This window comes from Trinickia sp. EG282A (genome assembly GCF_040965455.1).
Classification (GTDB): Bacteria; Pseudomonadota; Gammaproteobacteria; order Burkholderiales; family Burkholderiaceae; genus Trinickia; species Trinickia symbiotica.
On record NZ_JBFRCC010000001.1, the window covers coordinates 1,136,856 to 1,193,380 of the forward strand.

General features: G+C 63.1%; 55 protein-coding genes and 1 tRNA gene (2 of these 56 cut by a window edge). 39 read left to right on the forward strand and 17 right to left on the reverse strand.

Going from position 1 to position 56,525, the window contains the following annotated elements:
• The 6 genes from AB4Y31_RS05255 to ftsB form a co-directional block, all read left to right on the forward strand.
• On the forward strand, positions 1-1,830 hold the 3' portion of the coding sequence (locus AB4Y31_RS05255; RefSeq protein ID WP_368672991.1) for a DNA internalization-related competence protein ComEC/Rec2. 768 nt of this gene lie to the left of the window's left edge; 1,830 of the gene's 2,598 nt are visible here — the last part of the coding sequence; the start codon falls outside the window, past its left edge; it ends in the stop codon at positions 1,828-1,830.
• 62 nt (positions 1,831-1,892) lie between these two features.
• Entirely contained in the window at positions 1,893-2,702 is an 810-nt protein-coding gene (locus tag AB4Y31_RS05260; RefSeq protein ID WP_368672992.1) for an alpha/beta fold hydrolase, read from the forward strand.
• A 158-nt stretch (positions 2,703-2,860) separates the two neighbouring features.
• Complete coding sequence (locus AB4Y31_RS05265) at positions 2,861-4,528, forward strand: CTP synthase (protein WP_107151529.1); 1,668 nt, start codon at positions 2,861-2,863, stop codon at positions 4,526-4,528.
• The gene (gene kdsA / locus AB4Y31_RS05270; protein ID WP_368672993.1) at positions 4,525-5,379 is read left to right on the forward strand and encodes a 3-deoxy-8-phosphooctulonate synthase; all 855 of its coding nucleotides are present in this window, start codon (positions 4,525-4,527) and stop codon (positions 5,377-5,379) included. Before AB4Y31_RS05265 ends, kdsA begins: the two co-directional genes overlap by 4 nt.
• 132 nt (positions 5,380-5,511) lie before the next feature.
• On the forward strand, positions 5,512-6,795 hold the full coding sequence (gene eno / locus AB4Y31_RS05275; protein WP_018440204.1) for a phosphopyruvate hydratase: 1,284 nt from the start codon (positions 5,512-5,514) through the stop codon (positions 6,793-6,795).
• 114 nt (positions 6,796-6,909) lie between these two features.
• Entirely contained in the window at positions 6,910-7,356 is a 447-nt protein-coding gene (ftsB, locus tag AB4Y31_RS05280) for a cell division protein FtsB (RefSeq protein ID WP_018440203.1), read from the forward strand.
• Between the two features lie 95 nt (positions 7,357-7,451).
• Here the strand turns inward: ftsB and AB4Y31_RS05285 are convergent, their stop codons facing one another.
• The 3 genes from AB4Y31_RS05285 to AB4Y31_RS05295 all read right to left on the reverse strand — a co-directional run bounded on the left by AB4Y31_RS05285 (position 7,452) and on the right by AB4Y31_RS05295 (position 9,426).
• Positions 7,452-7,838, reverse strand: a complete 387-nt coding sequence (locus AB4Y31_RS05285) for a hypothetical protein (protein WP_368672994.1) — start codon at positions 7,836-7,838, stop codon at positions 7,452-7,454.
• Positions 7,839-7,874: 36 nt separating this feature from the next.
• Complete coding sequence (locus AB4Y31_RS05290) at positions 7,875-8,831, reverse strand: Hsp33 family molecular chaperone HslO (protein WP_368672995.1); 957 nt, start codon at positions 8,829-8,831, stop codon at positions 7,875-7,877.
• A gap of 70 nt (positions 8,832-8,901) precedes the next feature.
• Entirely contained in the window at positions 8,902-9,426 is a 525-nt protein-coding gene (locus AB4Y31_RS05295; RefSeq protein ID WP_026229582.1) for a gamma carbonic anhydrase family protein, read from the reverse strand.
• Positions 9,427-9,525: 99 nt separating this feature from the next.
• On the opposite strand from AB4Y31_RS05295, the gene AB4Y31_RS05300 reads away from it, so the two are divergent.
• The 9 genes from AB4Y31_RS05300 (at position 9,526) to AB4Y31_RS05340 (ending at position 18,208) form a co-directional block, all read left to right on the forward strand.
• Complete coding sequence (locus tag AB4Y31_RS05300; RefSeq protein WP_368672996.1) at positions 9,526-10,422, forward strand: ferritin-like domain-containing protein; 897 nt, start codon at positions 9,526-9,528, stop codon at positions 10,420-10,422.
• Between the two features lie 100 nt (positions 10,423-10,522).
• Positions 10,523-11,407, forward strand: a complete 885-nt coding sequence (locus tag AB4Y31_RS05305) for an alpha/beta fold hydrolase (protein WP_368672997.1) — start codon at positions 10,523-10,525, stop codon at positions 11,405-11,407.
• Between the two features lie 112 nt (positions 11,408-11,519).
• Positions 11,520-12,350, forward strand: a complete 831-nt coding sequence (locus tag AB4Y31_RS05310; RefSeq protein ID WP_018440197.1) for a 3',5'-nucleoside bisphosphate phosphatase — start codon at positions 11,520-11,522, stop codon at positions 12,348-12,350.
• Between the two features lie 160 nt (positions 12,351-12,510).
• Entirely contained in the window at positions 12,511-13,143 is a 633-nt protein-coding gene (locus AB4Y31_RS05315) for an L-threonylcarbamoyladenylate synthase (protein ID WP_018440196.1), read from the forward strand.
• A 125-nt stretch (positions 13,144-13,268) separates the two neighbouring features.
• Positions 13,269-13,937 carry a site-2 protease family protein gene (locus AB4Y31_RS05320; RefSeq protein ID WP_018440195.1) on the forward strand — a complete coding sequence of 223 codons (669 nt, stop codon included), beginning with the start codon at positions 13,269-13,271 and terminating at the stop codon, positions 13,935-13,937.
• 4 nt (positions 13,938-13,941) lie between these two features.
• Positions 13,942-15,144: a tryptophan--tRNA ligase gene (locus tag AB4Y31_RS05325; protein ID WP_368672998.1), complete on the forward strand. Its 1,203-nt coding sequence runs from the start codon at positions 13,942-13,944 to the stop codon at positions 15,142-15,144.
• Positions 15,145-15,225: 81 nt separating this feature from the next.
• Positions 15,226-16,143 carry a 4-hydroxy-tetrahydrodipicolinate synthase gene (gene dapA / locus AB4Y31_RS05330; RefSeq protein ID WP_368672999.1) on the forward strand — a complete coding sequence of 306 codons (918 nt, stop codon included), beginning with the start codon at positions 15,226-15,228 and terminating at the stop codon, positions 16,141-16,143.
• A gap of 129 nt (positions 16,144-16,272) precedes the next feature.
• On the forward strand, positions 16,273-17,418 hold the full coding sequence (gene bamC / locus AB4Y31_RS05335; RefSeq protein ID WP_368673000.1) for an outer membrane protein assembly factor BamC: 1,146 nt from the start codon (positions 16,273-16,275) through the stop codon (positions 17,416-17,418).
• 7 nt (positions 17,419-17,425) lie between these two features.
• Positions 17,426-18,208 carry an MBL fold metallo-hydrolase gene (locus AB4Y31_RS05340; protein WP_368673001.1) on the forward strand — a complete coding sequence of 261 codons (783 nt, stop codon included), beginning with the start codon at positions 17,426-17,428 and terminating at the stop codon, positions 18,206-18,208.
• A gap of 78 nt (positions 18,209-18,286) precedes the next feature.
• Here the strand turns inward: AB4Y31_RS05340 and AB4Y31_RS05345 are convergent, their stop codons facing one another.
• Both AB4Y31_RS05345 and AB4Y31_RS05350 read right to left on the reverse strand, forming a co-directional pair.
• A complete protein-coding gene (locus AB4Y31_RS05345; RefSeq protein ID WP_035468533.1) occupies positions 18,287-18,538 on the reverse strand; it encodes a hypothetical protein in 252 nt (83 codons plus the stop codon).
• A 226-nt stretch (positions 18,539-18,764) separates the two neighbouring features.
• Complete coding sequence (locus AB4Y31_RS05350) at positions 18,765-19,997, reverse strand: cupin domain-containing protein (RefSeq protein WP_368673002.1); 1,233 nt, start codon at positions 19,995-19,997, stop codon at positions 18,765-18,767.
• 32 nt (positions 19,998-20,029) lie between these two features.
• Here AB4Y31_RS05350 and AB4Y31_RS05355 point away from each other — a divergent pair, with 32 nt between their 5' ends.
• Positions 20,030-20,569 carry a peptidylprolyl isomerase gene (locus tag AB4Y31_RS05355; protein WP_018440189.1) on the forward strand — a complete coding sequence of 180 codons (540 nt, stop codon included), beginning with the start codon at positions 20,030-20,032 and terminating at the stop codon, positions 20,567-20,569.
• Here the strand turns inward: AB4Y31_RS05355 and AB4Y31_RS05360 are convergent.
• Together AB4Y31_RS05360 and mutS are read right to left on the reverse strand one after the other, a co-directional pair.
• On the reverse strand, positions 20,549-21,760 hold the full coding sequence (locus tag AB4Y31_RS05360) for a hypothetical protein (protein WP_368673455.1): 1,212 nt from the start codon (positions 21,758-21,760) through the stop codon (positions 20,549-20,551). The genes AB4Y31_RS05355 and AB4Y31_RS05360 overlap by 21 nt on opposite strands.
• A gap of 55 nt (positions 21,761-21,815) precedes the next feature.
• Positions 21,816-24,494, reverse strand: a complete 2,679-nt coding sequence (mutS, locus tag AB4Y31_RS05365; RefSeq protein WP_368673003.1) for a DNA mismatch repair protein MutS — start codon at positions 24,492-24,494, stop codon at positions 21,816-21,818.
• 404 nt (positions 24,495-24,898) lie between these two features.
• Between mutS and AB4Y31_RS05370 the strand changes: the two genes are divergently transcribed.
• Both AB4Y31_RS05370 and AB4Y31_RS05375 read left to right on the forward strand, forming a co-directional pair.
• The gene (locus tag AB4Y31_RS05370) at positions 24,899-25,624 is read left to right on the forward strand and encodes a hypothetical protein (protein WP_368673004.1); all 726 of its coding nucleotides are present in this window, start codon (positions 24,899-24,901) and stop codon (positions 25,622-25,624) included.
• On the forward strand, positions 25,587-26,474 hold the full coding sequence (locus AB4Y31_RS05375; protein WP_368673005.1) for a hypothetical protein: 888 nt from the start codon (positions 25,587-25,589) through the stop codon (positions 26,472-26,474). Before AB4Y31_RS05370 ends, AB4Y31_RS05375 begins: the two co-directional genes overlap by 38 nt.
• A 41-nt stretch (positions 26,475-26,515) precedes the next feature.
• On the opposite strand, the gene AB4Y31_RS05380 is transcribed toward AB4Y31_RS05375, so the two are convergent.
• Complete coding sequence (locus tag AB4Y31_RS05380) at positions 26,516-27,316, reverse strand: inositol monophosphatase family protein (RefSeq protein ID WP_368673006.1); 801 nt, start codon at positions 27,314-27,316, stop codon at positions 26,516-26,518.
• A gap of 391 nt (positions 27,317-27,707) precedes the next feature.
• Here AB4Y31_RS05380 and AB4Y31_RS05385 point away from each other — a divergent pair, with 391 nt between their 5' ends.
• Positions 27,708-28,538 (forward strand): RNA methyltransferase, encoded by an 831-nt coding sequence (locus AB4Y31_RS05385; protein ID WP_018440184.1) that lies wholly within the window; start codon positions 27,708-27,710, stop codon positions 28,536-28,538.
• A gap of 331 nt (positions 28,539-28,869) precedes the next feature.
• On the forward strand, positions 28,870-29,637 hold the full coding sequence (gene cysE / locus AB4Y31_RS05390; protein ID WP_368673007.1) for a serine O-acetyltransferase: 768 nt from the start codon (positions 28,870-28,872) through the stop codon (positions 29,635-29,637).
• Positions 29,638-29,736: 99 nt separating this feature from the next.
• On the opposite strand, the gene AB4Y31_RS05395 is transcribed toward cysE, so the two are convergent.
• From AB4Y31_RS05395 to AB4Y31_RS05410, 4 genes are all read right to left on the reverse strand, one after another.
• Positions 29,737-30,579 carry a UDP-2,3-diacylglucosamine diphosphatase gene (locus AB4Y31_RS05395; RefSeq protein ID WP_368673008.1) on the reverse strand — a complete coding sequence of 281 codons (843 nt, stop codon included), beginning with the start codon at positions 30,577-30,579 and terminating at the stop codon, positions 29,737-29,739.
• Positions 30,576-31,070: a peptidylprolyl isomerase gene (locus AB4Y31_RS05400; protein ID WP_368673009.1), complete on the reverse strand. Its 495-nt coding sequence runs from the start codon at positions 31,068-31,070 to the stop codon at positions 30,576-30,578. The genes AB4Y31_RS05395 and AB4Y31_RS05400 overlap by 4 nt, the downstream gene beginning before the upstream one ends.
• 81 nt (positions 31,071-31,151) lie before the next feature.
• On the reverse strand, positions 31,152-31,733 hold the full coding sequence (locus AB4Y31_RS05405; protein ID WP_368673010.1) for a peptidylprolyl isomerase: 582 nt from the start codon (positions 31,731-31,733) through the stop codon (positions 31,152-31,154).
• Between the two features lie 36 nt (positions 31,734-31,769).
• Entirely contained in the window at positions 31,770-32,504 is a 735-nt protein-coding gene (locus AB4Y31_RS05410) for a tetratricopeptide repeat protein (protein WP_368673011.1), read from the reverse strand.
• Positions 32,505-32,708: 204 nt separating this feature from the next.
• Here AB4Y31_RS05410 and cysS point away from each other — a divergent pair, with 204 nt between their 5' ends.
• The 16 genes from cysS (at position 32,709) to AB4Y31_RS05490 (ending at position 48,666) form a co-directional block, all read left to right on the forward strand.
• A complete protein-coding gene (gene cysS / locus AB4Y31_RS05415) occupies positions 32,709-34,103 on the forward strand; it encodes a cysteine--tRNA ligase (RefSeq protein WP_368673012.1) in 1,395 nt (464 codons plus the stop codon).
• 37 nt (positions 34,104-34,140) lie between these two features.
• Entirely contained in the window at positions 34,141-35,079 is a 939-nt protein-coding gene (locus tag AB4Y31_RS05420) for a DNA-3-methyladenine glycosylase (protein ID WP_368673013.1), read from the forward strand.
• Positions 35,080-35,174: 95 nt separating this feature from the next.
• The gene (locus AB4Y31_RS05425) at positions 35,175-36,146 is read left to right on the forward strand and encodes an acetyl-CoA carboxylase carboxyltransferase subunit alpha (RefSeq protein ID WP_368673014.1); all 972 of its coding nucleotides are present in this window, start codon (positions 35,175-35,177) and stop codon (positions 36,144-36,146) included.
• 58 nt (positions 36,147-36,204) lie between these two features.
• Positions 36,205-37,662: a tRNA lysidine(34) synthetase TilS gene (gene tilS / locus AB4Y31_RS05430; RefSeq protein ID WP_368673015.1), complete on the forward strand. Its 1,458-nt coding sequence runs from the start codon at positions 36,205-36,207 to the stop codon at positions 37,660-37,662.
• 363 nt (positions 37,663-38,025) lie between these two features.
• Entirely contained in the window at positions 38,026-39,276 is a 1,251-nt protein-coding gene (locus AB4Y31_RS05435) for an aspartate kinase (protein ID WP_368673016.1), read from the forward strand.
• Between the two features lie 185 nt (positions 39,277-39,461).
• A tRNA-Ser gene (locus AB4Y31_RS05440) sits at positions 39,462-39,555 on the forward strand.
• Between the two features lie 205 nt (positions 39,556-39,760).
• A complete protein-coding gene (locus AB4Y31_RS05445) occupies positions 39,761-40,039 on the forward strand; it encodes a hypothetical protein (protein WP_018444059.1) in 279 nt (92 codons plus the stop codon).
• A complete protein-coding gene (locus AB4Y31_RS05450) occupies positions 40,036-40,461 on the forward strand; it encodes a PIN domain-containing protein (protein WP_368673017.1) in 426 nt (141 codons plus the stop codon). The genes AB4Y31_RS05445 and AB4Y31_RS05450 overlap by 4 nt, the downstream gene beginning before the upstream one ends.
• A 295-nt stretch (positions 40,462-40,756) precedes the next feature.
• Entirely contained in the window at positions 40,757-42,166 is a 1,410-nt protein-coding gene (antA, locus tag AB4Y31_RS05455) for an anthranilate 1,2-dioxygenase large subunit (RefSeq protein ID WP_368673018.1), read from the forward strand.
• Between the two features lie 3 nt (positions 42,167-42,169).
• Entirely contained in the window at positions 42,170-42,667 is a 498-nt protein-coding gene (gene antB / locus AB4Y31_RS05460) for an anthranilate 1,2-dioxygenase small subunit (RefSeq protein WP_368673019.1), read from the forward strand.
• A 15-nt stretch (positions 42,668-42,682) separates the two neighbouring features.
• Positions 42,683-43,723, forward strand: a complete 1,041-nt coding sequence (antC, locus tag AB4Y31_RS05465; protein ID WP_368673020.1) for an anthranilate 1,2-dioxygenase electron transfer component AntC — start codon at positions 42,683-42,685, stop codon at positions 43,721-43,723.
• Between the two features lie 94 nt (positions 43,724-43,817).
• A complete protein-coding gene (locus AB4Y31_RS05470) occupies positions 43,818-44,816 on the forward strand; it encodes an AraC family transcriptional regulator (protein ID WP_368673021.1) in 999 nt (332 codons plus the stop codon).
• 97 nt (positions 44,817-44,913) lie between these two features.
• Positions 44,914-46,134: an NnrS family protein gene (locus AB4Y31_RS05475; protein WP_368673456.1), complete on the forward strand. Its 1,221-nt coding sequence runs from the start codon at positions 44,914-44,916 to the stop codon at positions 46,132-46,134.
• A gap of 22 nt (positions 46,135-46,156) precedes the next feature.
• Complete coding sequence (locus AB4Y31_RS05480) at positions 46,157-46,696, forward strand: hemerythrin domain-containing protein (RefSeq protein WP_368673022.1); 540 nt, start codon at positions 46,157-46,159, stop codon at positions 46,694-46,696.
• 268 nt (positions 46,697-46,964) lie between these two features.
• The gene (locus AB4Y31_RS05485) at positions 46,965-47,948 is read left to right on the forward strand and encodes a diguanylate cyclase (protein WP_368673023.1); all 984 of its coding nucleotides are present in this window, start codon (positions 46,965-46,967) and stop codon (positions 47,946-47,948) included.
• A gap of 217 nt (positions 47,949-48,165) precedes the next feature.
• Positions 48,166-48,666, forward strand: coding sequence for a dimethylsulfonioproprionate lyase family protein (locus AB4Y31_RS05490; RefSeq protein ID WP_368673024.1), 501 nt, complete (start codon positions 48,166-48,168; stop codon positions 48,664-48,666).
• Between the two features lie 15 nt (positions 48,667-48,681).
• On the opposite strand, the gene AB4Y31_RS05495 is transcribed toward AB4Y31_RS05490, so the two are convergent.
• The 4 genes from AB4Y31_RS05495 to AB4Y31_RS05510 form a co-directional block, all read right to left on the reverse strand.
• Positions 48,682-49,260, reverse strand: coding sequence for a carboxymuconolactone decarboxylase family protein (locus AB4Y31_RS05495; RefSeq protein WP_368673025.1), 579 nt, complete (start codon positions 49,258-49,260; stop codon positions 48,682-48,684).
• 14 nt (positions 49,261-49,274) lie between these two features.
• The gene (locus tag AB4Y31_RS05500; protein WP_368673026.1) at positions 49,275-50,612 is read right to left on the reverse strand and encodes an aspartate aminotransferase family protein; all 1,338 of its coding nucleotides are present in this window, start codon (positions 50,610-50,612) and stop codon (positions 49,275-49,277) included.
• A gap of 21 nt (positions 50,613-50,633) precedes the next feature.
• Positions 50,634-50,972: a ferredoxin FdxA gene (gene fdxA / locus AB4Y31_RS05505; RefSeq protein WP_368673027.1), complete on the reverse strand. Its 339-nt coding sequence runs from the start codon at positions 50,970-50,972 to the stop codon at positions 50,634-50,636.
• A gap of 82 nt (positions 50,973-51,054) precedes the next feature.
• Entirely contained in the window at positions 51,055-52,449 is a 1,395-nt protein-coding gene (locus tag AB4Y31_RS05510) for a KamA family radical SAM protein (protein WP_368673028.1), read from the reverse strand.
• 170 nt (positions 52,450-52,619) lie between these two features.
• Between AB4Y31_RS05510 and AB4Y31_RS05515 the strand changes: the two genes are divergently transcribed.
• Positions 52,620-53,528 carry a LysR family transcriptional regulator gene (locus AB4Y31_RS05515; protein WP_368673029.1) on the forward strand — a complete coding sequence of 303 codons (909 nt, stop codon included), beginning with the start codon at positions 52,620-52,622 and terminating at the stop codon, positions 53,526-53,528.
• 42 nt (positions 53,529-53,570) lie between these two features.
• Here AB4Y31_RS05515 and AB4Y31_RS05520 read toward each other — a convergent pair whose 3' ends face one another.
• Positions 53,571-54,830, reverse strand: coding sequence for an SRPBCC family protein (locus AB4Y31_RS05520; protein WP_368673030.1), 1,260 nt, complete (start codon positions 54,828-54,830; stop codon positions 53,571-53,573).
• A 282-nt stretch (positions 54,831-55,112) separates the two neighbouring features.
• Between AB4Y31_RS05520 and AB4Y31_RS05525 the strand changes: the two genes are divergently transcribed.
• Complete coding sequence (locus tag AB4Y31_RS05525; RefSeq protein WP_368673031.1) at positions 55,113-56,033, forward strand: LysR substrate-binding domain-containing protein; 921 nt, start codon at positions 55,113-55,115, stop codon at positions 56,031-56,033.
• Positions 56,034-56,219: 186 nt separating this feature from the next.
• Positions 56,220-56,525: the beginning of an Ldh family oxidoreductase gene (locus AB4Y31_RS05530; protein WP_368673032.1), read on the forward strand. It continues 669 nt past the right edge of the window; 306 of the gene's 975 nt are visible here — the first part of the coding sequence; it begins with the start codon at positions 56,220-56,222; the stop codon falls past the right edge of the window.

Consider the following 56,525-nt stretch of genomic DNA (forward strand, 5'->3'; position numbering starts at 1 on the left):
CAAGAAGCGATCGACTCGGCCGATCGCGCCGTTCTGCGCCGCACCGGGACGAGCCATCTCGTCGCGATTTCGGGGCTCCACATCGGCTTCGTCGCCGGCCTTGGCGCCGCGCTCGCCGCATGGCTCTGGCGGCGCTCGTGCTTTTTCGGCGCGAAGCTGGCACGAGACGGCTCGCGTGAATGGCCGCTCATCGTCCCGACACCGATCGTCGCCGCCGTCGCCGGGACCTTCTGCGCAGCCGCGTATGCGGCCCTCGCCGGCTTCAACGTGCCCGCCCAGCGCGCGTTGTGGATGCTCATCGTCGTCAGCTTGGCGTTCGTGTTCGGACGCAGCGTCGCGCCGTCGCTCGTGCTCGCCTGGGCCGCGGCCCTCGTCGTCATCGTCGATCCGTGGGCCGTGGTGGCGGCGGGCTTCTGGCTGTCGTTCGGCGCGGTCGCGGCGATCTCGTTGGCGCTGCACGGGCGATTGCGGATACGGTCGCCCCATGGCGACGAGATGGCGGACGACTTGCTCGACCCGTTCACTGCGAACCCGAGGGCTGCCGACCCACCGCGCCGCTCACGATGGCACTTCGTGCGACGCGGCATCGCTCGCGCGCGCGAGCAACTTGCCGGTGCGCTTCGCGCGCAATATGCGGTGACGATCGGGCTCGCGCCGCTGACGGCCTTCTGGTTTTCGCAAATCTCGCTGGCTGGACCGTTCGCCAACGCATTGGCCGTCCCCTGGGTGAGCGTGCTCGTCACGCCGGTCGTGCTCATCGGCGTTGCATTGCCCGCACCGTTCGATTCGATCGCTTTCGAGCTCGCGCATGCGTTGCTCGAGCCGCTCATGCGGATTTTGGAGCGACTCTCCGACGAACAATGGGCCGAATGGCGCACGCTCCGTCCGTCTGCCGTGGCGCTCGCGTGCGCGGCCGCGGGTGTGGTCTGGTGCCTTATGCCGCGCGGCTGGCCCTTGCGCTTCGCCGCGCCGATCGCCTGGCTGCCGCTCGCGTTTCCCCCGCCTGCATCGCCCGAGCCGGGCGAATTTCGACTGACCGCGCTCGACGTGGGGCAGGGCTCGGCCATCGTCGTCGAGACGGCGCGCCACGCGCTGCTTTTCGATGCCGGGCCGGGCCCCGAATCGACGCGCGCCGGCGAACGTATCATCGCGCCCTATCTCCTGGCGAATGGCTTGCCCGAGCTCGATGCGCTGGTGGTCAGTCACGCCGATGCCGACCATGCGGGCGGCGCCCCGGCCGTGTTCGAAGCGGTACACGTGCGCCAGCTGCTCGGTGGATTGCCGCCCGCGAACACGCTTTGGCGCGCGGCGCGCGCGGCGGGCGCCGAAACGGTGCGCTGTGCTTCGGGGCAGCGCTGGCGATGGGACGGCGTCGATTTCACCATCTTATGGCCGCGGCCCGGCCCGCTGCCGGCGACATCGAACGCGGGCTCCTGCGTCCTGAAGGTGGAGGCGGACGGCTTTGCCGCGCTGTTGACGGGCGACATCGATGCGGCAGTCGAAGGCGCGCTGCAACGTGAGGCGACCCCTGTATCCGGCGTTTCCCACGCGCTCGCAGCCGATGTCCTCGTCGTTGCGCATCACGGCAGCAAGACGTCGTCGACCGAGTCTTTCCTCGACTCGGTGCGTCCGCGCATCGCGGTATTTCAGGTAGGCTATCGCAACCGCTTCGGTCACCCTCATTCAGGCGTCTGGTCGCGCTTCGTCGCGCGCGGCGTCGAGCTGACACGGACGGACCGCGACGGTGCGGCGCGCATCGCGCTCCGCAACGGCGTATTGACGCTCGAGCGCTATCGCGACACGCATCGCCGCTATTGGATGGATCGGTGAGCCGCGTGTCGAGCGCCGGGCCGCGGGGCTTGTGGGGCATTCAAACGAGGAGGCAGCGAAGCTTGAAGGAGATCATTCACTTTTCGCACGCGAACGGATTTCCGGCATCGACTTACCGGACGATGTTCGCCGAGCTCTCCGACGATTACGAGCTCCGGTACATCGAACGCATCGGCCACGACGCACGCTACCCGGTGACGAGCGACTGGCCGCATCTCGTCGAAGAACTGCTCGACGACATCGGCGCTCGCTACGAGGAGCCGGTCTGGCTCGTCGGCCACTCGCTCGGCGGCTACCTGTCGCTGATGGCGGCGCTCAAGCGCCCGCATTGGGTGCGCGGCGTCGTGATGCTGGACTCGCCCGTGGTCGCGGGTTGGCGCGCGGGCGTGCTCCGTGTGTCGCAATGGACGGGGCTCGACGAGCGGCTCTCGCCGGCCGCCGCGACGCGCACGCGCCGCACGCATTGGCCGAGCCGCGAGGAAGCGTGGCGGCATTTTCACGCGAAGCCCGCGTTCGCGCGCTGGGACGAGCGCGTGTTGTCCGACTACATCGATTTGGGCATACCGCAGACGGCGCCCGACGGCACGCGCACGCTCGCCTTCGACCGCCAGATCGAATACCTGATCTATCGGACGCTGCCGCGCACGCTCGGCGCGCGGCTCGCGCATGGTGCGCCCGTTCCGGTGGGCTTCGTGGCCGGGACGCACTCGAAGGAAATTCGCCAGGTCGGGCTCGAGGCCACGAAGCGGGCAACGGGCGGCAGCATCGAATGGCTCGACGGCAGCCATCTCTTTCCGATGGAAAAGCCGATCGAGACCGCGCGTGCCGTGCAGCGGATGCTTCGCGTGCTGAGCGCGGAATTGGTTGCATGAGCGGCCGCCGGCGATAGCGGGTGAGATGTCGTCGCGCTCGTCGGGAGCCTCGATCGGGATGACTCGCAGGAGCCCTCGAAAGGCTGTGCCGGCGCTTTCGGAAAGGGGTCCGGGCGGACCTTTAAGGTATAATCCGTTTTTCCCGCGAGCATCCAGCGATGACCAAATATGTTTTCGTCACCGGCGGTGTAGTTTCGTCCCTCGGCAAGGGCATTGCCGCCGCCTCTCTCGCCGCGATCCTCGAGTCGCGCGGTCTCAAAGTCACCCTCCTCAAACTCGATCCCTACATCAACGTCGACCCCGGCACGATGAGTCCGTTTCAGCACGGCGAAGTGTTCGTGACGGAGGACGGCGCCGAGACGGATCTCGACCTCGGGCACTACGAGCGCTTCATCAGCACGAAGATGCGCCGCGCCAACAATTTCACGACGGGGCAAATCTACGAGTCGGTGATCCGCAAGGAGCGGCGAGGCGACTATCTCGGCAAGACGGTGCAGGTCATTCCGCACATCACGAACGAGATTCAGGCCTTCATCGAACGCGGCGCCGCATCGGCGACCTGCGGCGAGCCCGACGTGGCGATCGTCGAGATCGGCGGCACCGTGGGCGACATCGAATCGTTGCCGTTCCTCGAGGCCGCCCGCCAGATGAGCCTGCGCCTCGGGCGCAACAGCGCCTGCTTCGTTCACTTGACGCTCGTGCCGTTCATCGCGACGGCCGGCGAACTGAAGACGAAGCCGACGCAGCATAGCGTGCAGAAGCTGCGCGAGATCGGTATTTCGCCGCACGTGCTGCTGTGCCGCGCGGACCGCCCGATTCCGGACGACGAGAGCAAGAAGATTTCGCTTTTTTCCAACGTGCCCGAGGACGCTGTCATCTCGGTGTGGGACGTCGACAGCATCTACAAGATTCCGCAAATGCTGCACGACCAGGGGCTCGACGAGATCATCTGCGACGAACTGAAGCTGGCTCCCAATCCGGCCGATTTGTCGATGTGGGCCGATATCGTCGATAAGCTCGAGCGCCCGCTGCACGAGGTGACGATCGGCATGGTCGGCAAGTACGTGGAGCTGACCGAGTCCTACAAGTCGCTGATCGAGGCGCTGCGGCATGCTTCGGTGCATACGTCGACGAAGGTCAACATCGAGTACATCGATTCCGAGCAGATCGAGGAGGAAGGCGTCGCGAGCCTCGCGCACCTCGATGCCGTGCTCGTGCCGGGCGGCTTCGGCCGGCGCGGCACGGAAGGCAAGATCGCCGCGATCCGTTATGCGCGCGAGGCGAAGGTGCCGTATCTCGGCATCTGCCTCGGCATGCAGCTTGCCGTGATCGAATTCGCGCGCGACGTCGTCGGGCTCGCGGGTGCGAACAGCACCGAGTTCGATCCGAAAACGCCGCATCGCGTCGTCGCGCTGATCACCGAGTGGTACGACCGCGAGGGCCGCGTCGAGAAGCGCGACGAGGCTTCCGATCTCGGTGGCACGATGCGCCTCGGCTCGCAGCGCTGCCCGATCAAGCCCGGCACGCTCGCCGCCCGCATCTACGGCAAGGACGTCAACGAGCGCCATCGCCATCGTTACGAAGTCAATAACCGCTATGTGCCTCAACTCGAAGGGGGCGGGCTCGTCATCAGCGCGCGCACGCCGAGCGAAGATCTGCCCGAAATGATGGAGTTGCCGCAGCAGCTTCACCCGTGGTTCGTCGGCGTGCAGTTCCACCCCGAGTTCACGTCGACGCCGCGCGACGGGCATCCGCTCTTCAAGTCGTTCGTCGAAGCGGCGTTGGCCTATTCGAAAGCAAGCGTCGAAGAAAAGGTGAAGGCATGAAGCTTTGCGACTTCGAGGTCGGCCTCGACAAGCGTTTTTTCCTGATCGCGGGCACCTGCGTCGTCGAATCGGAGCAGATGTCGATCGATACGGCCGGCACGCTGAAGGAAATCTGCGCCAAGCTCGGCATCCCCTTCATCTACAAGTCCTCGTTCGATAAAGCCAACCGCAGCTCGGGCAAATCGTTTCGCGGGCTGGGCATGGACGAAGGGCTGCGCATCCTCGGCGAGGTCAAGCGGCAGCTGAAAGTGCCGGTGCTGACCGACGTCCATGAGATCGACGAGGTCGCGCCGGCAGCCGAGGTCGTCGATGTGTTGCAAACACCGGCATTCCTTTGCCGGCAGACCGATTTCATCCACGCGTGCGCGCGCTCGGGCAAGCCCGTCAACATCAAGAAAGGCCAGTTCCTCGCGCCGCACGACATGAAGAACGTCATCGACAAGGCACGCGACGCGGCCCGCGAAGCGGGGCTCTCCGATGATCGTTTCCTTGCCTGCGAGCGCGGTGCCTCGTTCGGCTACAACAACCTCGTCTCGGACATGCGCTCTCTGGCCATCATGCGCGAAACGGGTGCGCCGGTCGTCTTCGACGCGACGCACTCGGTACAGCTGCCGGGCGGCCAGGGCACGAGCTCGGGCGGGCAGCGCGAATTCGTACCCGTGCTTTCGCGCGCGGCCGTTGCCGTCGGTGTCGCCGGATTGTTCATGGAAACACATCCGAATCCGCCCTGCGCGCTTTCCGATGGCCCGAACGCCGTGCCGTTGCGGCGCATGAGCGAGTTGCTCGAAACGCTCGTTGCGCTCGACGTCGTCGTGAAGCGCACGCCGTTTCTCGAGCGCGAGTTCGATTGATGCTCGCGCTTTTCGTTGAAAGAACCGCATACGAACAAGACGACGCAGACCAAGCGACCCAACGAGAACAACGAAAGAGCGAGCGCAGCTCCACGTCATAAGCGGAATTGAACGTCATTTTTAGAGGAAAACATGAGTGCAATCGTAGACATCATTGGCCGTGAGATCCTGGATTCGCGCGGCAACCCGACCGTCGAATGCGATGTGCTGCTCGAATCGGGCACGATGGGTCGCGCGGCGGTGCCGTCTGGCGCGTCGACAGGCTCGCGCGAGGCAATCGAGTTGCGCGACGGCGAAGCCGGTCGCTATGGCGGCAAGGGCGTGTTGAAGGCGGTCGAGCATATCAACACGGAGATCTCCGAAGCCATCATGGGGCTCGACGCTTCCGAGCAGGCGTTCCTCGACAAGACGCTGCTCGAGCTCGACGGCACGGACAACAAGTCGCGCCTCGGCGCGAACGCGATGCTGGCCGTGTCGATCGCGGTCGCGAAGGCCGCGGCCGAGGAAGCCGGGCTGCCGCTTTACCGTTACTTCGGCGGCTCGGGTGCCATGCAGTTGCCGGTGCCGATGATGAACATCGTCAACGGGGGCGCGCACGCGAACAACAGCCTCGACATTCAGGAATTCATGATCGTGCCGGTGAGCCAGCCCACGTTTCGTGAAGCGTTGCGCTGCGGCGCCGAAGTTTTCCATGCGCTGAAGAAGATCCTCGGCGATCGCGGCATGAGCACGGCCGTCGGCGACGAAGGCGGTTTCGCGCCCAACTTCGGCAGCAACGACGAATGCCTCTCGACGATTCTGCAGGCGATCGAGAAGGCCGGCTATCGCGCGGGCGAAGACGTGCTGCTGGCGCTCGATTGCGCGGCGAGCGAGTTCTACCACGACGGCAAGTACCAGCTTGCGGGCGAGGGGCTGCAACTGTCGTCGGCCGAGTTCACCGACTATCTCGCCACGCTCGCGGACAAATTCCCGATCGTCTCGATCGAAGACGGCATGCACGAAAGCGACTGGAACGGCTGGAAGCTCCTGACCGACCGGCTCGGCAAGAAGATCCAACTCGTCGGCGACGATCTCTTCGTCACGAACACGCGGATCCTGAAGGAAGGCATCGAGAAGGGCATCGCCAACTCGATTCTCATTAAGATCAATCAGATCGGTACCCTGACGGAAACGTTCGCCGCGATCGAGATGGCCAAGCGGGCCGGCTATACGGCCGTGATTTCGCACCGCTCGGGCGAAACGGAAGATTCGACGATCGCCGATATCGCCGTGGGCCTCAACGCCGGTCAGATCAAGACGGGCTCCCTTTCGCGCAGCGACCGCATCGCGAAGTACAACCAGTTGCTGCGCATCGAGGAAGATCTCGGCGATATCGCAAGCTACCCCGGCAAGTCGACGTTCTATAACCTCCGTTGACGAGCTGACTCGTTCTTTTTATCGGTCTTTCCGCCCGCCGCCGCGCGACTCGTTCCCCAAGGGCATTACCTTCGGGGCGTTCGCGGCGGCGTTGACTATACGGCGCCTTTTCGCATGCGGCTCGTCACTGTCGTTCTTGTCGTCCTGCTCGTGCTGATTCAGTTTCCGCTTTGGTGGGGGCACGGTGGCTGGCTGCGCGTGCATGAATTACGCGAGGCGCTCGACGCGCAAGCAAAGAAAAACGCCGACGAGAAGCTGCGCAATCAGCGGATCGAAGGCGAGGTCCAAGACCTGCAAGCCGGCACGGCAGCCGTCGAAGAGCGCGCTCGCTATGAAATGGGGATGGTCAAGGACGGCGAGGTGTTCGTTCAGTTCGTCTCGCCGAATTCGGCGGCGAGCACGGTTGCCGCAGCGTCCGTGAGCGCCGAAACCTCCACGCGCGGGCAAGTGTCGGCCGCGCCCGTCGCCGTCGTGCCGAATCCCGTCTCTCGCGTCAAGCCGGCGCACGGCAAGGCCGAGAAAGGCGCCAAAAAGCAGGCGGGCGAGAAACCGAAGCGTTAGCCAGCGCGCTCAAGAAGGCGAACAAGCTCGAGCGTCAGTGGACGCCGGCGAGTCCCTAAAGGGACTTCCTCCCGGGGCCCCTAAAGGGTGCCCCCTTACCACCACCAGCCCGGATAATAGCCGGGGCTGTAGTATCCCGCCCCCCATCCGCTGTAATAGCCGCCATACCCGCCGTAGACGACCGGCGGCGAGTAATAGGGCATGTAGTAGCGTGCCCACGCGTCGGCCGCCATGGCTTCGTTTTGCTCCGAGAGGACTTGCTTGTCGATTTCGTCGTAACGCTTCTTTTCCGCATCGGTAAGCGGGTGCGCAGACCGCGACGCGCCGACTTGATCGGGCGGCAGCCGGCTCAAAACCTGTCCGGACGGCGGGGCGACGACGCAACCGGCGAGCGCGGCGCAGACGACCAGCGCGCCGATGGTAGCAACGGCCAACGGGCCGGGCGGCGAGAGTAGGGCGCGTGCCGGTTTCGACGGGTTCATGCTGAGCCTCCCTAAGAAGCGGCGCGGCGGCGCCGCTCAGTGGCGCTGGGTCGTGGCGGGCGTGACGCCTGTCGATACGCCGCTTGCCGCGAACAACTGGGCTACATCGACGGGGTCGAACTCGTAGCGCTGATTGCAGTACTCGCAGTGGATCTCGACGTGCCCTTGCTCGTCGAGCACACTTTCGACTTCGCCCCGTCCAAGCATCTTCAGCATCGAGCCGACTTTTTCTCGCGAGCAGCTGCACTCGAAATGGGCGGCGACGGGCGCGAAGTGCTGAACGTTCTCTTGCCAGAAAAGTCGCTTGAAGAGCGTCTGCGGTTCTTCGTTGAGCAGTTCGTCTTGCGAAAGCGTCCCACCGAGCACGCAGACCCGCTCCCACGTGTCGGCATCGTGTTCGCCCGCGTGCGGCACGATTCCACCGTCGCCGGGGAGCTTCTGCAACAGCATGCCGACGGCCCGCTCGTCGTTGGAGGCGAGCCAGAGTCGCGTATCGAGCTGCTCCGAGTGATGCATGTAGTGTTCTAGCACCTGGGCGATCGATTGCAGCGGCCCGTCGGTGCCGTTGAGCGGCACGATGCCCTGATAGGCTTGCTGACCCGGGCGCTTTTCGCGCGGATCGAGCGTGATGACGCACCGGCCATGACCGCTTGCGTTGAGCAGCTCGGCAAAGGGCGGAGGCTCCGCGGCGATTCCCTCGATTGCGAGGTCGTCGGAAAACTTCGCCGTGGCCCGCATGGCGAGCGCCGAGCTGCATTGGACCACGAGCATCTTGATGGGGCCGTCGCCGAAAATCTGCATGATGAGCGTGCCGTCAAACTTCAGGTTCGCCGACAGCAGCGCGCAAGCCGCCATCATTTCCCCGAGAATGTCCCGTACCGGCGCCGGATAGCGGCGGCGTGTCAGCACGTCGCGCCACGTATTGCGCAGCGATACGATTTCGCCGCGCACGGGCGCGGTGCTGAACATGAACTTCTGCAACTGATCTTCCACGGCTTTTCCTCGAAACATCGATACTGGGCTCTCCGGCCGCCTGAGCGGGCGGCCGGTGGCGCGGCGCGGCTCAGCCGATACGCACGAGCTGCTCCTTGAAGAGCGCGCGGCGTTGCACATACCCCGCGGCGTTGCTTTCGAGTCGCGCGACTTCTTCGTCCGTCAACTGGCGCACGACCTTCGCGGGCGCGCCGAGGATCAGCGACCGATCCGGAAATACCTTGCCCTCGGTCACGACGGCGCCTGCGCCGACCAGACAGTTGCGGCCGATCACCGCTCCATTCAAGACGATGGCCTGAATTCCGATGAGCGCGCCGTCGCGAATTGTGCAGCCGTGTAGCATCGCCTGGTGACCGACGGTGACGTTGGTTTCGATGACGAGCGGGTAGCCGGGATCCGTATGGAGCACCGCGCCTTCCTGGATATTGCTGCCGGCACCGACTGCGATCGGCTCGTTATCCCCGCGGATCGCCGCGCCGAACCAGACGCTCGCGTTCTCGTCGAGCGTCACTTGACCGATAATGGTTGCCGTGTCGGCAACGAAAACGCTCTCGTGAATCGTCGGGGCGTGTTCGCCCAGCTTGTACATCGCCACAGTTCAATTCTCCTGTCGGGCCGGCGCCGCGCGGCACATCATTTGCCGATCGGCAGTGCGCGTCGGGCAACGACGCGGGTGTCGAACCATCTATTGTAAATGGGTAACTGGCCTTCTTCGACTTCTGTCGCCGTTTCCTCTGAGCCTCCCGGTGCCCAGATCGGTCGCGGCGAGTCGCTGCGCCGTTTGTCGCTCGCAGCGCTCGTTGCTCGTGACCCGGCGGCGAAAGCCGACTCGGTGCGGTCATTGCACGCGCGCTGGTTGGCGGGCGAACTCGTCTGTCTGTCGCAAGAGCGGATCGAGGAGCCGGACGGCCTGCCCGGGCGCCCCGAGCGCCCGACGCTTGTTGCGCCTCGGCTTTTGCGGCACCGCGGCATGCAATCGCGCGAGGGGCGCGCCGCGCTGCTTCATGCGCTGGCGCACATCGAGTTCAACGCGATCAATCTCGCGCTCGACGCCGTCTGGCGGTTTCCCGACATGCCCGAACCGTTCTATGGCGACTGGTTGCGTGTTGCTGCCGAAGAGGCCCATCACTTCACGCTGCTTGCGGCGCGGCTTGCGGAGTTCGGCCACGCTTACGGCGATCTGCCTGCGCACGACGGGCTTTGGGAGATGTGCGAGCGCACGCGCGGCGACGTGATCGCGCGCATGGCTCTCGTGCCGCGCACCCTCGAGGCGCGCGGTCTCGACGCATCGCCGCCGATTCGCGCGCGGCTCGTCCAGGCGGGAGATCTCGACTCGGCCGCGATCCTCGACGTGATATTGCGCGACGAGGTCGGCCACGTGCGGATCGGCAATCGCTGGTTCCGCTATCTCTGCGAGACGCGCTCGCTCGACCCGCACCCGACCTATCTGCGCCTCGCCGACCAATACCATGCGCCTCGCTTGCGCGGCCCGTTCAACTTCGAGGCGCGCCGCGACGCCGGCTTCGACGAGGCCGAGCTCGCCGCCTTGGCCGCGCAGGCGGATCCGGGCGACGGAACGGGCGCGACGTAGCCGGTCGCCGAATCGCCGCGTGACTCGAGCGCTTCCTCGAGCAACGTCATTGGGGCGCCGATATAATCGAACGATCATTCTTTTTTCGGGCGCTTCTCCCATGAACCTCTCCCAATCGGATTTCGTCAACGTTCGCGGCGTCAGACTCCATGTGCGGCGCTGGGGCGATCGCGGCGCCCCAGCGTTATTCATGCTGCATGGCTGGATGGACGTGGCGGCGTCTTTTCAGTTCGTCGCGGATGCGCTCGCCGGCGACTGGCAGGTGATCGCGCCCGACGCGCGTGGGTTCGGGCTGTCGGATTGGCCCGTGGCGGCGCGCGGCGGCGGGCATTACTGGTTCCATGAATACCTGGCCGATCTGGAAGCGCTGCTCGATCACTACGCGCCGACGGGGCAGGTGAACCTGGTCGGCCACAGCATGGGCGCGAACGTCGTTTGCCTTTATGCGGGCGTACGCCCGGAGCGCGTGCGCCGCGTCGTCGATCTGGAGGGCTTCGGCCTTGCGCCGGCGCGAGCGGCGGACGCGCCGCGGCGCGTTGCCGCATGGCTCGACGACCTGCGCGCGCCGCCGTCGCTCAAGACCTACGGCACGCTCGACGACGTGGCGGCGCGGCTCATCAAGACCAATCCGCGCCTCGCGCCCGAACGCGCGTTTTTTCTGGCGCAGCACTGGTCGCGGCGCGGCGAGGACGGCCGCTACATGCTGCTGGGGGATCCGGCGCACAAGCTGCACGGCCCGCTCCTTTATCGGCTCGACGAAGTGATGGCGATATGGGCCAACGTCAGCGCGAAGGTGCTGCACGTCGAGGCGGTTGCCTCGCCGACCCTCGCGAGGCTGGCGGGCGCGATTCCGCTCGCCGAATTCAAAGCTCGCTTTCAGGCGTTCCGCGATTGGCGCGAAAAGCTGATCGAGGACGCGGGCCACATGCTTCATCACGATCAGCCGGAGCGGATCGCGGCGCTGATCGAGGCGTTTTGCGCTTGATCGAACGCCTGCGAAAACTCGTCGGCGCGGGGTGCCGGACTTCGCGGCGTTCGAAGTTGCGCGCCGCATTGCAGTAAAATGAGAAGACGGTTTTTGGGCCCCATCGAACCACATGAACGCCGACCTGCATTGCCATTCCAACGTGTCCGACGGGTTTTTCGCGCCCGCCGACGTAGCGCGGCGCGCGCATGCGGGAGGAGTGACGATCTGGTCGCTGACCGATCACGACGAGGTGCGTGGCCAAGCCGAGGCGCGCAGGACGGCTGAGGCGCTCGGTATGCGGTACCTAGCCGGGGTCGAGATTTCCGTGACTTGGGCGATGAAAACGGTGCATGTGGTCGGGCTCGGCATCGATCCCGACTGCCCGGCGCTCGTCGAAGGGCTCCATGCCACGCGCAACGGCCGCAGCACGCGCGCGGAAGCAATGGGGGCGGCGCTCGACGCGGTCGGCATTCCCGGGGCCTACGAGGGCGCGTTGCGTTACGTCTCGAACCCCGATCTCGTTTCGCGCACGCATTTCGCGCGCTTTCTCGTCGAAAAGGGCTTCGCCGAATCGACGGCCGACGTCTTCGACCGTTTCCTGGGCGAAGGCAAGCCGGGTTACGTGCCGCACCGGTGGGCCAGCCTTGAAGATGCGCTTCGCTGGATCAAGGCTGCGGGCGGCGTCGCGGTGATCGCCCATCCTGGCCGCTACAAGTACACGCCGCTCGCCTTCGACGAACTCTTCTCGACGTTCATCGACCTGGGCGGCGAGGCCATCGAGGTTGTGACGGGCAGCCACACGCCCGATCAGTACCGCGAGTACGCCGACGTCGCGCGCCGTTTCGGCTTTGAGGCGTCGCGCGGATCGGATTTTCACGCGCCGGGCGAGGGCCGAGTGGAGCTCGGCGAGCTGCCGCCGTTGCCGGCCGGTCTCAAGCCTGTCTGGGAGCGCTGGTTCTAGCGTCCGCTCAATCCTCGAACGAAAGGAAAAACGCCTGGGTCGGCCGTCGAATGCTCGATTTCGGCGCGGCCCCTTGAGCGGCGAGCCAGCCGGTTCACCGCGGCATCGAATGCAGTCCCGGGCCCGTGCCGACGCCCGGCTTACCGACGACCTTCGACCCATGTCCCAATTCTTCCGGATCCATCCCGACAACCCGCAACCGCGGCTCATCGCGCAGGCTGTCCAGATCGTCAAGGAAGGCGGCGTGATCGCGCTTCCGACCGATTCGAGCTATGCGCTCGGGTGCCGCCTCGACGACAAGGAAGCCGTGACGCGTCTGCGCCGCATCCGCGGGCTCGACGAGCGTCAGCATCTGTCGCTGCTCGTGCGCGACCTTTCCGAGCTCGCGGCGTTCGCGATGGTCGACAATCACCAGTTCCGGCTCATCAAGTCGGTGACGCCCGGACCCTATGTGTTCGTGCTGCAGGCGACGAAGGAAGTGCCGCGACGCTTGTCGCACCCGTCGCGCAAAACGATCGGCCTGCGCGTGCCCGATCATGCGATCACGCTCGCCTTGCTCGAGGCGCTCGGCGAGCCCCTCATCGCGACGACGCTGATCCTGCCCCCCGACAACGAGCCGCTCAACGAGCCGGAGGACATCCGGGCCCGGCTCGAAAAGCAGATCGATCTCGTTATCGACTCAGGGGCGTGTCTGCGCGCGCCCTCGACGGTCATCGATCTGACCGGCGACGAGCCCGTGCTCGTGCGCGCAGGGTGCGGCTCGCTCGAGCCGTTCGGTCTGACGGCGGCGTGAATGGCGATATTGTCGCGCCAGCTAGGGGCTTCGATCAGGAAACGATGAAATAACGCGGCCACGCACGCTGGCCGTCCGGCCGAGAGGCGTCACGCCTTGGCCCCCTTGTTACAATAGGCCCCGCTATGGATTTCTCTTCTTTGATACAGACGATCGCGGTCTACGCGCTGCCGGTGGTCTTCGCGATCACGCTGCACGAGGCCGCTCACGGCTATGCAGCCCGGCTGCTTGGCGACAACACCGCCTACATGATGGGGCGCGTGTCGTTCAATCCGATGCGCCATATCGATCCGCTCGGGACGATCGCGATTCCGCTGCTGCTCTATTTCATGACGGGCGGCGCGTTCATGTTCGGCTACGCGAAGCCGGTGCCCGTCGCATTCCGCAATCTGCGCAACCCGCGTTGGGGGAGCCTCTGGGTCGCGCTCGCCGGTCCGGCCTGCAATTTCGTGCAGGCGCTGCTCTGGGCGCTGATCGGCGTGGCGCTCGCTTATTTCTCGGTCGACGAGCCGTTTTTCTCTCGAATGGCGGCAGGCGGCGTCGGCGTCAATCTCGTGCTAGGCGTGTTGAATCTGTTTCCGCTCCCTCCGCTCGACGGGGGGCGCGTCCTCGTCGCACTGTTGCCGCCGCGCCAGGCGATCGGCTTGGCACGGCTCGAGCCTTGGGGCTTCGCGATCGTGATGGTGCTCGTCATATCCGGCCTCTTGACGAAGATCTGGCTGAGGCCGCTCGTCTCGCTGGGCTATGACGCCTTGACCGCCATCCTGGCCCCTTTCGCCTCGTTCCTGAACTGACACCATGTTTCCTGACCGCATTTTCTCGGGCATGCGTCCCACCGGTTCGCTGCACCTCGGCCACTATCATGGCGTGTTGAAGAACTGGGTGCGCCTGCAGGCCGAGTACCCATGCTTTTTTTGCGTCGTCGACTGGCATGCGCTGACCACGCACTATGAAACACCGGACATCATCGAGAACAACGTCTGGGAAGTGCTGATCGATTGGCTTGCTTCGGGCATCGACCCGAGCCAGGCCACGCTACTGATCCAGAGCCGCGTTCCCGAGCATGCGGAGCTGGCGTTGCTGCTCGGCATGAGCACGCCGCTCGGCTGGCTCGAGCGCGTGCCGACGTACAAAGAGCAGATGGAGAAGCTGAAGGACAGGGACCTGTCGACTTACGGCTTTCTCGGCTATCCGGTGCTGATGGCCGCGGATATCCTGCTCTACCGGGCATCGCTCGTGCCGGTCGGCGAAGATCAGGTGCCGCATGTCGAGATGACGCGCGAGATCGCGCGGCGTTTCAATTATTTGTACGGGCGCGAGCCGGGCTTCGAGGAAAAGGCGATCGAAGCCGTCAGAAAGCTCGGCGGCAAGCGCTCGAAGCTCTATCAGGAGTTGCGCAACGCCTATCAGCAGGAGGGCGACGACGAGGCGCTCGAGCGAGCCCGCGCGCTGCTGCAGGAATCGCAAAGCTTGTCGATGGGCGACCGCGAGCGCCTCTTTGGCTACCTCGAAGGCACACGCAAGATCATTCTCGTCGAGCCGCAGGTGTTGCTGACGGAGGCTTCGCGGATGCCGGGCCTCGACGGTCAGAAGATGTCGAAGTCCTACGGCAATACGATTGGCCTGCGCGAGGATGCCGAGTCGATCACGAAGAAGGTCCGCACGATGCCGACCGACCCGGCGCGCGTGCGGCGCACTGACCCGGGCGATCCCGATAAGTGCCCGGTGTGGCAACTGCATCAGGTTTATAGCGACGAGGCGACTCATCAGTGGGTCCAGAAGGGCTGCCGTTCCGCCGGGATCGGCTGCCTCGAGTGCAAGCAGCCCGTCATCGAGGGCATCCTGCGCGAGCAGCAGCCGATGCTCGAGCGCGCGCAAAAATATATGGACGATCCCTCGCTCGTGCGGGCAATCGTCGCCGACGGCTGCGACAAGGCGCGAAAATTCGCCACCGAGACGATGCGCGACGTGCGAGAGGCGATGGGGCTTGCATACTCGTAAGGACTCAGGGTCGGCACCGTTACGATTTCGGCCGGCCAATCCGCTACAATCGCGCTTTTAGAATCGAATTCATCGCGTTTCATGGCTAACGGCACATCAGGCAGCACCTCCGGCGGCGTACGGATTCGCGGCAGCATTCCTGCAATCGTCACGCCGATGCACGAAGACGGCGGACTCGATCTGGCGGCATTTCGCAAGCTCGTCGACTGGCAGATCGAAGAGGGGACGAATGCGCTCGTCGTCGTCGGCACGAGCGGCGAATCGGCCACGCTGACGGTCGAGGAGCACGTTCTCATGATCAAGACGGCCGTCGAGCAGGTGGCGGGCCGCATCCCCGTAATCGCAGGCGCAGGCGGCAACTCGACGGCCGAGGCCATCGAGTTGACCGAGCGCGCAAAGTCGGTCGGCGCGGACGCCACGCTGCAAGTCGTGCCGTATTACAACAAGCCGACGCAGGAAGGCATCTACCGCCATTTCCGGAAGATCGCCGAGGCCGTCGATCTTCCCGTGATCCTCTACAACGTGCCGGGCCGTACGGTGGCCGACATGTCCAACGAGACGATCCTTCGGCTCGCGCAGGTTCCTGGGATCGTCGGCGTGAAGGAGGCTACGGGCAATATCGATCGTGCGGCGCATCTCATCAAGGCCGCACCGGCCCACTTCGCCATCTATAGCGGCGACGACCCGACAGCGATCGCGCTGATGCTGCTCGGCGGGCACGGCAATATTTCGGTGACGGCGAACGTTGCGCCGCGCGCGATGAGCGAGCTCTGCAAAGCGGCACTCGCGGCCGATGCGAAGACGGCGCGCGAAATTCATTTGCGCTTGCTGTCGCTGCACAAGAATCTCTTCGTCGAATCGAATCCGATTCCGGCGAAATGGGCGCTTCAGGAAATGGGGCGAATCGAGGGGGGAATCCGTTTGCCTTTGACGCCGCTCGATGCGCGCTACCACGAAGTCGTGCGTGCCGCATTGCGCGAGGCAGGCGCGCTGCGCTGAAGCGTCGGGTACGATGCCGGCCGCTCGGGGGCGAGCCGGCAACCGCAACTGAATTCAACTAACCGACGTCGTTCTCGACTGACGCGCTTGGCCGCGGCTGGCATGCGCTTGGCAATCACGAAGGGCTCCATGAAACGTTCCGATTTTTCCACTCGCGCTGTCTGCACGGCAGCGCTCGTGCTTGCGTTCAGCACCACGCTTGCCGGGTGCGACACCCTCAACGACTGGTTCTCCGGCGATAAGGTCGATTACAAGGCGACGGGCTCCGCTCCGCCCCTGAAAGTGCCGGGCGATCTGACGACTGCCGCCGCGCCGGTGCAGCAGTACACGGCCCCGCCCGTGGGCGCGGCGCTGGGCGGTGCGCCGGAGCGCAACAAGACTGTCGCCGGCAATGCGACGGAAGGCGTGCCGAGCGCGCAAGATCCCTATGGTATGCATATCGAGCGCGATGGCGACCGCCGCTGGCTCGTCGTCGACGGCCGCTCGCCGGACCAGCTCTGGCCTCAGCTTCAGGCGTTTTGGCAGGAGAATGGCTTCGCACTGGCAACCGATGCGCCAGCCACCGGCATCATGGAAACGGCCTGGGCGGAGAATCGCGCGAACATTCCCGACGACTGGTTCCGCCGCACCGTCGGGCGTTTGATCGATTTCGCCTATTCGTCCGGCACGCGTGATCGTTTTCGCACGCTCGTCGCGCGCGGCCCCGATGGCGCGACCGACATTTCTATCACGCATAGCGCGCTCGAGGAAGTACTGACGGGGCAGGACAAGGACTCTTCGCGCTGGGTCGAGCGGCCGCGCAACCCGGTGCTCGAAGCCGTGTTCCTGACGAAGATGATGCAGAAGTTCGGTTTGACCGAAGCGCAGTCGAAGGAACTGCTGGCCAACGCGCGACCTGCCGCAGCGCCCGCGAAGATCCAGATGAGCGGGGGCGAGACGAGCCTCGATCTGCCGGAGTCGTTCGACCGGGCGTGGCTGCGTGTCGGGCTTGCGCTCGATCGGACGAATTTTACCGTCGACAACCGCGATCGCGCGAAGGGGATCTACTACGTCCGCTACGCGGACTCGGCCGAGGAGCTCAAGCGCGATGGCCTTTTCGGCAAGCTGTTCTACCGCAAGCCGACGGCCGATAAGCAGGGCCCTCAGTTCCTTGTCAACGTACGGCCGACGAGCGATACGCAAACGCAGGTGTCGATCGTCGACACCAGCGGCAACGTCGTGACGTCCACCGAGGCACAGCGGATTTTGACGTTGCTGCACGCGCAGCTGAACTGAACGTGCGATGCGCTTTGCCAGCTTAGGCAGCGGCAGCGAGGGCAATGCGCTGATCGTCGAGGCCCAAAGCGGCGCGACGACGACGCGCGTGCTCCTCGACTGCGGGTTCTCGACCAAAGAGCTCGAAAGGCGCCTTGCTCGTCTAGACCGCTGCATCGAGCAACTGGATGCGATCGTCATCACCCACGAACATAGCGATCACATTGGCAGCGCGCTGACGGTCGCGCGCAAATGGGCGCTACCGCTCTACACGAGTTGGGGAACGGCGCGTGCGGTCGGTGCGGACGAAGCCAACGTCGATTTGCACGTGCTCTGGGGCGATGAGACCGTCGCCATTGGCGATTTGCAGGTCTGTCCTTATACGGTTCCGCACGATGCGCGCGAGCCGCTGCAATTTGTCTTTTCGGACGGTGTAAATCGCTTGGGTGTGCTCACTGACGTCGGCGTTTCCACGCCGCATATCACGGAGGTGCTGAGCGGTTGCGACGGACTCGTGCTCGAATGCAATCACGACCTCGGCATGCTGGCCGCCAGCCGTTATCCGCAATCGTTGAAAGCGCGGATCGGCGGCAAACATGGGCATTTGAGCAACGATGCGGCCGCGGAGATTCTCGCGGCCTTGGACCGGACGCGATTGAAGCATCTCGTCGCCGCGCATCTGAGTCAACAGAACAACCTTCCGGCGTTGGCTCGTTCCGCATTGGCCACGGTGCTGAGCGCGTCGGCCGACGACGTCGTCGTCGCGTCGCAGGAGGAGGGATTCGCCTGGCTTGAACTGGTTGGCGGTTAGCCCAAGCGGAATCAGGCGTGAAGGCCAAGAAAAAACCGGCCCGCAGGCCGGTTTTTTCTTGCCATGAAGGCGGCGAGCTTACTGGCTCGCACCCGAGGCCGGAGCTGCAGCGGACGCGGCCGGAGCTTCCGAAGCGGGAGCAGCAGCAGGAGCCGACTCGCTTGCGGCAGCAGCGCTCGAAGCAGCACCCGTATCCGAAGCAGCGGCGGCCGGCGCAGAAGCGGCCGACGTATCGCTGGCCGGCGCGGCAGCGTTCTGGTCGCTGCTCTTGTTGCACGCAGCCAGGGCCACGGCAGCCAACAGGGATGCAACGAGGAGGGATTTCTTCATGATCACGTCCTTTTATGGTTAAAGGTAAGCAACAGCGCGAAATATTACCGGTAATGTGCTTCAACACCAACCTTGAGCCGCTGGTGGGACGCACATCAGAGCGTGAATCTTCCCCACGGCTTGGGCGGAAATTATATGCACTTTCGTACTGACCGTCGACAAACCGGGGTCAATACGTTGCCTTTCACATACAAAATTTCACGTTTTCTCCGGGTGGGGGACCCTGTCACGCAAATGCGCCGATCCGAACCCAGCCGGCAAGATACCATTCGTGCAGCAACGCTGTCATTGACCAATCATCAGAGAGTGTTACAAAGCGTTTCCCTTCGAGGCGGCGTGCATCGGCAAGCTCCAAGAGCCACTTTTTACGCGGCGGCAGCCGATGTTCCTCCCCATTGATGAAGTAACTGCGCTTGCCATAGAGCAATGCTGTCTTCCTATCGAGCCGGACGCCCCCTCGCGCTGCCTCGCGCGTGAATGTGCCAACGCTGGCGCCTATTTGGGGCGGGTCGAAAACGACATGCGCCTTGGGCTCGCTGAGATAGCTGCCAATGAATGATGCGACGTCGCCTTCATCCCAACGGATGCGAGCAAGGATCGCGCCGATTTGATCGATCATGGCCTGCGGCAATTGCGCTGGGCGCGTCACGGCGTCTTGCGCCGGGTCGCGGTAGCGCCCATCTGGATGAGCGAGCCGCGCCGCCGAGCCTCGCTCGGCAAGATGGTAGAGGAACTGGCCGACGAGTTCGCTGGCCGACGGGGAACGAAAGCCGATCGAGCAGGTCATGCACTCGCCGATTGCCACTCCGTCGTGCGCAATGTGCGGCGGCAAATAAAGCATGTCGCCCGGTTCGAGCACCCACTCGTTTTCCGGTTCGAAATGCTGTAAAACTTTCAATGGCAATCCATCTTTCAATGCTAGGTCTTTTTGCGCGGAGATTCGCCAGCGCCGTTTCCCGTGCACTTGCAGCAAAAAAACATCATACGAATCGAAATGAGGTCCCACGCCGCCACCGTCGGTGGCATACGAGATCATCAGGTCGTCGAGCCGCGCATCAGGAATGAACCGGAACCGGTCCAACATCGTGCGGGCGCGGTCGTCGTGCAGATCGACACCTTGCACGAGCAGCGTCCATTCGCGGCGCTTGAGGCCGGGCAGGTCGTCACTGCCGAAAGGACCGTGTTCGAGACGCCATGCGCCGCGAAAATGCGAGATGAGTCGGGCTTCCACTTCATCGCTCGCGGCAAGCTCGAACAGTTCGTCGCGCGACAACGGCGGGACGATCCCGGGCAGGGCCTGACGCACGAGCAGCGGCTTTTTCTGCCAGTGGCGCCGCATGAATTGCGAGGGCGACAGGTTGGCGAGAAGCGGGGTCGGCTGGTCGGGCGCGGGCGGTGAAACGGCGGAACGGGAGGGAGCGGCGGGGGAGGTCGGTTGGTCGAGGGGCCGCTTCGGCATCGTATAATGAGACCGTATTTTGGGAGAGTTTGATGAAAATCGCGAAGAACACCGTTGTGTCGGTCGCTTATAAGCTGTCGGATGCGCAAGGCAACCTGATCGAGGAAAGCGAAGAGCCGATGGTCTATCTGCACGGCGGCTATGATGGCACGTTCCCTAAGATCGAGGAAGAGCTCGATGGACACGAACCGGGGTTCCAGACTCAGATCCAACTCGAGCCGCAGGATGCGTTCGGCGAGTACGATCCCGAACTCGTGAAGATCGAGCCGCGCAGTCGGTTTCCGGAGCCGCTCGAAGTGGGCATGCAGTTCGAAGGAACGCCAGAGGACAGCGACGACGAGATCGACGCGCTGATCTACACGGTGACGGATCTGGCCGAAGACAAAGTCGTGCTCGACGGAAATCATCCGCTTGCCGGCATGGCGCTGCGCTTCGCCCTGACGGTGAAGGAAGTTCGGCCGGCCACGGCGGACGAGATAGAGCATGCGCACGCCCACGGCGCGGAAGGCATCGAAGTTCTCGACGACGAAGACGAGGACGAGGACGACTCGTCAGCTCCCACCTTGCATTGAACCGCGGCCCGGCATGCCGGCCGGCGGCTGACTCAGCTCAGGCGCGATGGTGGGCGCAATGAGTGGCGGGGTCGTCGCCGGCTCTCTCTCTGCCGACCTGGGTAGCAGCGGGGGCTCGGCGGCCGGCGTCGACGGTGGGACCGGCGGCGGAACCGGCATGATGCCCGAAGCGCTCGGAGCCGGTTCGAGCGGCGCCGCGGGCGGTTGCGAAGCGGGTTGAGGCGGGGTCTTCGGCATCCGTCTCAGCGACACCAATAATGGCGGCGCCTTCGCGAAATTCACATCGACTTTTATCCACTGCGTCACCGGGTCGTGCGGCCCGATTGCGATCCGTGTCAGGTTCGCGAGACGGTCGCCCTTGTCGTCAAAGAGTGGTTGATCGATTGAAAAGCCGTGGGGCAGGGGCTTCGACCCTTCGTGAATGACGATTACCGGCCCTCGGAAAATCTGGGCCGCTTTCACCAGGCTTCGCTTGAATTCCAGATAGCCATCGCGAGGCCTGTTGCGGTCGAATCTGAGCCACGAGAATCGATCCGCACGCTCATAGCGCTCGAAATCGGGCGCTGCCTCGATGAAGACGACGAGCGCATGCGCGCGGCGGCGCCGCGCGTATTCGGCTGCATGCTCGAGCCAGAACGCCGTCGCGATGGCGCGGTCGTCGTATTCGCCGTTACGGCCGCCGGCATTCGAGTAATGATTGTTTCCGCTGACCACATTGAGGCCGACGAATAGGGTGTCGTCGACTTGCCAGCGTACGTTTTCCCGATAGGCATGGAATCGTGCGACTTCGCTTTCACGGGTGAGCGCAAGCGTCGATTGCCCGAGCGACGCGGAGTTATCGGCGAACACGGTCTGCCGCAAGAAGTCGAGACGCTCGGTTGGGTCGTAACCTCCTGCTTGCGCGCGGTCGCAATCGGCCCAGTCGTGCTGCCCGGGAACGACGACAAGTGGGACGCGCGACGTTTCGAGCACTTGCTGCCGCTGCTCGTAAACGGCATCGTCGCATCGCTCAGAGGCGCTCTTGAGATTGCCGTCATAGACGACGAAGGCGATATTCGGCTCGAGACCGATGGCATCGAGAAGCTGTTGCGTCATCGCTTCGTCCGCCGCGCTTCGCATGGTGCCGGAAATGACGCCGAACTCGAAGCGAGGCTCGGCCGCAGCAGTTTTTTCGGCGCACGACAACGCCAGGCAAACCGCGACGGCGGGTGCGACGATCCGCGTGACGCGACGAATCACCTATGCCTCAGCGCGGCGAATGTTGCGCGTTCGCCATCTCGTGCAACTCGTAGATCAGGTCGAGTGCTTCGCGAGGCTTCAAGTCGTTCGGGTCGAGGTCACGTAGACGCTCGAGCGCGGGGTGCGGCGACGCGTCGTTGGCCTCATCCGTGTCGTCGTCAGGCGCGTCTTCGACGCAGGCCGCCACGGCGAAGAGGTCGAGTTGCGGCGTCGCATGCGTGACGGACTGTTGCTCGAGATGGGCCAGATGCTTGCGCGCCGCGCGGATGACAGCGGCCGGCACGCCGGCCAACTGCGCGACTTGCAGCCCGTAGCTCTGGCTCGCCGGACCGTCGTTGACGGCGTGCAGAAACACGATGCCATGCCCGTGCTCGACGGCTGAAAGATGGACGTTGGCCGCGTGCGGAAATTCGGCCGGCAGTTGCGTCAGCTCGAAGTAGTGCGTCGCGAAGAGCGTGTAGCAGCCGTTATGGGCAAGCAGGTGGCGTGCGATGGCCCACGCGAGCGCCAGGCCGTCGAACGTCGATGTACCGCGGCCGATCTCGTCCATGAGCACCAGGCTTTGCGGCGTGGCGTCGTTGAGGATCGCCGCGGCTTCCGTCATTTCGACCATGAACGTCGAACGTCCACCTGCGAGGTCGTCGGCTGCGCCGATGCGCGTGAAGATGCGATCGATCGGGCCGAAACGCGCGCTGCGGGCCGGCACGTAGCTGCCGACGTAGGCAAGCAGCGCGATCAATGCCGTTTGCCGCATGAACGTCGACTTGCCGCCCATATTCGGGCCCGTGATCAGCAACAGCTTGCGCTCGGCGTCGAGCCGGCAATCGTTCGCGACGAATTGCTCGACCTGCGCTTCGACGACGGGGTGCCGTCCTTGTTCGATCTCGATGCCGGCTTCGGACGCGAACGTCGGCGCGACCCAGTCGAGCGCTTGCGCGCGCTCCGCGAGCGCGGCCAGCAGATCGAGCTCGGCGAGCGCGGCGGCGACGCGCTGGCAATCGCCGATGAACGGCAGCAGCGCCTGCAGCACGGCGTCATAGAGCGAGCGCTCGCGCGCGAGTGCGCGCTCCTGAGCGGACAGCGCCTTATCTTCGAACGTCTTGAGTTCGGGGGTGATGTAGCGCTCGGCGTTCTTCAGCGTCTGGCGGCGGCGATAGTCGTCGGGGACTTTGTCGGTCTGGCCGCGCGTGACTTCGATGTAGAAGCCGTGCACCTTGTTGTACTCGACACGCAAATTGGCGATGCCGGTGCGCGCGCGCTCCCGTGCTTCGAGATCGATCAGAAACTGCCCGCAGTTTTCGGAAATGTCACGGAGCTCGTCGAGCTCGCTGTCGTAGCCGCGTGCGATGACGCCACCGTCGCGTACCATCGCGGAAGGCTCCTCGGCGATGGCGCGCGCGAGCAGATCGACGCATTCGGGGGGCGGCTCGAGCGCCGCCGCGATTCGTTCGAGCGCCGCGGCGCCGCCGGCGGCGTCCGATGCCAGCGCGCGCAGCGAGGGCAGCGCCGCGAAGGTATCGCGCAGGCTGGACAGATCGCGCGGCCGAGCCGACAGCAGAGCCAGGCGCCCGGTAATTCGCTCGACGTCGGCAACGCGCCGCAATGACCCCCTCAGCGAATCGAGGCTCGCTTGCGGTGAAGCGTCGAGCAGTGCGCCGATCGCTTGCTGACGTGCTTGCGCGCGACCGCTGTCGCGCGGCGGGTGATGCAACCAGTGGCGCAGGAGGCGGCTGCCCATCGTTGTGCAGCAGGTGTCGAGCAGTGAACAGAGTGTCGGCGACTCGCCCCCGCGCAACGTTTCCGTCAGCTCGAGGTTGCGGCGCGTTGCCGGATCCAGCCCGATGTACTCCGATTCATACTCGACCTTGAGGCTGCGCACATGGCGAAGCTGCTGGCCCTGCGTGGCAGCCGCGTATAGAAGCAGCGCGCCGGCCGCGCCGCATGCGCTCGTGAGCGACTCCGCGCTGAAGCCGTCCAGGCTTGCCACATCGAGCTGATCGCATAGCCGCTGCTTGCCCGACGTGACGTCGAAATGCCACGACGGCACGCGTGTCAGCGCACCGGTCAGGCCCGCGGGGAGGAAGTCCGTGGGAGCATCGGCCACGAGGATCTCGGCCGGGCGAATGCGTTCGAGTGAAGCGCCGAGCTGGTCGGGCGCGATTTCGGCGAGACGTAACGCGCCGCTCGCGAGATTGAGCCAGGCGAGGCCGATAGCATTGACGACGCCGCGCTTGTTATGCGCGGGGCAGATCGCAAGCAGATAGACGTCGCTTTTGTCGGCGAGCAGTGCCGCGTCGGTCAGTGTGCCGGGCGTCACGACGCGGACGACTTTGCGCTCGACAGGACCTTTCGACGTGGCCGGATCGCCGATCTGCTCGCAGATGGCGACCGATTCGCCGAGCTTCACGAGCTTCGCGAGATATTGCTCGACCGCGTGATGCGGCACGCCTGCCATTTTGATGGGATTGCCGGCCGATGCGCCGCGTTGCGTGAGGGTGAGATCGAGCAAACGTGCGGCCTTTTCCGCGTCTTCGTAGAAGAGCTCGTAAAAATCGCCCATCCTGAAGAAGAGCAGCGTGCCGAGGTGATCCGCCTTGATGCGCAGATACTGCTGCATATACGGCGTATGCTTCGCGAGCGTCTGATCGGTTTCGCCGGATGCCTGCTGCTGAGTTGGATTGCCCATCGTGTTCTTGGTGCTTGCGAGTATAGGGCGAGAGTGTACCTCGGCAGGCGATCTGTGCAGTCGTTCGAATGGCTAACGGGCGACTTGCCGCGGTGGGCCAGCGCGGCACGCGGGCAACGCGAAGCGACGCGCTTTTTCGCCGGCGTTCTCTTATGTGCCAGTGCGACCGTTGCCTTGCGGGGGGAAGCGGCGTCGCCAACGGCATCCGCGGCCAGCCACGGATGAAAGTTATCAAGCGAGTACCGTGCGCCTGGCTCGGAAATCACGGACAACTCGAGCTCTAGCCCGAGCGACTTGAGGGCCTCTACATGAATTTGCAGTCATTACCGGTTAGCGGATCGCCTAAGCTATTGAGTGGGCTGCGCCACCGACTAGCGGCTCCGGTTGGGGATCGGGGGCACGACGTGACGTTTCTTCACGCGCAAAAGCGAAAATTGACCTCCGGCGATAAGGCGGATATGGAGCCGCCGGCGAAACGGCGCCGGGTTGAGGCCCGGACCTCTCCTTACCACGGGATAGGCATGAACAGTGGCCCGAGACTCGGGGCGCAGCCGGAGAAGAAAAAGCGAAAATTGACCTCCGGCGATAAGGCGGATATGGAGCCGCCGGCGAAACGTCGCCGGGTTGAGGCCCAGACCCCTCCGTACCACGGGATAGGCATGAACAGTGACCCGAGACTCGAGGCGGCATTCGCCGGTTACGCCGCGCGGTATGCCCCTGATGCGGCGCTGCCGCTTCCGGCGGCTGAGAGCTCCACAGGCGCGAGCGGCGCAAAGACAGAGCCGTACCGAGTATCGGCGAACGGTAAGTTGGCTGTGCCCATCGAACAGGATCCGCAGAAGTTCTTCGCCGACCCGGCAACGGTTGAACGTTCGAACCGCATCCTCAAGGCCATGCGATCGAAAGTGAAGCTTAGGATAGGAGGCCATGCTCCCCCATCTCTCGTTGGCATGAAGGAAGTCAGGCTCGAGAACATTGAGGAGGGCAAGTCAGTCTTCGATGTATACGAATGCATAGACGTCGCGCGACGCGTGACCAACGCCGGCGAATGGCATGCGATCTATGCCCCCCGTGGGCGGTCAAGCGAAGTTTGTGCACAAGCAGAATCCGACCGAGACCAACTCGCTTAACAAGCTAATCGAGAGGTTGACGAATGACCCGGAAATCACACCCGAAAGCGTGATCGCCGACCAAAAGGTGCTCGAGGAGGAGGCGAACTCCTTTTCATTCGAGATGGGTGGAGTGAATATCAACACCAACGTGCGGAAGGACGCCAACCGCGAACTAAAGGAGGCGCTGCCGGACAGGAACTTGCGTATCGCGCTGCTTGAGGTGATTGGAGACGACCCGCCGCTGGTGCAGCAAGATGTCGTCACCAGGCTCGAGGAGTTCCTGAAGAAAGAGGGCGTGACTCAAAACGAGATAAGGGATGACAAGAAGATTGCGGACTGGGCCGAACGGATCGAAGCGTTCAAGAACCAGGCGAAGTTAGAGAAGAGCCAGAGGTACTCCCAATTGGAGTCGGTGGAGAAGAGCGCGCGCGCTGCGAGGCTCGGCATCAACGAGCACGCGCAGCCCGATGTCGGCGAATCGTTTGCGGCGCTGAGTACGCGCACGCGGATCCTGCCCGAGGATAAAGAAAAGTGGAACGTCCATTTCGCGCCTGTGGTTGCCCGTGTCGGCGACGACACCATCACGCTCGAAAACTACGCCCGAGAGGGGGACGGAGTCGATAGATATGATAGGTGGTTCTTCAACATGCACGGGCCGAAGGAACGATCGTTCCACGAGGAGTACCACAACTGGGTTGCGGATGGGGTGACTTTACGGATGGGCGAGGCGGCCACGCCCGAAATGCGTGAAGAGTTCAAGCGGAGCATTAGAGAGAAGGTGGGCGAGCTTTCCCCGCAGCTTCAGGCCCGCATCGACTCTGCCACTACGCGCGCCGAGTTGGCGGCGATCTACGCCGCTGCCACGTAAAAAGCCCTTCTTCATAAGGCGCGCGGTGCGTTAGCGGCGCATTACACTTTTTGCGTCAAGCGGCTGTAAGGCGTGAGGATCGGCACCATTTGCGCGTAGACCTTCGGATTGCCGGCGACGATCTCGCCGATATGCAGGAAGTCCGAATCACCCGTGTAGTTGCCGACAAGCCCGCCCGCTTCGGTGATGAGCAGGCTGCCCGCGGCCATGTCCCAGGCGCTGATGCCTTGCTCGAAGAAGCCGTCGAGGCGACCGGCCGCGACGTTCGCCAGATCGAGCGCGGCTGCGCCCGGACGACGCAGGCCCGTGCACGAGCGCGTCATTTCGGCAAAGAGGCGGCAATAGGCATCGAGCCGGTCGTTCTCGCGGAACGGAAAGCCCGTGCCGATCAGTGAATCGGCGAGACGGTCGCGCCGGCCGACGCGGATGCGGCGATCGTTCAGGTAGGCGCCGCGCCCGCGCGATGCGGTGTAGAGATCGTTGCGGGTCGGGTCGTAGACCACGGCCTGCGTCACGATTCCCTTGTGCGCGAGCCCAATCGAGACGCAATAGTAGGGAAAGCCGTGGATAAAGTTCGTCGTGCCGTCGAGCGGATCGATGATCCACTGGTAGTCGGATTCGTTCTCGGAACGACCCGATTCCTCGGCGAGGATCGAGTGATCGGGGTAGGCCGTCTTCAAAGTGTCGATGATCGCCGCTTCGGCAGCCTTATCGACCTCGGTGACGAAATCGTTGTGCTGCTTCTGGCTGACCTGGATCAAGTCGAGGTCGAGCGATGCGCGGTTGATGATCTGTCCGGCGCGGCGAGCCGCCTTGACAGCGATGTTGAGCATGGGATGCATGAGCAGATTCCTTGTGCCGCGGCAACAGCAAGTGCCGCCACGGAATGGGCCAAATCAAACCGCCCGGACTGCGGGCCAACTCGGGAAAGAGGCACGCATTCCGTCGACGAAGACGAATTGAAGAAGAGCAATGCGCGTACATGGCCAGAGAGGCAAGCGCTGCCGTACGCGCGAACAAGGCGTGATTTTACCAGGAAGCCGAGGCGAGCTTAGCGTTTCGGAGCCACACGCGCCGGGCCGGTCCGGGCGGATCCGGGCGGTCGTTCGGGCGGCGTCGGGCCGTTGGCGATACCATACGGGGCGTGCCGTTTATCGATTGGGGTGAGCAAGCCCAAACCATGCGGCTGTATCAGTCCTTCGTCACTCTCGCAGCATCTTGTTTCGCAGCATCTTGAATTCATCGAATCCGAACCATCCTCACGCGCCGCTCGACGCCGAAGCGGCCGCACTCAGCGGAGCCGGCGGACCTTGCGGCGGCTTTACGTCAACCGTCTTCGTGCTCGTCGAGCCGAGCCATCCGGGCAATGTCGGCGCGGCCGCGCGTGCGTTGAAGACGATGGGGTTTTCGCGTCTCGTGCTCGTCGCGCCGCGCGTTGCGCACGTGCAAACGGACCCGGAAGCCGTCGCCATGGCGAGCGGGGCCGACGACGTGCTGGCCGCGGCGAGCACCGTGCCGACGCTCGCCGATGCATTGACCGGTGTCCGGTGGTCCGTCGCGTTGACGGCCCGGGCGCGCGAGTATGGGCCGCCGCAACTCGCGCCGCGCGAGTCGGCAGGCGAGGCGTGCCGCCAAGCGGCGAGCGGCGATATTGCGTTCGTCTTCGGCAACGAGCGAACGGGTCTTTCCAACGAGCACGTCGAGCGATGCAGCTCGCTTGTGCATATTCCCGCGAACCCCGCCTATAGTTCGCTCAACCTCGCTCAGGCGGTGCAGGTGCTGGCTTACGAGCTGCGCATCGCCTATCTCGGAGAGCGCACGGCAACGGGCGCCGGCGATGCGCTGGCCCAGCGTGCGTCGAGCGATGAAATCGAGCGGATGTTCGTGCATCTGGAAAACGCGCTCATTGCGCTCGACTTTCTCGATCCAGCCAATCCGAAGAAGCTGATGTCGCGGCTGAGGCGCCTATTCGCGCGCGCGGCGCTCGAGCACGAGGAAGTCAACATCATGCGCGGCATCGCCAAGCACATCCTGCTCAAGTCCCGCCGCGACGACCGTCCGTAGCCCGGTCGTCCCTAAAGGGACTTCCTTCGGGGGCCCTAAAGGGTGCCCCCTCCGGTCGTCCCTAAAGGGACTTCCTTCGGGGGCCCCAAAGGGTGCCCCCTCCGGTCGTCCTGCCTGCTTTCAGCGCGGCGGGCCGATGCCGATGGCCGGCGATCGACGCCGCGCGAATGCCCCTGTCGAGCACAGGGCGAAAAAAGCGCGCGAAGCAACCGGCGCGGGTTGCCATTACAATCGGCCGGACGCTCATAAGCAAATCACACCGAGTCATAACGATGCGTAGGCTGCCGCTCCGGGAGGGGCCGCAGTGGCGCTCATCAGGCGAGCCGACACCATGTTCACGAGACTTCGCGAAGACATTGCCTCGATCCGCGAGCGGGATCCCGCCGCGCGCAGCACGTGGGAAGTGCTCACCTGTTATCCGGGGCTGCACGCGATCGTGCTTCATCGAATGTCGCACGCCTGCTGGCTCGCCGGACGGCGCTGGCTCGCTCGAGCAATTTCGCAGTTCGGCCGTTTTCTGACCGGCATCGAGATCCACCCGGGCGCGCGGATCGGGCGCCGCGTCTTCATCGATCACGGCATGGGCGTTGTCATCGGCGAGACCGCCGAAGTCGGCGACGATTGCACGATCTATCAGGGCGTCACGCTCGGCGGAACGTTGCTCACGCGCGGCGCGAAGCGGCATCCGACACTGGAGCGAGGCGTCGTCGTGGGCGCCGGGGCCAAAGTGCTGGGTGGCTTCACGGTCGGCGCTGAAGCGAAGATCGGTTCCAACGCGGTCGTCGTCAAGCCGGTGCCGGCCGGCGGCACGGCGGTCGGCAACCCCGCGCGCATCGTCATGCCGGTCGACTCGAAGCGCAAGAGCGAGCGCTCGACGTTTTGCGCGTACGGCATCACGCCGAATGCTGAAGATCCCGTTTCACTTGCGCTGCATGGGCTCATCGATCACGCCGCCAAAGAGAGCCAGCGCGTCGATGAAATCGTGGCGGCGCTCGAGCGACTCGGCGAGCGCCTCGAGGCGCTACATGGCGCCGACGGCGCGCTGTCGGATTTACGGCGCTTGTCGGCGGCGATCGAAGGGAAGGTGGCTCAGCATTGACAAAAGCCGCCGCGTCTCCTTTCCGCCGAGCAATCGGAGCAAGAGGGGTAACTCGGAGCGGGTGATGCGCAACCGGGCGTCGATGCCCGTCGGCGCATTTCAGTCGAGCGGGAGAACGTGGATGCCCTCGGCATCGATGCGCAAATAGCCGCCGCGCCGCGTGCCGTGATCGAGGTCCCAGTCGGGCAGCACCCAGCGTGTGCCCCCTCGTTCATCGTGGCGTGCGGGCCGATGCGTATGCCCGTGGATCATCGTCGTCGTTTTGCTCGACTTGAACAATGCGGCGACGCTTTCGCTCGTGACGTCGTAAAGCGGGGAAGGCGGCCGGCTCCTGCCGGCGTCGCTCGTCGTGCGCATCCGTTCGGCGAGCGCTCGACGCCACCTGAGCGGCCAGGCGAGAAAGAGCAACTGAACCGCGCGCCAGCGCGCGAATCGCCGAAACGTCTGGTATTTGTGGTCGGCGGTGCATAGCGCATCGCCATGCGCGAGCACGATGCGCGAGCCGAATGCCGTCATCACGAATGGGTCGGGCAGCCAGATCGCGCCGGCCGCGCGCATGAACCGCTTGCCGAGCAGAAAGTCGCGGTTGCCGTGCATCACATAAAGCGCGATGCCGCGCTCGGAAAGCGTATGCAGGACGGCCGCGACGCGGGCGGCGAATGGGTCCACCTTCAGCGTATCGTCGCCGATCCAGTAGTCGAAGAGGTCTCCGAGCACGAAGACGGAATCGGCGCTATCGGCCGTGACGAGCATGAAGTGCTCGAAGGCGGCGACCGTGCGCGGAATGGCGGGACTCAGGTGCAAATCCGAGATGAAGAGCAGCGGGCGCGGCGCATGACCGCGCGTGCGGCCGTGCTCGTGCGGCACGGTCGCTTCGTTGCTGCGGGGCGGCGCGTCGTGGCGCGCCGTAATCCCCGCGTCCCGGAAGATGCTTGTGCTCAATCGACGACGACCGCTTTTTCGATGATGACATCGTCGACGGGCACATCCTGATGAAAGCCCTTCGAGCCCGTCTTCACCTTCTTGATCTTCTCGACTACGTCGAGCCCTTCGACGACCTTCCCGAACACGGCATAGCCCCAGCCCTGCGGCGTGGGCGCGGAGTGGTTGAGGAAGTCGTTGTCGTTCACGTTGATGAAGAACTGTGCCGTGGCCGAATGTGGATCGTTCGTGCGCGCCATCGCGATCGAGCCCTTGACGTTCTTCAGGCCATTGTTGGCTTCGTTGTCGATCGGGGCGTCGGTCGGCTTTTGCTTCATGCCGGCCTCGAAGCCGCCGCCCTGAATCATGAAGCCGTCGATGACGCGGTGAAACACGGTGTTGTCATAGTGACCTTTCCTCACATAGTTCAGAAAGTTCTCCACCGTCTTCGGTGCTTTCTCCGCGTCCAGTTCGAGCTTGATGACGCCGTAGTTCGTATGCAGTTCGACCATGATGAAATTCCTTGCCTTGAAAGTGCCGTAAAAAAGAGGCATTGAGCAGGCCGGCATCTTGCGCCGGCCGGGTAGGGGCCGCTATTGGGAAACGACGCTCGCCGATTCGATCACGATCGGCTTTTGCGGCACATCGGCCATCGGGCCGCGCGTCGTGGTGGGCGTGCCCTCGATCTTCTTCACGACGTCCATGCCCGAGACGACCTTGCCGAACACCGCATAACCGTTGCCGTCCGGGTTCGGATAATCGAGCCCCGCGTTGTCGACGGTATTGATGAAGAACTGATCGGTTGCCGAGTTCGGGTCGCTCGTGCGCGCCATCGCTATCGTACCCACTGCATTTTTCAGACCGTTGCGGCTCTCGATCGGGATCGGCGCGCGCGTCGGCTTTTCTTGAAAGGTCTGGGTGTAGCCCCCGCCCTGAATCATGAAGCCGGGAATCACGCGATGAAAGATCGTGCCGTTGTACTGACCTGACTTCACGTAGTCGAGAAAGTTGGCGACCGTCTTCGGCGCTTTGTCCGGATAGAGTTCGAGGCGAATGTCGCCGTCGCTGGTTTTCAGGAGCACTTGCGGATGCGCGGCGGTCGCGGCCGTTTGCGCGAGCGCGGACGTGCTCGCGATCAGAGCGGCGCTGCCGAGCGCCAACCAAAAGCGTTTCATGGACATCCTCATCGTTGGGAAGAAATGAATCCCGTCTCAGTTCGAAGGGGCGACGTAGGGAGCAGCGGGAAATGCCCCATTCGCGCCGCCTCCAAACGAAGGCGTCGGCGGAGGCGGAACGGCTGGCTGCGCGGCCGAGGCGCCTGTCGTCTGAGCGTGCCGCGTCGTGATGGCGGATGGCTGCGCGACGATCTTCTCGACGGCGGCAAGACGCTCGCTCGTGGCGACGCTCGTATGGCCGACGCTTTGTGCGCGCTTGTAAGCCGCGGCGGCGAGCCGCAGATAGAGATCGCCGAGGTTTTCGTAGGCGAGGCCAAAGGAAGGGTTCGCCTTCACGGCCGTCTCCAGCGCCGCGCGCGCTTCTTCATAGCGGCCGTGCTTCGCATAGAGCGCGGCGAGATTGTTGTAAGGCTCGGGAAGCTCGGGATACGCCTGAGTCAATTCGACGAATTGCTCGATCGCATCGTCGTCGCGGCCGAGGTGCGCGAGCACGGTGCCGCGCTTGAACTTCGCCTGCGCATCGCGCGGGTTCGACTTGATCCGCGCATCGAGATCGGCGAGGGCCGCATTCCAATTCCGTGCCGCGATCGACGCATCGATTTGCGGTGTGTCGTCGGTCGTCACTTGCGCCGCTTGCGCATGCGCGGGCGCACTCGGCGACGCCGCGAGAGCGAAGCCGAGCACGGCCGTCGCGGCGAGGGCCGCTGTCCGTTGCATGCGGCCGCTGTAAGGTTTCATAGGCTCAGGTCTGGATGTTATACTCCGGCCCATTCTAACAAAACGTTTGCTCGTTTCCTCGAACGAGCGAACTCCTCCGCCTAGTCGTGGTCGTCTTTCGCCTCGATCGCAGCTCGAAGCGGCGCATGACGGTGCGAACCCGCACCGGCGCGTTGCGAACGGAGGCGCTCGAGCGTTCTCGCGAGGCGCCTCGCACGTCGCCAAGTGCGGAATGCTCGGGGCTCACGCATCGTCTCTATGGAATCACTGCGCATCTACAACACGCTCGCGCGTGAAAAGCAACTGTTCGAGCCGCGCCGTGCAGGCGAAGTGCGGATGTATGTCTGCGGGATAACCGTATACGACTACTGCCATATCGGCCATGCGCGCATGTTGATCGTGTTCGATGTCGTGCAGCGCTGGTTGCGTGCGCTTGGATACCAAGTGACATACGTGCGCAACATTACCGATATCGACGACAAAATCATTCGCCGCGCCGTCGAAAACGGCGAAACGATCAAGGCGCTGACCGATCGTTTCATCGCGGCGATGCACGCGGATGCCGATGCGCTCGGCGTCGCGCGCCCCGACATCGAGCCGCGCGCGACCGACTACATTCCGCAGATGCTCGGCATGATCGAGAAGCTCGAGGCGAACGGTTATGCCTATCAGGCGACGGATGGCGACGTCAACTATGCCGTGCGCAAGTTCGCCCGCTATGGCGCGCTTTCGGGCAAGTCGCTCGAGGATCTGCGCGCCGGCGAGCGCGTCGCCGCCAACGAGGCGAAGGAAGATCCGCTCGACTTCGTGCTGTGGAAGCGCGCGAAGGCCGACGAGCCGGCGGGTGCGAGCTGGGAGTCGAAGTATGGACCGGGACGGCCCGGTTGGCACATCGAGTGCTCGGCGATGAGCTGCGCGCTGCTCGGCGAGCATTTCGATCTGCACGGCGGCGGGCAGGATTTACAGTTTCCGCACCACGAAAACGAGATCGCGCAAACCGAAGGGGCGACGGGCGAAACGTTCGTCGACTACTGGATGCATAACGGGTTCGTGCAGATCGACAACGAGAAGATGTCGAAGTCGCTCGGCAATTTCTTCACGATTCGCGAGGTGATCGCGAAATACGATCCCGAGGTCGTTCGCTTTTTCATCGCCCGCGCACATTACCGTTCGCCGCTCAATTACAGCGACGTTCACCTCGACGATGCGCGCGCGGCGCTCACGCGTCTTTACACCGCGCTGAAGGACGTGAGCCCCGACGAGGGCGCGCTCGATTGGAGCGAAGACCACGCCGCGCGTTTTCGCGCGGCAATGAACGACGACTTCAATACGCCCGTTGCGGTAGCGGTGTTGTTCGAGCTTGCCAACGTCGTGAATCGTACGCAGGACCGCGCGCTCGCGCGCCAGCTTCGCGCATTGGCGGCGACGCTCGGGCTGCTCGGCCGTGAACCGCGGGCATTCTTGCAGCAAGGGGCGGGCGACGTCGGGGTCGTGATCGACGAGGCGGCGATCGAGCAGAAGATCGCCGAACGCGCCGCCGCGAAGCGGGCGAAGAACTATGCCGAGGCAGACCGGATTCGGGCCGAGTTGCTCGAAGCCGGCGTTGCGCTCGAAGACAAACCGGGCGGGCTCACGGAGTGGCGCCGCGTATGAACGTGCGTCGCGAAACGCGCTACCGCCGGGAGGCATGATGGCAACGGCCAGAAAGACGCCAGTCAAGCGCGCCGCGCCGCAACGAGCCGCGGCGACGAAAAACGCAGCGAGAAAGCGCGCGACGAAAGAGACGCGCGCATCGGTGAGCCCGAACGGCGCGGCTGAGCCGAAGCCGAAGCTATCGGCGGCGCGCGCGACGAAGACGAAGGGCAACGGTTCGGCGGTGCCCGATTCGGGCAGCGGCGTCCAGGCGTTCGTGCGCGATGGGACGCGCGACGGCGAAATCGTCCGCAAGACGCGCGCCGGTTCGAGTGCAGAGGCCGCTGTTCCCGTACAGATCGGCGGTTTGCAGCCGGAGGTCGCGCGACCGACTTATTGGGATCGCGCCTGCGCCGACCTCGTAAAGCGCGATCGCATCCTCAAGCGCCTCATTCCGAAATTCGGCCCGGTCCATTTGATCAACGGTGGCGACCCATTCGTCACGCTTGCCCGTTCGGTTGTCGGTCAACAGATCTCCGTGCCCTCGGCGCAGGCCATGTGGGAACGCATCGAGCAGGCGTGCCCGCGGCTCGCGCCGCAACAGTTCATCAGGCTGGGGCAGGAGCGGCTCATCGGATGCGGGTTGTCCAAGCGCAAGTCCGAGTACCTGATCGATCTCGCGCAGCACTTCGTTTCGGGCGCGCTGCACGTCGACAAATGGATGTCGATGGAAGACGAGGCCGTCATCGCCGAGCTCACCCAGATTCGGGGCATTGGCCGCTGGACGGCGGAGATGTTCCTCATCTTCAACCTGTCTCGCCCCGACGTCCTTCCGCTCGACGACCTCGGCCTCATTCGTGCGATCAGCGTCAATTACTTCAGCGGGGAGCCGGTGACGCGCAGCGAGGCACGCGAGGTGGCGGCGAATTGGGAGCCGTGGCGTACGGTAGCCACCTGGTACATGTGGCGCAGCCTCGACGGCGCGCCCGAGCAGTGACCTATTAGGATTGTGGGCTGATAGTTTCGACCGATGCCGCGGCGCGTGGCGGCGGTTAGAATACGCGCTGCCGAAAGTCCCCAGGATTGGAACATATGAAAACGACGTTTCTGGATTTCGAACAGCCAATTGCCGAACTCGAGGCAAAAATCGAAGAACTGCGTTTCGTGCAGGACGACTCGGCTGTCGATATCTCGGAAGAAATCGAGCGGCTCTCGAAGAAGAGCCAGCAATTGACCAAGGATCTGTACGCGAACCTGACGCCATGGCAGGTTTCGCAGATCGCCCGGCATCCGCAACGCCCGTACACGCTCGATTACGTCAACGAAATCTTCACCGACTTTCACGAGTTGCATGGCGATCGGGCTTTCGCCGATGACCAGTCGATCGTCGGCGGCATGGCGCGCTTCAACGGCCACCCGTGCATGATCATCGGTCACCAGAAGGGGCGCGACACGAAAGAGCGTGCCGCGCGCAATTTCGGCATGCCGCGTCCCGAGGGCTATCGCAAGGCCGAGCGGCTGATGCGCCTGGCGGAGAAATTCGGACTGCCGATTTTCACGTTCGTCGACACGCCGGGCGCCTACCCGGGCGTCGGCGCCGAGGAGCGTGGACAGTCGGAGGCGATCGGCCACAATCTGTATGTCATGGCTGAGCTGAAGACGCCGATCATCGCGACAGTGATCGGTGAAGGGGGCTCGGGCGGCGCACTGGCGATTGCCGTGGCCGACAGCCTGCTCATGCTGCAGTTCTCGACGTATTCGGTGATTTCGCCCGAAGGCTGCGCCTCCATTCTGTGGAAGAGCGCGGCGAAGGCGCCCGAAGCAGCCGAGGCGCTCGGGTTGACGGCCCATCGCCTGAAGGCGCTCGGCCTCATCGACAAGATCGTCAACGAGCCGCTCGGCGGCGCGCATCGCGACGTGAAGGGAATGGCTGCGCTGCTGCGCCGCGCGCTTTCCGATACGCTGCGCCAGTTCCAGGGCATGAGCGTGCAGGATTTGCGCGAGCGCCGCTTCCAGCGGCTCATGTCCTACGGCAAGTTCAAGGAATCGATGCCCGGCGCATGAGACGCGCCGCGCACGCCCCAGTGCGTCTCGTCGCGTCCTTCCGCTAGCGACGAAAGCCATGATTTCATCTACCGACTCCGCCGCCGAGCACGTCATTTTCGACGCGCTCGGCGGTTTGCTTTCCGCGATGCCGTCCGATGCACGGATCGCCATCGCGTTCAGCGGCGGCCTCGATTCGAGCGTGCTGCTCGATGCGGCGGTCCGCGTGGCGGGAGCGCACCGCTGCATCGCCTTGCACATTCATCACGGGTTGAGCCCGAATGCCGAGCGATGGCTTGTCCATTGCGAGGCCACGGCTCGCGCGCTTGGCGCCGGCTTCGATGCCGAGCGCGTCGACTTGCGGCGCGAGATGGGAATGAGCATCGAAGCGGTTGCGCGCGAGGCGCGCTATCGAGCACTCGACGCCATGTGCGCGCGCCACGGCGTGGCCGCACTCTGGCTGGCGCATCATGCCGACGATCAGGCCGAAACCGTGCTATTGCAGTTGCTGCGCGGCGCCGGCGTGGCAGGCCTCGCGGCGATGGCGCCGCATCGCGTCGACAACGTGGCCGCCATTCCTCGCGTGCGGCCGTTGCTGCATTTGCTGCGAGCGCAGCTTGAACGCTATGCGCGCTCGCGCGGCCTGCGCTGGATCGAGGACGAATCGAATGCCGACACGCGCTACGCGCGCAACGCATTGCGTCACGACGTGATACCGGCGCTGACGATACATTTTCCGGGCTTTCGCGACGCGCTCGCGCGCACGGCCGCCCATGCAGCGACCGCTCAGCGCTTGCTCGATGAACTCGCCGCGATCGATTTGGGCACGATCGCGCGAGACGATGGACGCTCATTGTCGCGCGAGGCGCTGCTCGCGCTCGACGGCGCGCGCGCGATGAACGCGATGCGCGGATGGATGCGTGCGGCCGGGTTCCCGGTGCCGTCAGCCGCGCGACTGACGGACATGCTGCGCCAATTGCGCGAGGCGCGCGCCGAGCATGCATTGCGAATCGAGCACGCGGGACGTTGCCTGCGCCTCTATCGCGACTCGATCTATTGGGAGAACGACGATCGGCATGCGTCGCCTGAGGCCGCCGCCGCGAATCCCGTGGAGCATGTGATCAAGGAGCCGACGACGCTCGCTTGGCGCGGCCAGGAAGTATGGCGGCTCCCGCAATGGCGCGGCTCGCTCGTTTTCGTTCCGGTGCCGCCCGGCGAGATGCCGAACGATACGGTGGCGGAAACGCTGCTCGAGAGTTCGCCGCTCACGGCGCGCCCACGCATGGGGGGCGAACGCATGCGTCGCGCGCCGGGCGCGCCGGCTCGCACGCTGAAGAACCTGTTCCAGGAATCGGGGGTGCCCGCCTGGCAGCGCGACGTGCCGCTCGTTTATCTTGGCGACCGGCTGCTGTTTGTGCCGTTTCTAGGTATCAACGGCGCGTTCGTCGCTGCCGCGCCCGCGGCGGACGAGGAGAGGGCGGCCGCGAGCGGGCCACGTCGCCGCCTGGAATGGCGTGCCGATTTGCTCATCGCATAGCGTCGATCGTCGGCCTGGCGCCACTCCGAGCAGTGTCGCACCCCGTCGCCGACCGCCCGTGCGGCTTGTTTTTTCAGCGTCGATCGAGTACTCTCGAACGCTTGTCCGACCCGCTTTAGCACCCATTTGCGGCCGTTTGCGCGCTTTTTTCACAGCAGTGACGCAGTCGGCTGCATTTTGCTTGTGCGGCAGATGTGGCATTGAGCCGTGGCGCATTCGAACGAACCGTGCGCTTCACGTCTACCCCCGCCGCCACGTTACGTCGTCGTCCTGCGCTCACGAGGCCGCGTGGCCGATCGGCACGCCCGAGCTTCGAGCCATTAGCGCGTCGGCGCCGTTATTCCTCAAGTTCAAAACGACACAATGGCACTCATCGTACATAAATACGGCGGCACCTCGATGGGCTCGGTGGAGCGCATCAAGAACGTCGCCAAGCGTGTCGCGAAGTGGCACAAGGCGGGCCATAAGTTGGTCGTCGTGCCATCGGCGATGTCCGGCGAAACGAATCGCCTGCTCGCGCTCGCGAAGGAAATCTCGAGCCAGCCCGATCCGCGCGAACTCGACGTGATTGCATCGACGGGCGAGCAGGTGAGCGTCGGCCTGCTATCGATCGCTTTGCAGGAAGCCGGCGTCGAAGCCGTCAGCTACGCCGGTTGGCAAGTGCCGATCAAGACCGATAGCGCATTCACGAAGGCACGGATCAGCGAGATCGAAAGCGAGCGCATCATGCGCGATCTCGACGAAGGTAAGGTCGTCGTCATCACGGGCTTTCAGGGCGTCGATCCGGAGGGCCATATCACCACGCTCGGGCGCGGCGGTTCCGATACGTCGGCCGTCGCCGTCGCCGCGGCGCTCGAAGCGGACGAATGCCTGATCTTCACGGACGTGGACGGCGTTTATACGACTGACCCGCGTGTCGTCGAAGAGGCGCGCCGGCTCGATCGCGTAACGTTCGAAGAGATGCTCGAGATGGCGAGTCTCGGCTCGAAAGTGCTGCAGATCCGCTCGGTGGAATTCGCGGGCAAATATCGCGTGAAGACACGCGTGCTGTCGAGCCTGACCGATCCGATGATCCCGCTCGAACAGGAAATGACCTCGGGCACGCTGATCACTTTTGAAGAAGACGAGACCATGGAAAAAGCAGTCATCTCAGGCATCGCGTTTCAGCGCGACGAGGCCCGTATCGCGGTGAGGGGCGTGCCCGACAAGCCGGGCATCGCTTATCAGATTCTCGGCCCTGTCGCCGACGCGAACATCGACGTCGACATGATCATTCAGAACACCAGCGTGCAAGGCAAGACCGATTTCACGTTCACCGTCGGCCGCGGCGACTATCAGCGCGCGATGGACATTCTGCTGAACCAGGTCAAGGGCCACGTGAGCGCCGAGGAAGTCGTCGGCGATCCGAAGGTGTCGAAGGTATCGGTCGTTGGGGTCGGGATGCGCTCCCATGTGGGCATCGCGAGCAAGATGTTCCGGACGTTGTCGGAAGAGGGGATCAACATCCAGATGATCTCGACCTCCGAGATCAAGATCTCGGTGCTCATCGACGAGAAGTACATGGAGCTCGCCGTGCGCGCGCTGCATAAGGCGTTCGAGCTCGAACAGGCTTGAGTATGCGGTTGTCATGTCGCCGTCACGGCGGCGTCATGAAAGATGGGGCGGGGGCGAGTCGAGAGAGGCGCTGCAGAGCCATGCGATGTGGGGGAAAATTTGCATCGCACGAATTGACCTGCGTAACCATTCCCGTTATCATCTTGGACTCGTCGCGCTGCCTCCCGGCGCCGACGAAGTTTTTGGGAGACGTGGCCGAGAGGTCGAAGGCACTCCCCTGCTAAGGGAGCATCTGGGCCAAAACCTGGATCGAGGGTTCGAATCCCTCCGTCTCCGCCAGTACTTAGGTATATGGCGGTGGAAACCCCGCAGAGTCTAGGCTCTGCGGGGTTTTTCTTTGCCTGGCGATTTTTTGAGTCCGGCTAGGAGTACGACGATCAACCTCGGTGAGTCTCCGCGCGCGTGCTGCCTTGTTCTTGCTTCGCTGATGGAGTAGGATTGTGTACACACAGATTCACAAGTTGCCAAACTCAGGGGCGACGATATGGAAACGATCAAGGTTGGGATTCGCGAATTCCGGGCCGATTTGGCCGACTACATTGCGTCGAGTACACCCGTCGCCGTCACGCGGCATGGGCAGACGGTCGGCTATTTCATTCCGGCGCAAGGACAGAGCGAGGGAGACGTTGCAGCACTGAAGAAGGCGAGCAAGGCGTTGGATCGGCTCCTTGCCGAGCGCGGCGTCGATGTGGAGGAGGTGGTATCTGACTTCAAGGCGGCTCGGAGGCCGGCTGGTGCGCGTAAGAAACCCAAGGCCGCATGACTAGAAAATCGATCGTTCTTGATGCGAACATCCTGATTCGCGCTGTCCTCGGCCGCCGCGTACGCGACCTGGTCCTCGAGAATGCGCCCGACGTCGGTTTCTTCGCCCCCGACGTCGCGTACGCCGATGCTAGAAAGTATTTGCCGCCGCTGCTCAAAAAGCGAGGCATTCCGGGCGATTCCGCCGTCCTCGTGCTCGACAGCCTGGAAACGATCGTGCACGCGGTTGATGCTGGTGCTTACCAGAGTATGAAGGAGCAGGCACTCCAACGAATTGGTGTCAGAGATGCCGATGACTGGCCCGTCCTCGCATGCGCGATGGTTCTCGGCTGCCCAGTATGGACCGAAGATGCGGACTTTTTCGGCACTGGCGTGGCAACGTGGACAACCGATCGCGTTGCGCTTTATTTTGCATCGAACTGACCACCGAGTCGTAGTGTCGGCCCGGTGTGACGGCGCCGAAGCGATCTGATGCGAATCCGACGTATGCCTGCCGGCCGAACAGGTCCCCGCCTTTCAGCAGCTTTCCGTTCTTCCGGTGCGGTCGTGCCGGGACTCGCGCGCGTCCAGCTGACTCACACCGCGTAAAGCAGTTGCGTAGACAGGCCGAGCGCAGGAGCAAAAAAAGCGGATAGCGAACGGCCATCAGACGGATAGCGCCTGGCCGCCATCGGGTATTCAATCGAGTCCACCAAGGACCTGATCGCAAGACCGCTGAATGGCAGGAGGAGGACCTATCGTGAGCGCAGAGAACATCACATCGCAATGGCAGCAATTCATTGGCGGATGCCTCGACTTCCGTCCGGCCGAGGGCGTCTATCGCATTGCGCGAGAGATGTTTACCGAACCGCAACTGTTCGACTTGGAGATGGAGTTTATCTTCGAAAAGAACTGGATTTACGCCTGCCACGAGAGCGAGATTCCCCAGCCGCACGACTTCGTGACGATGCGTGCGGGTCGCCAACCGATGATCATCTCGCGCGATGGCAACGGTCAGCTCAACGCCATGATCAACGCCTGTCAGCATCGCGGTGCAACGCTCACGCGTATGGGCAAGGGCAATCAGTCGACTTTCACGTGCCCGTTCCACGCCTGGTGCTACAAGAGCGACGGACGCCTCGTGAAGGTCAAGGCTCCCGGCGAGTACTGCGACGACTTCGACAAATCTACGCGTGGCCTCAAGAAGGCGCGCATCGCGAGCTATAAGGGCTTCGTTTTCGTGAGTCTCGACGTGGGAGGGACAGACACGCTCGAAGACTACCTGGGCGACGCACGAGTGTTTCTCGACATGATGGTCGCGCAATCGCCCACGGGCGAACTGGAAGTGCTGCCGGGCAAGTCCACGTACACCTATGAAGGAAACTGGAAGTTGCAAAACGAGAATGGCCTCGACGGCTATCACGTGAGCACCGTCCACTACAACTACGTCGCCACGGTGCAGCATCGGCAGGACGCGAACGCGAAGAAGGGCGGCGCGACCAACGGGACGCTCGACTACAGCAAGCTAGGCGCAGGTGACGCGGATACCGATGACGGCTGGTTCGCTTTCAGGAACGGCCATAGCGTACTGTTCAGCGACATGCCGAACCCCGGCGTGCGTCCGGGCTATGCCACCGTCATGCCGCGCCTCGTCGAGGCATACGGTCAGCAGAAAGCCGAGTGGATGATGCATCGGCTACGTAACTTGAACGTCTATCCGAGCCTCTTTTTCATGGATCAGATCAGCTCGCAACTGCGCATCGTGCGTCCGGTCGCCTGGAACAAGACGGAAGTCATCAGCCAGTGCATCGGCGTAAAAGGCGAATCGGACGAACATCGCGAAAACCGCATTCGCCAGTTTGAAGACTTCTTCAATGTTTCGGGAATGGGCACGCCCGACGATCTCGTGGAATTCCGTGAGCAGCAGCGCGGCTTCCAGGCGCGCCTCGAGCGCTGGAGCGACATTTCGCGCGGCCACCAGAAGTGGGTGGCGGGCGAAACGGCAAATACGCGGCTGCTCGGCATTGCACCTGTGCTGTGCGGTACGGAGCTGACGCACGAGGGGCTTTACGTCAATCAGCACGGCGCCTGGCAGGCGTTTCTCATGAAGGGCCTCGCGCAACAACCCAACGTCGGCAAGGAGGCTTGAATCATGGCCGTCACGCATACGCTGCAACAATCGGTCGAGCAGTTTCTGTATCGCAAGGCCGAGCTTTGCGATGCGCAAAACTGGGACGAGTACCTCGAACTGTTCGACCAACACAGCGAATTTCATGTGCCTCAATGGGACTCCGAGCACGTGTACACGACCGACCCTAAGCGCAGCATGTCGCTGATCTACTATGCGAGCCGCGCGGGGCTCGAGGATCGTGTGTTCCGGCTGCGCACGGGAAAGTCAGCAGCGTCCACGCCGCTGCCGCGTACGCTGCATCAGATCACCAACGTGCGTATCGCCGAGTGCGAGCACGGCGAGTTGGAGGTGAAGGCCAACTGGGCGACCTTTTACGCGCGGCACGGCGTGGCTGAGCACTTCTTTGGGCACGCCACCTACCAGCTGCGCCCGGCGGGCGAGAGCTGGAAGATCGCGCGCAAGCACGTGCTGCTGCTGAACGACACGATCAACGCCGTGCTCGATTTCTATCATCTGTAAGCGGGAGAGCGCGCAATGAGCCACAAGGTCGCGTTCAATTTCGCCGACAGCAAAACGGTGTTCTTCGATGTCCGTTCGGGCGAACTCCTCCTCGACGCTGCGCTTCGCAACGGCGTGAACATTCCGCTCGACTGCCGCGAAGGCGTGTGCGGGACCTGCCAGGGACGCTGTGAGTCGGGCAGCTATACACAGGACTATGTCGACGAAGAAGCGCTGTCTCCGGACGATCTTGCCGCCCGCAAGATCCTGTCCTGCCAGACGCGCGTGCAATCGGATGCCTCGTTTTACTTCGACTTCGATTCGAGCCTGTGCAGCGCGGGCGGAACGCGGTTGATCGCGGGCCAGGTTACTGGCGTCGAGCAGGTATCCGAAATGACGGCGATCCTGCATCTGGACGCAAGCGCTCACGCGGGGCGCCTCGATTTCCTGCCGGGGCAGTACGCCCGCCTGAATGTGCCAGGCACGGACGCGTGGCGTTCCTATTCGTTCGCCAACCGGCCCGCCGACGACAACCGGTTGCAGTTCCTGGTTCGTCTTCTGCCCGACGGCGCGATGAGCAACTATATGCGCGAGCGCTGCGAGCCGGGTCAGACGATCGAATTCGAGGCGCCGCTCGGCACCTTCTATCTGCGAGAGGTGGGGCGACCGCTCGTGATGGTCGCAGGCGGTACCGGTCTGTCCGCATTTCTCGGCATGCTCGACGATCTTGCTCACAAGGGCGGTTGCGGCCAGCGCGTGCATCTCTACTACGGTGTGACGAACGCGCACGATCTATGCGAGCTCGAGCGTTTGAAGACCTACGGTCAGCACATCGGAAACTTCACGTGTGACATCGTGGTGATGAATCCTTCGGAGGGATGGCACGGAAAGACAGGGCTCATTCCGGAGCATTTCGACCGCGCCATGCTCGAAGCGAGCCCGTTCGACATGTATGTATGCGGACCGCCTGCGATGGTCGAGGCGATCAAGACGTGGCTCGCGCGCGAAGCCGTGGCCGATCACCGCCTCTACTACGAGAAATTCGCAGATAGCAACGGCGCAAAGCAGGCTGCGTGAGCTTGCGGCGCCGCGCGTTCAGGGTCTTTTCGTATTTTTGTCCGCGCGCGGCGTGGTTTACCATCGAGCGACCGTCAACCCTCGGTGACACGCCATGTACGCGCCCGCCTTCAACGATATTCAAGGTATTGACGCTCTGCGTCACGACCTCGAAGGCGCGCGGGACTGGATGGCGTCGATTTGCGGACCGCATGGATTGCAGGTGCGGAGCCCGAAGAAGCTGCAGTTCCATCATTCGGGCACGGTGTTGCGCTCCATGGCGAGTACGTTAGGGTATGTGGAATACGGCACGGACGTCACCGTTTCCGTGCACAACGAGGCGCCGCTCAATTGCTATAGCGTGAGTCTGCCGCTTACCGGGCAGCAGGAACTTGCCGCGCAGGGTCGCTTGTGGCTGTCGGACGAGTACAAAGGGCTCGTGTTGTCGCCGCACGAGAGGCAGGACCTCACGATCATGGGCAACTGCCGGAAGATCATCGTTGCGATTCCCAGCGAGGCTCTGCGTCAGGTGCTTGAAGGTCTTCTGCAACGACCGCTCGGTGCCCCATTGACGTTCGAGCCGCAGATGAATGCCGTCGATGGCGATCAGGCTGCCTGGTGGCGCATGGTCAAGTATCTGCTGGCCGAGATGGGCCACGCCACGCCGTTGCTCAATCATCAGCAGATGGTCGGCAACCTCGAGCAGGCGCTGATCAAAGGGCTCTTGCTCTGTCAGCCGCACAACTATTCGCAGGCGCTCGCGGGGGCCATGGGCCCTTCATGCCCGCACTATCTGTTGCGCGCGAAGCAGTTCATCCACGATCACGCCCGCGAAGATATCTCGCTCGAAGACATCGAGCGTGCGGCCGGCGTGTCGCGCTACAAGCTCTTTGAAGGCTTCCGGCAGCACTTCGGGCATGCGCCCATGGCGTATTTGAAGTGGCATCGGCTCGAAGCAGTGCGGCGCGACATTTTGTCTGGTTCTTCAGAGCGGAACGTTTCTTCCATCGCGATGAACTGGGGTTTTTCGCATCTCGGCCGATTTTCCAATGACTATAAGCAGCGTTTCGGCGAAACACCATCGCAAACACTGAGGCGGGCCGCAAGACGGTAAGTGAACGTCCACTGCGACTGCGCAAGGCAGGGCGGGCTCCGGAAAAGGCATGGTCGGCGACGTTGTGGATCGCACTTAAATGATGTATTCTGAATGCATGTTAAAGGTGCGGCAACTCGATGAAACCCATCTGGCGCAGGGTTCTTCGTTCAAGGCTCCTGTGTCCGGACTGCCCGTGCTGAGACTCGGCTTCCGGCCGTTCTATCTTGGCGGAGCGATCTTCGGCGCGCTCGCGTTGCTGGTCTGGCTAGGCGCCCTGCACGGTATAGCACCGGCAGGCCGAATACCGTCGGCGAGCGGAATCCCTTGGCATGCACACGAAATGGTTTTCGGGTTTGCCGCCGCCATCGTCGCTGGGTTTCTGCTCACGGCAGTGCGGGCGTGGACTTCGGCCGAGACACCGCATGGTATGCCGCTGGCCCTCTTATGGTTGTTGTGGCTGGCGGGACGAATCGTGATGTGGCTAGGTCCCGAGCCCCTGGCTGCGATCGTCGATTCGGCGTTCTTGCCGGTGCTGGCCATTGCTTTGCTCCGCGTACTCCTGCGCGCGCGTAACCGCCACAACATCTTTGTGCCGGTGGTATTGGGCGCGCTCGCACTGACGAACATCCTATTTCACGGGTGCGTGCTGCGCGGGCGAATCGATCTGGCATTGCGGATCAACTACGCAGCCGTCGGACTGCTGATCACGCTGGTGACGATCATCGCTGGTCGCGTCGTCCCGATGTTTACGAGCAACGCCGTGCCGGGCTATACGTTCAAGCGCTGGCAATGGGTCGAAGCGCTAGCGTTGCCGTTGCCGCTTTTGACGTTCGTTCTAGACGCGGCGGGCGCAAGCGCAGCGTCCATTGGCATCGCAGCGGGCGCTACTGCAGGGGTTCACGCCTTCCGGTTGGCGGGGTGGCGCTCCTGGCGGGTCGGCCAGCGGCCGATTCTCGCGATTCTCCATGTTGCCTATGCGTTCATTCCAGTCGGATTTGCGCTGCTCGCGCTGAGCGCAGCCGGCTGGGTACCCCATTCGATCGCAGTCCATGCCCTGACAGTCGGCGCGCTTGGAGGCGCGATTATCGCCATGATTACGCGTACGGCGCTCGGGCATACCGGCCGCATGCTCGTAGCTGGACGGGCCGAGATCGCTTGTTATTGCCTCGTGATCGCCGCCGCCGTCTTGCGCGTTTTCGGCCCGTTACTCGCGATCAGGTGGAGCGCAGGGTGGATCGACGGGGCGGGCTTGTGTTGGTGCGTCGCATTCGCGCTATATGCGTACCAATACTGGCCCTACCTGACGCGCCCGCGAGCCGACGGCAAGGCAGGCTAAACCTAAAAGACGTGAGTAAGGCATGAATCGCATCGATCTTTTGAGCAAACCGGCACCGTCGTTTGACGAGCCGCTCGAGATGCTCAAAGCGTGTCATGAACGAATCGCCGCGCAATGCGCGACGCTCGAGAAACTGGCGGCGTATCTGCCTTCGCATGGTCCGGATACGCAGGCGCAGCAGGCGGCCAGGAACATCATGCGCTACTTCGACGTGGCGGGCCCGCATCATCACGCAGACGAGGAGCAGGACCTTTTTCCGATGCTCAACGAAATCGGCCGGCACCAGCGCTCGCCCGTGACTGAACTGATCGTATCGTTACGCGATGAGCATCGATCGCTCGAGGCGGGATGGGCGCGATTGCGACGGGTGCTCGTCGACATTGCGGCGGGGACAGCAGGGCTCCTTGAGCCCGAGTGGGTCGACAGCTTTGTTGCGGCGTACCGCCGTCATATCGCGATCGAGGAGAGTCACGTCCTGCCGTATGCCGAAGCGTGCCTGGATCGACAGCAAATGGCCAAGCTGAGCGCGGCCATGGTGGCCCGACGCACTGTGGCGAACTAGATCAGCGCGTCCGAAAACGCCCGACCCCTTGAGACAGCGGCTTGGCTCGAAGGCGAGGACGTCCGCCGACTGCTCTGAATTGCCGTTATGCCGGGCCACCGGTCCGGAGCATTGGCGTCCCTCGGCACGCGTTACAATCCCACGCGCAAAATCGCAAAATAAATGCTGTGGGGTTGTAGGCATGGGCAGTTGGCATCCCGCTTGGCGCGGGCCAGAGTTTCTCGGTGCCGTTCAAAGGCACCCCGAGAAGGAGCAGGCACTCCTTCGCGTGTCGCTCGGTACGGTGGTTCTCCTCGCATATCTGGTTGCTGCATGGATTGAGCGCTCTGGCGCCGTTTATGCCACGACCGAGATGGTTGCGCTGTACGTAGCGTACGGTCTTGCAACCTATCTCGCGATAAAAGTCGGGCCCGCGCGTTCGCCTCTTCGCCTGATCGTCACGACGGTTTCGGACCAGGCCGTCGTCATGGCGATCCTCGCGGTCGGCGGGCAAGCCGCGCTCCCGGTCCTCTGGGCTTCCTTCTGGTTTCTTGTTGGTGCCGGCTGCCGCTACGGTAAGCGCATGCTCGCGCTCTCGTGCGCGGTGGCGCTGGCCGGGCTTGCCGGGCTCGCGTTTGCGCAGCCATGGTGGAGCGCAAACGTCGCGGTCTGCGTGAGTTTGGCGCTGAGTATTGCAGCGACCTCCATCTATCTATCGGTGCTGGTGCACCGACTCGAACAACAGGCGGTGACCGATCCGCTAACGGGACTGAGCAACCGCGTCCGGCTGGAGCATGCCCTCAATCACGCGCTGGTCAATCGCGAGACGGAAACAGGGGACACTGCCTTGCTGCTGGTCGACCTCGACGGTTTCAAGGAAGTGAACGACACATACGGTCATGCGGTAGGCGACGCGCTGTTGCAGCGCTTCGCCATTGACTTGTCGCGCGGCGTGCGTCGAGGCGACACGCTCGCCCGCCTGGGCGGGGACGAGTTCGTGGTGCTGGCCCGACAGGTCCATGGCAAGCAAGGCGCATTGAAAATTGCCGACGCCATTCATGCGGTGCTGAGTAATCTGCAAGCGATCGAGGGACATCGGATCGCCGTCTCGGCCAGCATCGGCGTGTGCATGCTGGCGAACGGTGCTCGGGGGGGCGCGCACGATGCGCGAACGCTGATGCGCTTCGCCGACCGTGCGATGTACCGCGCAAAAGCGAATGGTAGAGGACAGACGGCATTCGCCGGTTCGGTGGAAAGAGAGTCCACGGCGTAGCCAGCCACAGAGGGACGCGCACTATCGTTCGAACGGTGAAGCCTGGCGCGAGCGAACCCGGACCCGGCTCTCGCGCATTGCGGACGGAAATACGCGAACATAGAGATTCAGAGCCGAGGAGATCGAAATGCAATCGCGCCCCAAAGAGATACAGGACTTCATCGACGCAGCGCGTATTCTCTTCGCTGCCGAGACGCTTTCGAAAGAAGCTCGTGGGTTGGCGATCGAGATCTTCGCTCGCCTCAAGCAACAGGGGGAATTCCGCTTCGAAAAACATGAGCGCTTCCCCGCTTGCGATTCGCTCGATAGCGCGCTCGAGCCGTATTTGGATGCCAGCGATGCGTTCGGCCAAGTTGCGAGAAGCATAAAGGCGCTGGAGCCGTTCATCGGCTGGTTCCGGCGGATGACCGTCGCGAACGCAAGCCCCAACTTTCTAGAGGGGCACGCGAACGGCATGATCAGTGGCCCGGGAGGCATCGAGGATCGGCGGGACCTACAACTGGGCTTTACGGTGATGAAGCCCGATGTCCGCTATCCCGATCATAGTCACCCACCCGAGGAAGCCTATGTGTTGATGTCCGCGGGTGAATTCCGCAAGGACCGAGGGCCGTGGCTGTCGCCGGGGATTGGCGGCGGCATCCATAACTCCCCCGGCGCGGTTCACGCAATGCGCTCCGACGACAACGCGTTCCTGGCCTTGTGGTGTCTCAAGATGTGATCGTTATCCGTACGATCACTCCGCGAACGGCAGTGCCGTTTGACCATGGGCGCGCATTTGAAACGTGTTCAACGTCATCGCCACTAGCGCGTAGTAGCCGAGTAGACCAACCAGGTTGATCGTCACCTGATGACCGAAGCGGTCGACTGCCCTTTGAAACGTCGGATCCGACACACGTTGCGTGTCGTAGAGTTCCGTGGCGAAAGCGTAGATTAGCGCGTCGTCGTCATCATCGAATTCGGGCTGCCGCCCGCTGCGGATCGCCTCCGCCGTGGCGGCGGGCACACCGGCGTCCAGCGCGATCGGATGGTGGATGTGCCACTCTGCCTGCGAACGCCAGCGTGCGGCGGTGACGAGTATCGCCAGTTCCGAGAGGCGCAGGGGCAGTCCCGTACGATAGCGACAGAATGCGCCGAGGCGCTGCGCATGCTGCGCGAGGTCCGGGCTGTGAATCCATCCCAGGAACGGGCCGTTAAGATTGCCTCGAGGTCCTGACAGAATCTCCGTCAGGACGGCTTTTTGTTCGGGCGTGGCATGCGCTTCGTCGAAGGCCGGCAAGCGGCTCGCGGGCGGGGCGGATGAGGAGTGGGTCATGGTCGAGTCTTAATCTAGCGCACGCCTGCGCTGCGCAGTGCATCATCGATCGCATCGGTCAGGCGGCTGACGATGCGGTCGATATCGTCGGCCGTGCAAATGAAAGGCGGCGCTAGCAGAACGTGATCGCCTGACACGCCGTCGACGGTTCCTCCCATCGGATAAACCATCAGCCCGCGCTTCATCGCCTCACGCTTGATCGCCACGTTGACCGCCAGCTCGCGAGAAAACGGCACCTTGGTCGCACGATCCTCGACGAGTTCGACGCCCACGAAGAGCCCACGGCCTCGTATATCGCCGATATGTTCATGCCTCGAGTAATGCTCGCGTAGCGACGCGCGTAATTGCTCTCCGCGTGCCTTGACGTTATCGAGCAAGCGGTCTTCTTCGATCACGCGCTGCACCTCCAGTGCCGCGGCACAGGCAGTCGCGTGGCCGATATAGGTATGGCCGTGCTGGAAGAACCCCGACCCGCTGAGGATGGCGTCGTAGATCTTATCGCTGACGAGCGTCGCACCAATCGGCTGATAGCCTGCACCGAGACCCTTGGCGATCGTCAGGAGATCGGGCGCTACGCCGTCCTCGGCACACGCATACAGATGCCCCGTGCGGCCCATGCCGGACATGATTTCGTCAAGAATCAGAAGAACACCGTACTTGTCACAGACCGCACGGATCTTGCGCAAGTAGTCGCCCACCGGCGGCACGGCACCGGCCGTTGCGCCGACCACCGTCTCTGCGACGAACGCCGCCACGGTCTCTGGTCCCAACGCCAGAATCTTGCTCTCCAGTTCATCCGCGAGGCGCTGCGTGAATGCATCGTCGGATTCATCGGCCCGCTGCTCACGATAGGCGTAGCAGGGACTGACGTGATGCGCCTCGATCAGAATCGGCAGGAACGGCTCGCGCCGCCACGCGTTTCCGCCGATCGCCAGCGCTCCGAGCGTGTTGCCGTGATAACTCTGACGGCGCGCGATGAAATGGCGTCGCCGCGGCTCACCCGTCTCGACGAAATATTGGCGAGCGAGCTTGAGCGCGGCTTCGACCGCCTCCGAGCCGCCGGACACAAAGTACACATGCCCCAGGCCCTCTGGCGCTCTTTCTACGAGCCAATCGGCCAGTGCTTCGGCCAGCTCCGTCGTGAAGAACGAGGTATGTGCATAAGGCAGCTGCTGGGCTTGTCGTTTGATGGCGTCGATGACGCGCTGGTTGCTGTGCCCGAGGCACGAGACCGCCGCGCCGCCCGATGCATCAATATAGCGTTTGCCTTCGGAGTCAATGATTTCGATGCCGTCGCCGGCGACGGCAACCGGCAACGTGCGCTTCGGCGCACGATGAAAAACGGTGGTCATGCGGTTTCCTTTCACAGCGGACTAGTCGGCAACGGGCTCGGCGACGAGGTGCCGCAGCTTGTCGCGCACCCCTTTCCAGTCATCGGCGTTGGGCAGCGGTGCCTGTCTGCTCATAATGACAGGCCATTGTTTCGACAAAGAAGCATTCAACTCGACGAACGACCGCTGGTCATCCGCGATATCCTCCGCAGATACAATGGCGTCGGCCGGACACTCCGGGACACAGACGGCGCAATCGATGCACTCGTCGGGATCGATCACGAGAAAGTTGGGGCCTGCCCGAAAGCAATCGGTTGGACATACTTCGACGCAATCCGTGTAGCGGCAACGGATGCAACCTTCGGTCACGACATAAGCCATTGAGCCTCCTGGTAAAACGAAAATACCATCGAGGAGTGGGCCGCCGCAAGCAACAGCCCAAACTCGCCTAAAAGGGCTTCTGTCATCCGTTGGACGCGATGGCGAATGCCGGCTCGGACGACGCGCTGGAAAGATGGCGGCCGGAATGCCGAGCAATGGCGATGCTCGCGACGCTTTCCTCTTCGAAGAAAAACTTCTTCGCACCGAACGCGGGCTCGAGATCATGCAGCCAGGTCGCCGTCGGATCGAATTTGGCGTAGAACGGCCTGCGCACCCAGTCGGGGTTGCGTGCTTGCAAGAACTGAAGGGCGAACACCTTCTCGCCACCGATATCGACGATGCCATCGATGACGACCTTGCCGGGGAATGCGCTCATCGAAGGACCGCGGACCGTGCGCGCGAGTCCCGATACGGTCTGATAGGCCGCCTGAAAAATCTCATAGGCCTTCGCGAGCGGCAACTGGAAGTAATGGCTGGGGCCCGTGTCGCGTTCGACGAACATATAGTAGGGGATGGCGCCGAGCCGCACGCCCGTCGTCCACAGTTCCGCCCATCCCTTCGGGTCCTCGTTGATATGGCGGATCAGTGGCGCCTGCATCCGCAGGGTTGCGCCGGACGAAACGATACGTTTGACCGCGCGCTGCGCGATGGCCGGGCGCAATTCAGCCGGGTGATTGTAGTGGCCCATGATCGCGAGGTTCTTGCCCGCCGCGACGACTTTTTCGAACAAGCGTATGAGATCGTCGGAATCCTTGTCCGTCACGAAGCGTTGCGGCCAGTACGATACCGATTTGGTCCCGATGCGGATGTTTTGAATATGGGAGAGTTCGGGCGCCAACAGGGGTTCGATATATCCTGAAAGAGACCGCGTGTTCATGATCAGCGGATCGCCGCCGGTAATCAGGACATCGGTCACTTCACGATGCTGCTTCAAATAGGCAACGAGTTCATTGGATTCGCGCGCATCGAACTTGAGATCGTCCATGCCGACGAATTGCGGCCAACGGAAGCAGAACGTGCAATAGGCGTGACAGGTCTGTCCGGCGCTGGGGAAGAACAGCACCGTCTCTTTGTATTTGTGCTGCAGCCCGCTTAGCGGTTGACCATCGAGGAAAGGGACGTTGTGCGTCATCTGGCCGGCGGGATGCGGGTTCATCCGCATGCGGATCGCACGCACGGCTTCCTCGATCGCAGCCTCTTCCTTCTTCTCGAGTACCAGGTCTCTGAGATGTGAATACTCGGCCGGGGAAAGCATGTCCTGATGGGGAAACGTGAGGCGATAGATAGGATCGTCCGGGATGTTGGTCCAATCGATCAACTCCTCCATCACGTACTGATTCGTGCGAAACGGCAACACGCGTGACACGACCTGTACCGCTTCGCGCAGCTCCGTCGAAAGCAATTGCCATTGCGGAGCCTGGCTGATCGTCTGGCGGGTATAGGGCTTGAACTTGGCGGGAAGTGCGTCGTTGGACATGATGCTCCTTCAATTCGAAAGTCGATGTTGGTCTGAAAATGAGGAGTGCGAACGAAATCGATACGAGATGGCTCGAACGATCTACCGCGATATGGAAGACATTGTTGCGATATGGTTTGACGCGAGCAAACGATATAAACTCGCGACGTTGTGCGTTTGAGGAATGATCCGTGAGACGAAAGATTCCGAGTATCGAAGCCTTGGTCGCATTCGAGGCAGCGGCCCGCCACCTGAGCTTTACCCGCAGCGCCGATGAGCTCGCCCTGACGCAAAGCGCCGTCGGACGGCAGGTTGCGATACTCGAGGAATATCTGGGCGTCGCGCTTTTCAACCGGGTCAAGAAGCGCCTTAGTCTCACCGAGGTCGGCCAACTCTATGCGAAGCGCGTGCGAGAGAACCTCGAGAGAATGGAGCGCGATACGCTGGCGGCGATGGCCCACCCGAATGCGGGCGGTATCCTCGAACTCGCGGTCATTCCCACGTTCGCTACGCGATGGTTGATTCCGCGACTTCCGCAGTTCTACGGCGCGCACCAAAACATCGTCGTCAATCTGGCGACGCGGGCCGAGCCGTTCCTTTTCACCGACACGCAGTTCGATGCGGCGATTCACTTCGGCGATCCCATTTGGCCGGGGGCAATCGCCAAATTTCTGTTCGGTGAGGAGATGATTGCGGTATGCAGTCCGCGGTTGATGAGCGGGCGGACGAACCTCGCGCCTTCCGAGGTCCCGAATTTCACGTTGCTGCATCAGTCGGCGCGCCCCGATGCATGGCGGCAATGGCTCGTGCAGGCAGGCGTCGACGACGCCGACAGCATGAAAGGTCAGCGGTATGAGCTTTTTTCGATGCTCGTGGAGGCTGCCCGCGCGGGATTGGGTGTCGCGCTCGTGCCTCGATTCCTCGTTTCGCACGAGCTCAACATTGGCGAGCTGATTTGTCCTTGCGACCTGCCTTTACCTAGCGACAAGGGCTACTACCTCGTCTATCCGGAGCATCAGCAGAATTCCCCATGGCTGCAGGCTTTCGAGACATGGCTGCTATCGGCGGCAAACTCGTATATTGAGCGCGGCGGGGAATGAAAGGGGCGGGTGTTAGTCATATCCGGCCCCTTCGCAACCCGGTTAAACGCCACTCGCCTTAAGGCGCGCGTCATACCAGCGAGCGAACTGCTCGAGTGCGTCCTCCGTGTACTTCGAGTACGGGCCCGGAACGTAGCCCGGGTCCTGCGTCCCGCTATGCGTGTTGCCGACCAGTTCCGCGTCCTGCGTAGTCGTGGCGATCCACACTTCGGTCAGCTTCTTCAGGTCGTAGTCGACGCCTTCCACGGCATCTTCGTTCACGAGCCAAATGGTACGCACGCGCGTTTTGTCCGGTGCCAGCGGAATGGCATAGGCGATGACGGCGTGGTCGCTCATCACGTGCGTCCACGAGTGATGTCCCCACATGTGCACGTCGCCGAGATCGCGGCGTTGCAAGTTGCCGAGCAGCTTGGTGCTGGCGACCTTGGTGTCCATCGTCTGAGATTCGCCGGCCCCGGCGATCACGAGCCGCTGCGAACGGAAATTCGTTTCGACGCTTTCGTCGAGCGATTCGACCAACTCGCAGATATAGCCGTCTTTCTCCCATTCTTCCTTGCGGGCCGCGTTGTTCGCGAGGTACTGCTCGTAGTCGGCCAGCGACTCCTCGCTTTGGCCATCGGGGCAGAAGCCGAAGTCGTGCGCGAGGAACGACTGCGTCAGCTCCGGATGCGTGCCGCCGCAGTGGTAGCACTCACGGTTGTTCTCCATGACGAGCTTCCAGTTGCCGTTCTCGACGATGTCCATCTCATAGGCAATCTTCGTACGCTGCATCTCATGCGGCGCGAAGCGCGGCGTCATGGCCGCCTCGAGCTTTGCAATATCTTCTGGCGCCTCGTCGGCAAGGCAAACGAACACGTGCGCGCCGACGACCTTGACGTGAACCGGAATCAGGCTCTTGCAATCCTTATCGAATTCCTTGCCCATATGCGTGGCGTGACGCAGGCTGCCGTCCAGGTCGTAGGTCCATTGGTGATAGGGACAAACCAGCATGCCGACGCTGACCTTGCCGGCGTTCTTGACGAGTCGCGAGCCGCGATGCCGGCAGACGTTGCGAAAGGCGCGGACATTTTCGTCGTCATCGCGCACGATCAGCACCGAAGCTTTGCCGATATCGATCGCGTAGACATCGCCGGGTTCGGGCACGTCGGCCGTCACGGCGACGAGGATCCATCGTTTGTGGAAAAAGACGTCCATGTCCGTTTCAAACACGTCCTGCCGCCCGAACAGGTCGCCGGGCATCCCGTGTCCGGGCTCCCGGCTGTCGAGCAGTTCACGATGGGTCTTGATAGGAATGACGGTCATGGCGGGCCTCCAATAGGTAGATATTTTCCCAGTGCGTTGCATTGAGTTATGCGGGCAGTATTGGAGCGGCGAAAAGTAGCGTCAACGCCCTTTATTTTTCGCATCGCATTACTTTATGTTATGCAGCACTGGACGGGTTTTCGGTAGGCTTTCCCCTGCCTCCACGTGCGGGAGAGGGCCCCGGGGCATTCGGTACCGGATGCGCCGACTTAATTGAGGCGCCCTTGGAAAACAAGCGATCTTCCGGCGGACGAGGCATGAAATGGGGCAAACAGAGGCAAGATGACAAGGGCAACTAAGGGATATCGACGCATCGTACCGTCCTTGACCGCACTGGTTGAATTCGAGGCGGTGGCGCGCTTGGGCAGCTTTACGCGTGCAGCGACTGAATTGGGCGTGACCCAGGCAGCGGTCAGCAGGCAGGTACGGTTTCTGGAGGAAGCGTTGGGCGTACGCTTATTCCATCGCTTGCACCGCTCCATCGCGTTGACCGCCGAGGGCGAAGCACTCTTTGTGGTCGTGTCCGAATCGATGCAGAAGATCGCGGGCGTATTCGATCGTCTATTGATCGGTGCGGAGCAGCAAGAACTCGTGCTCGCTGCGACGGCGCCGTTTGCGCAACTGCGATTGCTGCCGAGGCTGCCGAACCTAAAGCGCCTCGATCCACCCTTGCTGTTGCGGTTGAGCACGCAGATGTTCACCGCGGACATTCGTCATGTCGAGGTCGATGTCGCGGTGCGGTACGGAGACGGCAACTGGGGCGACGGCACATCCACGTTGTTGTTCGACGAAGAAGTGTTTCCCGTTTGCTCTCCGCGTTTTTTTGAGGAGAACGAAATATCGGACTCGCTCGAGGCGCTAGCCGCTCTGCCGCTCATCGAATCGGATTCGACGTACGAGGGCTGGATGGGGTGGGAGGCGTGGTTTCGATCAGCAGGGCATCGTCCGGCCAAGTTGAACTATGTGCTGCGCAGCAGCTTGTACACGGATGCCGTGCAAGCGGCGAGATATGGGCAAGGCGTCGCGCTGGGCTGGAGCCGTCTGGTGCACGACCTCTTGGAAAAAGGCGAACTTGTGCGCTTGACGAGCGCATCGTGCAAACCGCGCGACGCCTACTACGTCATCGTCCCTCACGGCCGGACGATGACGCCGGCCGTCGCGCGATTGATCGACTGGCTGCGGGAGGACGGCGCTATTAGCTAGGCGGCTAAGCGCCGAATGCATCCGACGGTGTGCTAACGATAACCCCATGTAATGCGATCGCGAAAATTCGGAGACTTGACGCGGATCTTCGACGTTTCGATACTGAAATTCGATATTTATTCAACACCCGCCGGCGCGGGGGAGCTTACCTTGAGGGGGCCAAGTACGCGTCGGTATCCAAGGACAATGATGCGACTGGAAACTCAAGAAGCCTTATCCATTGCACGGCAGGCCATACTCGGTGCCGGCGCGAACGAAGCCATCGCCACTTCGCTGGCGAACGCTACGGTTGCCGCCGAATGGGCCGGAAGCCGAGCGGTTGGCTTTGCCCATCTCCCGGATTACTTGGACGGATTCGCCAAAGGGCGAATCTCGAAGTCGGCCGAGCCGACGATCACGTCGCCCGCTCCCGCGTTGACGCAGGTAGACGCACACGGCGGTATCGCACAGTTGGGTTTCGATCGCGCATTCGATCAGATCGTCGAACGCGCC

Bases quoted from the DNA above. Each gene is read 5' to 3' on its own strand.
- AB4Y31_RS05265 (WP_107151529.1), top strand. From the start codon at position 2,861: ATGACCAAATATGTTTTCGTCACCGGCGGTGTAGTTTCGTCCCTCGGC.
- kdsA (WP_368672993.1), top strand. From the start codon at position 4,525: ATGAAGCTTTGCGACTTCGAGGTCGGCCTCGACAAGCGTTTTTTCCTG.
- eno (WP_018440204.1), top strand. From the start codon at position 5,512: ATGAGTGCAATCGTAGACATCATTGGCCGTGAGATCCTGGATTCGCGC.
- ftsB (WP_018440203.1), top strand. From the start codon at position 6,910: ATGCGGCTCGTCACTGTCGTTCTTGTCGTCCTGCTCGTGCTGATTCAG.
- AB4Y31_RS05285 (WP_368672994.1), bottom strand. From the start codon at position 7,838: ATGAACCCGTCGAAACCGGCACGCGCCCTACTCTCGCCGCCCGGCCCG.
- AB4Y31_RS05300 (WP_368672996.1), top strand. From the start codon at position 9,526: ATGGGTAACTGGCCTTCTTCGACTTCTGTCGCCGTTTCCTCTGAGCCT.
- AB4Y31_RS05305 (WP_368672997.1), top strand. From the start codon at position 10,523: ATGAACCTCTCCCAATCGGATTTCGTCAACGTTCGCGGCGTCAGACTC.
- AB4Y31_RS05310 (WP_018440197.1), top strand. From the start codon at position 11,520: ATGAACGCCGACCTGCATTGCCATTCCAACGTGTCCGACGGGTTTTTC.
- AB4Y31_RS05315 (WP_018440196.1), top strand. From the start codon at position 12,511: ATGTCCCAATTCTTCCGGATCCATCCCGACAACCCGCAACCGCGGCTC.
- AB4Y31_RS05320 (WP_018440195.1), top strand. From the start codon at position 13,269: ATGGATTTCTCTTCTTTGATACAGACGATCGCGGTCTACGCGCTGCCG.
- AB4Y31_RS05325 (WP_368672998.1), top strand. From the start codon at position 13,942: ATGTTTCCTGACCGCATTTTCTCGGGCATGCGTCCCACCGGTTCGCTG.
- dapA (WP_368672999.1), top strand. From the start codon at position 15,226: ATGGCTAACGGCACATCAGGCAGCACCTCCGGCGGCGTACGGATTCGC.
- bamC (WP_368673000.1), top strand. From the start codon at position 16,273: ATGAAACGTTCCGATTTTTCCACTCGCGCTGTCTGCACGGCAGCGCTC.
- AB4Y31_RS05340 (WP_368673001.1), top strand. From the start codon at position 17,426: ATGCGCTTTGCCAGCTTAGGCAGCGGCAGCGAGGGCAATGCGCTGATC.
- AB4Y31_RS05345 (WP_035468533.1), bottom strand. From the start codon at position 18,538: ATGAAGAAATCCCTCCTCGTTGCATCCCTGTTGGCTGCCGTGGCCCTG.
- AB4Y31_RS05350 (WP_368673002.1), bottom strand. From the start codon at position 19,997: ATGCCGAAGCGGCCCCTCGACCAACCGACCTCCCCCGCCGCTCCCTCC.
- AB4Y31_RS05355 (WP_018440189.1), top strand. From the start codon at position 20,030: ATGAAAATCGCGAAGAACACCGTTGTGTCGGTCGCTTATAAGCTGTCG.
- mutS (WP_368673003.1), bottom strand. From the start codon at position 24,494: ATGGGCAATCCAACTCAGCAGCAGGCATCCGGCGAAACCGATCAGACG.
- AB4Y31_RS05380 (WP_368673006.1), bottom strand. From the start codon at position 27,316: ATGCATCCCATGCTCAACATCGCTGTCAAGGCGGCTCGCCGCGCCGGA.
- cysE (WP_368673007.1), top strand. From the start codon at position 28,870: ATGTTCACGAGACTTCGCGAAGACATTGCCTCGATCCGCGAGCGGGAT.
- AB4Y31_RS05400 (WP_368673009.1), bottom strand. From the start codon at position 31,070: ATGGTCGAACTGCATACGAACTACGGCGTCATCAAGCTCGAACTGGAC.
- AB4Y31_RS05405 (WP_368673010.1), bottom strand. From the start codon at position 31,733: ATGAAACGCTTTTGGTTGGCGCTCGGCAGCGCCGCTCTGATCGCGAGC.
- AB4Y31_RS05410 (WP_368673011.1), bottom strand. From the start codon at position 32,504: ATGGGCCGGAGTATAACATCCAGACCTGAGCCTATGAAACCTTACAGC.
- cysS (WP_368673012.1), top strand. From the start codon at position 32,709: ATGGAATCACTGCGCATCTACAACACGCTCGCGCGTGAAAAGCAACTG.
- AB4Y31_RS05420 (WP_368673013.1), top strand. From the start codon at position 34,141: ATGGCAACGGCCAGAAAGACGCCAGTCAAGCGCGCCGCGCCGCAACGA.
- AB4Y31_RS05425 (WP_368673014.1), top strand. From the start codon at position 35,175: ATGAAAACGACGTTTCTGGATTTCGAACAGCCAATTGCCGAACTCGAG.
- tilS (WP_368673015.1), top strand. From the start codon at position 36,205: ATGATTTCATCTACCGACTCCGCCGCCGAGCACGTCATTTTCGACGCG.
- AB4Y31_RS05435 (WP_368673016.1), top strand. From the start codon at position 38,026: ATGGCACTCATCGTACATAAATACGGCGGCACCTCGATGGGCTCGGTG.
- AB4Y31_RS05445 (WP_018444059.1), top strand. From the start codon at position 39,761: ATGGAAACGATCAAGGTTGGGATTCGCGAATTCCGGGCCGATTTGGCC.
- AB4Y31_RS05450 (WP_368673017.1), top strand. From the start codon at position 40,036: ATGACTAGAAAATCGATCGTTCTTGATGCGAACATCCTGATTCGCGCT.
- antA (WP_368673018.1), top strand. From the start codon at position 40,757: ATGGCAGGAGGAGGACCTATCGTGAGCGCAGAGAACATCACATCGCAA.
- antB (WP_368673019.1), top strand. From the start codon at position 42,170: ATGGCCGTCACGCATACGCTGCAACAATCGGTCGAGCAGTTTCTGTAT.
- antC (WP_368673020.1), top strand. From the start codon at position 42,683: ATGAGCCACAAGGTCGCGTTCAATTTCGCCGACAGCAAAACGGTGTTC.
- AB4Y31_RS05470 (WP_368673021.1), top strand. From the start codon at position 43,818: ATGTACGCGCCCGCCTTCAACGATATTCAAGGTATTGACGCTCTGCGT.
- AB4Y31_RS05475 (WP_368673456.1), top strand. From the start codon at position 44,914: ATGTTAAAGGTGCGGCAACTCGATGAAACCCATCTGGCGCAGGGTTCT.
- AB4Y31_RS05480 (WP_368673022.1), top strand. From the start codon at position 46,157: ATGAATCGCATCGATCTTTTGAGCAAACCGGCACCGTCGTTTGACGAG.
- AB4Y31_RS05495 (WP_368673025.1), bottom strand. From the start codon at position 49,260: ATGACCCACTCCTCATCCGCCCCGCCCGCGAGCCGCTTGCCGGCCTTC.
- AB4Y31_RS05500 (WP_368673026.1), bottom strand. From the start codon at position 50,612: ATGACCACCGTTTTTCATCGTGCGCCGAAGCGCACGTTGCCGGTTGCC.
- fdxA (WP_368673027.1), bottom strand. From the start codon at position 50,972: ATGGCTTATGTCGTGACCGAAGGTTGCATCCGTTGCCGCTACACGGAT.
- AB4Y31_RS05510 (WP_368673028.1), bottom strand. From the start codon at position 52,449: ATGTCCAACGACGCACTTCCCGCCAAGTTCAAGCCCTATACCCGCCAG.
- AB4Y31_RS05520 (WP_368673030.1), bottom strand. From the start codon at position 54,830: ATGACCGTCATTCCTATCAAGACCCATCGTGAACTGCTCGACAGCCGG.
- AB4Y31_RS05525 (WP_368673031.1), top strand. From the start codon at position 55,113: ATGACAAGGGCAACTAAGGGATATCGACGCATCGTACCGTCCTTGACC.